Source organism: Bradyrhizobium sp. SZCCHNRI3052, from assembly GCF_032484895.1.
In the GTDB taxonomy this organism is placed as follows: domain Bacteria; phylum Pseudomonadota; class Alphaproteobacteria; order Rhizobiales; family Xanthobacteraceae; genus Bradyrhizobium.
The window spans coordinates 1-55493 of record NZ_JAUETW010000002.1 but is presented as its reverse complement, the minus strand read 5'-3'; the positions used below and the strand labels follow the sequence as shown (position 1 = coordinate 55493).

General features: G+C 66.3%; 59 protein-coding genes, 1 pseudogene and 1 riboswitch (1 of these 61 running past the window's edge). Of the genes and pseudogenes, 35 read left to right on the top strand and 25 right to left on the bottom strand.

Annotated features, from left to right (window positions below):
* The 4 genes and pseudogenes from uvrB to QW887_RS05425 form a co-directional block, all read left to right on the top strand.
* Window positions 1–2035: the 3' portion of an excinuclease ABC subunit UvrB gene (gene uvrB, locus QW887_RS05440; protein WP_316194244.1), read on the top strand. It extends 1247 nt beyond the left edge of the window; the window shows 2035 of its 3282 coding nt (coding positions 1248–3282); its start codon lies beyond the left edge, outside the window; the stop codon is at window positions 2033–2035.
* 107 nt (window positions 2036–2142) lie between these two features.
* A pseudogene (locus tag QW887_RS05435) lies at window positions 2143–2681 on the top strand (DpnI domain-containing protein); the annotation flags it as partial.
* 21 nt (window positions 2682–2702) lie between these two features.
* Window positions 2703–2969, top strand: coding sequence for a hypothetical protein (locus QW887_RS34870; protein WP_410052603.1), 267 nt, complete (start codon window positions 2703–2705; stop codon window positions 2967–2969).
* A 9-nt stretch (window positions 2970–2978) separates the two neighbouring features.
* The gene (locus tag QW887_RS05425) at window positions 2979–3260 is read left to right on the top strand and encodes a hypothetical protein (protein WP_316194242.1); all 282 of its coding nucleotides are present in this window, start codon (window positions 2979–2981) and stop codon (window positions 3258–3260) included.
* 662 nt (window positions 3261–3922) lie between these two features.
* Here the strand turns inward: QW887_RS05425 and QW887_RS05420 are convergent.
* Both QW887_RS05420 and QW887_RS05415 read right to left on the bottom strand, forming a co-directional pair.
* Window positions 3923–4315, bottom strand: a complete 393-nt coding sequence (locus QW887_RS05420; protein WP_316191550.1) for a hypothetical protein — start codon at window positions 4313–4315, stop codon at window positions 3923–3925.
* Window positions 4316–4468: 153 nt separating this feature from the next.
* The gene (locus QW887_RS05415) at window positions 4469–4693 is read right to left on the bottom strand and encodes a hypothetical protein (protein ID WP_315735660.1); all 225 of its coding nucleotides are present in this window, start codon (window positions 4691–4693) and stop codon (window positions 4469–4471) included.
* 328 nt (window positions 4694–5021) lie between these two features.
* On the opposite strand from QW887_RS05415, the gene QW887_RS05410 reads away from it, so the two are divergent.
* The 6 genes from QW887_RS05410 (at window position 5022) to QW887_RS05385 (ending at window position 8406) form a co-directional block, all read left to right on the top strand.
* Entirely contained in the window at window positions 5022–5468 is a 447-nt protein-coding gene (locus QW887_RS05410; protein WP_315714090.1) for a nuclear transport factor 2 family protein, read from the top strand.
* Between the two features lie 134 nt (window positions 5469–5602).
* Window positions 5603–5869, top strand: coding sequence for a hypothetical protein (locus tag QW887_RS05405; protein ID WP_315714089.1), 267 nt, complete (start codon window positions 5603–5605; stop codon window positions 5867–5869).
* A 179-nt stretch (window positions 5870–6048) separates the two neighbouring features.
* Window positions 6049–6489, top strand: a complete 441-nt coding sequence (locus QW887_RS05400; RefSeq protein WP_315714088.1) for a nuclear transport factor 2 family protein — start codon at window positions 6049–6051, stop codon at window positions 6487–6489.
* Window positions 6490–6619: 130 nt separating this feature from the next.
* A complete protein-coding gene (locus QW887_RS05395) occupies window positions 6620–7546 on the top strand; it encodes a hypothetical protein (protein WP_316194241.1) in 927 nt (308 codons plus the stop codon).
* 151 nt (window positions 7547–7697) lie between these two features.
* Entirely contained in the window at window positions 7698–8111 is a 414-nt protein-coding gene (locus QW887_RS05390) for a hypothetical protein (RefSeq protein ID WP_315714086.1), read from the top strand.
* A 157-nt stretch (window positions 8112–8268) separates the two neighbouring features.
* A complete protein-coding gene (locus QW887_RS05385; RefSeq protein WP_315714085.1) occupies window positions 8269–8406 on the top strand; it encodes a hypothetical protein in 138 nt (45 codons plus the stop codon).
* 56 nt (window positions 8407–8462) lie between these two features.
* On the opposite strand, the gene QW887_RS05380 is transcribed toward QW887_RS05385, so the two are convergent.
* The 3 genes from QW887_RS05380 to QW887_RS05370 all read right to left on the bottom strand — a co-directional run bounded on the left by QW887_RS05380 (window position 8463) and on the right by QW887_RS05370 (window position 9662).
* Window positions 8463–8612 (bottom strand): hypothetical protein, encoded by a 150-nt coding sequence (locus tag QW887_RS05380; protein WP_315714401.1) that lies wholly within the window; start codon window positions 8610–8612, stop codon window positions 8463–8465.
* Window positions 8613–8721: 109 nt separating this feature from the next.
* Window positions 8722–9201 carry a MaoC family dehydratase gene (locus tag QW887_RS05375; RefSeq protein WP_315826178.1) on the bottom strand — a complete coding sequence of 160 codons (480 nt, stop codon included), beginning with the start codon at window positions 9199–9201 and terminating at the stop codon, window positions 8722–8724.
* Complete coding sequence (locus QW887_RS05370; RefSeq protein WP_315714379.1) at window positions 9201–9662, bottom strand: MaoC family dehydratase; 462 nt, start codon at window positions 9660–9662, stop codon at window positions 9201–9203. The genes QW887_RS05375 and QW887_RS05370 overlap by 1 nt, the downstream gene beginning before the upstream one ends.
* A gap of 221 nt (window positions 9663–9883) precedes the next feature.
* Between QW887_RS05370 and QW887_RS05365 the strand changes: the two genes are divergently transcribed.
* Window positions 9884–10174 (top strand): DUF4282 domain-containing protein, encoded by a 291-nt coding sequence (locus QW887_RS05365; RefSeq protein WP_315714083.1) that lies wholly within the window; start codon window positions 9884–9886, stop codon window positions 10172–10174.
* A 15-nt stretch (window positions 10175–10189) separates the two neighbouring features.
* Here the strand turns inward: QW887_RS05365 and ychF are convergent, their stop codons facing one another.
* The 4 genes from ychF to QW887_RS05345 all read right to left on the bottom strand — a co-directional run bounded on the left by ychF (window position 10190) and on the right by QW887_RS05345 (window position 13172).
* A complete protein-coding gene (gene ychF / locus QW887_RS05360; RefSeq protein ID WP_315714082.1) occupies window positions 10190–11287 on the bottom strand; it encodes a redox-regulated ATPase YchF in 1098 nt (365 codons plus the stop codon).
* A 41-nt stretch (window positions 11288–11328) separates the two neighbouring features.
* The gene (gene pth, locus QW887_RS05355; protein ID WP_315714081.1) at window positions 11329–11934 is read right to left on the bottom strand and encodes an aminoacyl-tRNA hydrolase; all 606 of its coding nucleotides are present in this window, start codon (window positions 11932–11934) and stop codon (window positions 11329–11331) included.
* A 72-nt stretch (window positions 11935–12006) separates the two neighbouring features.
* The gene (locus tag QW887_RS05350; RefSeq protein ID WP_315714080.1) at window positions 12007–12696 is read right to left on the bottom strand and encodes a 50S ribosomal protein L25/general stress protein Ctc; all 690 of its coding nucleotides are present in this window, start codon (window positions 12694–12696) and stop codon (window positions 12007–12009) included.
* A gap of 185 nt (window positions 12697–12881) precedes the next feature.
* Window positions 12882–13172 (bottom strand): accessory factor UbiK family protein, encoded by a 291-nt coding sequence (locus QW887_RS05345; RefSeq protein ID WP_315714079.1) that lies wholly within the window; start codon window positions 13170–13172, stop codon window positions 12882–12884.
* Window positions 13173–13428: 256 nt separating this feature from the next.
* Here QW887_RS05345 and lgt point away from each other — a divergent pair, with 256 nt between their 5' ends.
* The 6 genes from lgt (at window position 13429) to QW887_RS05315 (ending at window position 18794) form a co-directional block, all read left to right on the top strand.
* Window positions 13429–14286 carry a prolipoprotein diacylglyceryl transferase gene (lgt, locus tag QW887_RS05340; RefSeq protein ID WP_315714078.1) on the top strand — a complete coding sequence of 286 codons (858 nt, stop codon included), beginning with the start codon at window positions 13429–13431 and terminating at the stop codon, window positions 14284–14286.
* The gene (locus QW887_RS05335; RefSeq protein WP_315714077.1) at window positions 14283–15410 is read left to right on the top strand and encodes a class I SAM-dependent methyltransferase; all 1128 of its coding nucleotides are present in this window, start codon (window positions 14283–14285) and stop codon (window positions 15408–15410) included. The genes lgt and QW887_RS05335 overlap by 4 nt, the downstream gene beginning before the upstream one ends.
* A gap of 20 nt (window positions 15411–15430) precedes the next feature.
* Window positions 15431–16177, top strand: a complete 747-nt coding sequence (gene pgeF / locus QW887_RS05330) for a peptidoglycan editing factor PgeF (RefSeq protein WP_409977924.1) — start codon at window positions 15431–15433, stop codon at window positions 16175–16177.
* 198 nt (window positions 16178–16375) lie between these two features.
* Window positions 16376–16939 carry a hypothetical protein gene (locus QW887_RS05325; protein ID WP_315826177.1) on the top strand — a complete coding sequence of 188 codons (564 nt, stop codon included), beginning with the start codon at window positions 16376–16378 and terminating at the stop codon, window positions 16937–16939.
* A 165-nt stretch (window positions 16940–17104) separates the two neighbouring features.
* Complete coding sequence (locus tag QW887_RS05320) at window positions 17105–18058, top strand: ribose-phosphate pyrophosphokinase (RefSeq protein WP_315714378.1); 954 nt, start codon at window positions 17105–17107, stop codon at window positions 18056–18058.
* 502 nt (window positions 18059–18560) lie between these two features.
* Window positions 18561–18794 (top strand): hypothetical protein, encoded by a 234-nt coding sequence (locus QW887_RS05315; RefSeq protein ID WP_315714074.1) that lies wholly within the window; start codon window positions 18561–18563, stop codon window positions 18792–18794.
* 327 nt (window positions 18795–19121) lie between these two features.
* On the opposite strand, the gene QW887_RS05310 is transcribed toward QW887_RS05315, so the two are convergent.
* Complete coding sequence (locus QW887_RS05310) at window positions 19122–19652, bottom strand: REP-associated tyrosine transposase (protein ID WP_315714073.1); 531 nt, start codon at window positions 19650–19652, stop codon at window positions 19122–19124.
* 231 nt (window positions 19653–19883) lie between these two features.
* Between QW887_RS05310 and QW887_RS05305 the strand changes: the two genes are divergently transcribed.
* From QW887_RS05305 to QW887_RS05285, 5 genes are all read left to right on the top strand, one after another.
* On the top strand, window positions 19884–21116 hold the full coding sequence (locus tag QW887_RS05305) for a benzoate/H(+) symporter BenE family transporter (RefSeq protein WP_315826176.1): 1233 nt from the start codon (window positions 19884–19886) through the stop codon (window positions 21114–21116).
* Between the two features lie 127 nt (window positions 21117–21243).
* On the top strand, window positions 21244–22563 hold the full coding sequence (locus QW887_RS05300) for a sugar ABC transporter substrate-binding protein (protein ID WP_315826175.1): 1320 nt from the start codon (window positions 21244–21246) through the stop codon (window positions 22561–22563).
* Window positions 22560–23495, top strand: a complete 936-nt coding sequence (locus tag QW887_RS05295) for a sugar ABC transporter permease (RefSeq protein ID WP_315714070.1) — start codon at window positions 22560–22562, stop codon at window positions 23493–23495. The genes QW887_RS05300 and QW887_RS05295 overlap by 4 nt, the downstream gene beginning before the upstream one ends.
* Window positions 23492–24316, top strand: coding sequence for a carbohydrate ABC transporter permease (locus tag QW887_RS05290; protein ID WP_315714069.1), 825 nt, complete (start codon window positions 23492–23494; stop codon window positions 24314–24316). The genes QW887_RS05295 and QW887_RS05290 overlap by 4 nt, the downstream gene beginning before the upstream one ends.
* A gap of 274 nt (window positions 24317–24590) precedes the next feature.
* Window positions 24591–25685, top strand: coding sequence for an HWE histidine kinase domain-containing protein (locus tag QW887_RS05285; RefSeq protein ID WP_315826174.1), 1095 nt, complete (start codon window positions 24591–24593; stop codon window positions 25683–25685).
* A gap of 6 nt (window positions 25686–25691) precedes the next feature.
* Here QW887_RS05285 and QW887_RS05280 read toward each other — a convergent pair whose 3' ends face one another.
* The 8 genes from QW887_RS05280 to QW887_RS05245 form a co-directional block, all read right to left on the bottom strand.
* Window positions 25692–26507, bottom strand: coding sequence for an XdhC/CoxI family protein (locus QW887_RS05280; protein ID WP_315714067.1), 816 nt, complete (start codon window positions 26505–26507; stop codon window positions 25692–25694).
* 213 nt (window positions 26508–26720) lie between these two features.
* Window positions 26721–27926 (bottom strand): VWA domain-containing protein, encoded by a 1206-nt coding sequence (locus QW887_RS05275; RefSeq protein ID WP_315826173.1) that lies wholly within the window; start codon window positions 27924–27926, stop codon window positions 26721–26723.
* Window positions 27923–28792 carry a MoxR family ATPase gene (locus QW887_RS05270; protein WP_315826172.1) on the bottom strand — a complete coding sequence of 290 codons (870 nt, stop codon included), beginning with the start codon at window positions 28790–28792 and terminating at the stop codon, window positions 27923–27925. Before QW887_RS05270 ends, QW887_RS05275 begins: the two co-directional genes overlap by 4 nt.
* Before the next feature lie 346 nt (window positions 28793–29138).
* On the bottom strand, window positions 29139–31559 hold the full coding sequence (locus QW887_RS05265) for an aerobic carbon-monoxide dehydrogenase large subunit (RefSeq protein ID WP_315826171.1): 2421 nt from the start codon (window positions 31557–31559) through the stop codon (window positions 29139–29141).
* Window positions 31556–32056 carry a (2Fe-2S)-binding protein gene (locus QW887_RS05260; protein ID WP_315826170.1) on the bottom strand — a complete coding sequence of 167 codons (501 nt, stop codon included), beginning with the start codon at window positions 32054–32056 and terminating at the stop codon, window positions 31556–31558. Before QW887_RS05260 ends, QW887_RS05265 begins: the two co-directional genes overlap by 4 nt.
* 229 nt (window positions 32057–32285) lie before the next feature.
* Window positions 32286–33149 (bottom strand): xanthine dehydrogenase family protein subunit M, encoded by an 864-nt coding sequence (locus QW887_RS05255; protein ID WP_316194240.1) that lies wholly within the window; start codon window positions 33147–33149, stop codon window positions 32286–32288.
* A gap of 328 nt (window positions 33150–33477) precedes the next feature.
* Window positions 33478–34686, bottom strand: coding sequence for an MHYT domain-containing protein (locus QW887_RS05250; RefSeq protein WP_315826168.1), 1209 nt, complete (start codon window positions 34684–34686; stop codon window positions 33478–33480).
* A gap of 477 nt (window positions 34687–35163) precedes the next feature.
* A complete protein-coding gene (locus tag QW887_RS05245) occupies window positions 35164–35769 on the bottom strand; it encodes a 6,7-dimethyl-8-ribityllumazine synthase (protein ID WP_315826167.1) in 606 nt (201 codons plus the stop codon).
* A 77-nt stretch (window positions 35770–35846) separates the two neighbouring features.
* A riboswitch (FMN riboswitch) is annotated at window positions 35847–36040 on the bottom strand.
* Between the two features lie 394 nt (window positions 36041–36434).
* On the opposite strand from QW887_RS05245, the gene QW887_RS05240 reads away from it, so the two are divergent.
* Both QW887_RS05240 and proC read left to right on the top strand, forming a co-directional pair.
* Entirely contained in the window at window positions 36435–36935 is a 501-nt protein-coding gene (locus QW887_RS05240) for a YbjN domain-containing protein (RefSeq protein WP_315714059.1), read from the top strand.
* Between the two features lie 162 nt (window positions 36936–37097).
* On the top strand, window positions 37098–37925 hold the full coding sequence (proC, locus tag QW887_RS05235; protein WP_316194239.1) for a pyrroline-5-carboxylate reductase: 828 nt from the start codon (window positions 37098–37100) through the stop codon (window positions 37923–37925).
* A gap of 19 nt (window positions 37926–37944) precedes the next feature.
* On the opposite strand, the gene QW887_RS05230 is transcribed toward proC, so the two are convergent.
* Together QW887_RS05230 and QW887_RS05225 are read right to left on the bottom strand one after the other, a co-directional pair.
* Complete coding sequence (locus QW887_RS05230; RefSeq protein WP_315714057.1) at window positions 37945–39261, bottom strand: TAXI family TRAP transporter solute-binding subunit; 1317 nt, start codon at window positions 39259–39261, stop codon at window positions 37945–37947.
* Window positions 39262–39571: 310 nt separating this feature from the next.
* Window positions 39572–40810 (bottom strand): MFS transporter, encoded by a 1239-nt coding sequence (locus QW887_RS05225; protein ID WP_315714056.1) that lies wholly within the window; start codon window positions 40808–40810, stop codon window positions 39572–39574.
* Window positions 40811–41004: 194 nt separating this feature from the next.
* Between QW887_RS05225 and QW887_RS05220 the strand changes: the two genes are divergently transcribed.
* The 9 genes from QW887_RS05220 to QW887_RS05180 all read left to right on the top strand — a co-directional run bounded on the left by QW887_RS05220 (window position 41005) and on the right by QW887_RS05180 (window position 50055).
* Entirely contained in the window at window positions 41005–41448 is a 444-nt protein-coding gene (locus tag QW887_RS05220) for a hypothetical protein (RefSeq protein WP_316175460.1), read from the top strand.
* A gap of 69 nt (window positions 41449–41517) precedes the next feature.
* The gene (locus QW887_RS05215) at window positions 41518–41808 is read left to right on the top strand and encodes a hypothetical protein (RefSeq protein WP_316175459.1); all 291 of its coding nucleotides are present in this window, start codon (window positions 41518–41520) and stop codon (window positions 41806–41808) included.
* Window positions 41809–41818: 10 nt separating this feature from the next.
* Window positions 41819–43231: a TolC family protein gene (locus QW887_RS05210; RefSeq protein ID WP_316194238.1), complete on the top strand. Its 1413-nt coding sequence runs from the start codon at window positions 41819–41821 to the stop codon at window positions 43229–43231.
* Window positions 43232–43244: 13 nt separating this feature from the next.
* Entirely contained in the window at window positions 43245–44579 is a 1335-nt protein-coding gene (locus tag QW887_RS05205) for a copper oxidase (RefSeq protein ID WP_316194237.1), read from the top strand.
* A 47-nt stretch (window positions 44580–44626) separates the two neighbouring features.
* Window positions 44627–45085 (top strand): cupredoxin family protein, encoded by a 459-nt coding sequence (locus QW887_RS05200; RefSeq protein WP_315752700.1) that lies wholly within the window; start codon window positions 44627–44629, stop codon window positions 45083–45085.
* 95 nt (window positions 45086–45180) lie between these two features.
* Window positions 45181–45477 carry a copper-binding protein gene (locus QW887_RS05195; protein ID WP_316175455.1) on the top strand — a complete coding sequence of 99 codons (297 nt, stop codon included), beginning with the start codon at window positions 45181–45183 and terminating at the stop codon, window positions 45475–45477.
* Window positions 45478–45659: 182 nt separating this feature from the next.
* Window positions 45660–45953 carry a DUF1330 domain-containing protein gene (locus tag QW887_RS05190; protein ID WP_316175454.1) on the top strand — a complete coding sequence of 98 codons (294 nt, stop codon included), beginning with the start codon at window positions 45660–45662 and terminating at the stop codon, window positions 45951–45953.
* 353 nt (window positions 45954–46306) lie between these two features.
* On the top strand, window positions 46307–48538 hold the full coding sequence (locus QW887_RS05185; RefSeq protein ID WP_316186710.1) for a tetratricopeptide repeat protein: 2232 nt from the start codon (window positions 46307–46309) through the stop codon (window positions 48536–48538).
* Window positions 48539–48885: 347 nt separating this feature from the next.
* Window positions 48886–50055 (top strand): TAXI family TRAP transporter solute-binding subunit, encoded by a 1170-nt coding sequence (locus QW887_RS05180; protein ID WP_315752696.1) that lies wholly within the window; start codon window positions 48886–48888, stop codon window positions 50053–50055.
* Between the two features lie 21 nt (window positions 50056–50076).
* Here the strand turns inward: QW887_RS05180 and maiA are convergent, their stop codons facing one another.
* Together maiA and QW887_RS05170 are read right to left on the bottom strand one after the other, a co-directional pair.
* Window positions 50077–50748 (bottom strand): maleylacetoacetate isomerase, encoded by a 672-nt coding sequence (gene maiA, locus QW887_RS05175; RefSeq protein WP_315752695.1) that lies wholly within the window; start codon window positions 50746–50748, stop codon window positions 50077–50079.
* An 82-nt stretch (window positions 50749–50830) separates the two neighbouring features.
* Entirely contained in the window at window positions 50831–51178 is a 348-nt protein-coding gene (locus QW887_RS05170; RefSeq protein ID WP_315714045.1) for a MerR family transcriptional regulator, read from the bottom strand.
* An 84-nt stretch (window positions 51179–51262) separates the two neighbouring features.
* Here QW887_RS05170 and QW887_RS05165 point away from each other — a divergent pair, with 84 nt between their 5' ends.
* Complete coding sequence (locus QW887_RS05165) at window positions 51263–52273, top strand: NAD(P)-dependent alcohol dehydrogenase (RefSeq protein ID WP_315826152.1); 1011 nt, start codon at window positions 51263–51265, stop codon at window positions 52271–52273.
* 221 nt (window positions 52274–52494) lie between these two features.
* Here the strand turns inward: QW887_RS05165 and QW887_RS05160 are convergent, their stop codons facing one another.
* The 3 genes from QW887_RS05160 to QW887_RS05150 form a co-directional block, all read right to left on the bottom strand.
* On the bottom strand, window positions 52495–53010 hold the full coding sequence (locus tag QW887_RS05160) for a cytochrome family protein (RefSeq protein WP_315826151.1): 516 nt from the start codon (window positions 53008–53010) through the stop codon (window positions 52495–52497).
* A gap of 219 nt (window positions 53011–53229) precedes the next feature.
* Complete coding sequence (locus QW887_RS05155; protein ID WP_315714043.1) at window positions 53230–54156, bottom strand: alpha/beta hydrolase; 927 nt, start codon at window positions 54154–54156, stop codon at window positions 53230–53232.
* A gap of 132 nt (window positions 54157–54288) precedes the next feature.
* Window positions 54289–54504 (bottom strand): hypothetical protein, encoded by a 216-nt coding sequence (locus tag QW887_RS05150; RefSeq protein WP_315714042.1) that lies wholly within the window; start codon window positions 54502–54504, stop codon window positions 54289–54291.
* Window positions 54505–54587: 83 nt separating this feature from the next.
* On the opposite strand from QW887_RS05150, the gene QW887_RS05145 reads away from it, so the two are divergent.
* Window positions 54588–54908, top strand: coding sequence for a hypothetical protein (locus QW887_RS05145; protein ID WP_315714041.1), 321 nt, complete (start codon window positions 54588–54590; stop codon window positions 54906–54908).
* Window positions 54909–55493 lie beyond the last annotated feature (585 nt).

Here is a 55493-nt window from a genome sequence, read left to right as displayed (position 1 = left end):
CTACGGTATCGGCTCGGTCGAGACCTACACCGCGATGACCTTCGCGCTGAAGAAGGGCGAGCGCATCGACCAGCGCCAGCTCATCGCCGACCTCGTCGCTTTGCAATACAAGCGTACCCAGCACGATTTCACCCGCGGCACCTTTCGCGTGCGGGGCGACGTCATCGACATCTTCCCGGCGCACTATGAGGACCGCGCCTGGCGCGTGAACCTGTTCGGCGACACCGTGGAGAACATCGAGGAGTTCGATCCGCTCACCGGCCACAAGCAGGACGAGCTGGAGTTCATCAAGGTCTACGCCAATTCGCACTATGTGACGCCGCGCCCGACCCTGGTGCAAGCGATGAAGTCGATCAAGTCCGAGTTGAAGATGCGGCTCGACCAGTTGCACGCGCAGGGCCGCCTGCTCGAGGCGCAGCGGCTCGAGCAGCGCACCACCTTCGATCTGGAGATGATGGAGGCGACCGGCAGTTGCGCCGGCATCGAGAACTACTCGCGCTATCTCACCGGCCGGCTGCCCGGCGAGCCGCCGCCGACCTTGTTCGAATACGTCCCCGACAACGCGCTGGTGTTCGCCGACGAGAGCCACGTCACCGTGCCGCAGATCGGCGGCATGTTCCGCGGCGACTTCCGCCGCAAGGCGACCTTGGCCGAATACGGCTTCCGCCTGCCCTCCTGCATGGACAACCGTCCGCTGCGCTTCGAGGAGTGGGACATGATGCGGCCGCAGACGGTGGCGGTGTCGGCGACCCCCGGCGGCTGGGAGCTGAACGAGGCCGGCGGCGTGTTCGTCGAGCAGGTCATCCGCCCGACCGGGCTGATTGATCCCCCCGTCGACATCCGCCCCGCGCGCACCCAGGTCGACGATCTGCTCGGCGAGGTCCGCGCCACCGCGCAGGCCGGCTACCGCTCGCTGATCACGGTGCTGACCAAGCGCATGGCCGAGGACCTCACCGAATATCTGCACGAGCAGGGCATCCGCGTCCGCTACATGCATTCGGACATCGACACCATCGAGCGCATCGAGATCATCCGTGACTTGCGCCTCGGCGCGTTCGACGCGCTGGTCGGCATCAACCTGCTGCGCGAGGGCCTCGACGTTCCCGAATGCGCGCTGGTCGCGATCCTCGACGCCGACAAGGAAGGTTTTCTGCGCAGCGAGACGTCGCTGATCCAGACCATCGGCCGCGCCGCGCGCAACGTCGACGGCAAGGTGATCCTCTACGCCGATCAGATGACCGGCTCGATGGAGCGCGCCATCGCCGAGACCAACCGCCGCCGCGAGAAGCAGGTGGAGTACAACACGGCCCATGGCATCACGCCGGAGAGCGTCAAGAAGTCGATCGGCGACATCCTCAACTCGGTCTACGAGCGCGACCACGTGCTGATCGAGACCGGCGGCGGCACCACCACCGACGACGTCATCTCGATCGGCCACAATTTCGAGGCCGTGCTGGCCGACCTCGAAACCCGCATGCGCGAGGCCGCCGCCGATTTGAACTTCGAGGAAGCCGCCCGCCTGCGCGACGAGGTCAAGCGCCTCCGCGCCACCGAGCTCGCGGTGGTCGACGACCCCACTGCCAAGCAGCGCACCGTGCAGAGCAAGGCGGGCAGCTACGCCGGCGCCAAGAAATACGGCGACGCCGCCAATCTCCCGACCACGGCGATGAAGGGCCGTGGCGCTGCGGCACGCGCTGGCGGCTCCTCTTCACCCTCCCCTGGAGGGGGAGGGTCGGCCGCCAAAGGCGGCCGGGGTGGGGTGAAGCCCCGCGACCCGCTCGCGCCGTCCCTCGACGACATCATCAGCGGCGGCCCAAGCACCGGCTCCAAAGTCCACAAGCCGCATCTCGACGAGATGCACGGCCCGGAATCCCTGCCCTACCGCCCCCACGCCAAGCTGCCGCCAAAGCCATTCGGCAACAGCAGCAAGATCATCCAGCCCACCAACTCCCGCGAGTCCGGCCCCGAATTCGGCCCGGCTCCGCGCTCGACCGGTGGCGCGCCGGGGAAGCGGGGTGGGTGGAAGAAGCGGTGAGGTGTAAACCTTCTCGCCCCGTCATTGCGAGGAGCGATAGCGACGAAGCAATCCAGTCTATGCACTTGGCCTGATCTGGATTGCTTCGCTTCGCCGCTTCGCTCGCAATGACGTCCGGCCCCGCGATCTCTACTGGAAAACAAATCATGTTGAGCTACTCTGCTCACATGAAACTCGACTTCGAAGAATCCCAGACCGCCTACACCAGCGGCGCGCAGAAGGCGCGGGCGTGGACCGAGGCGTGGGTTGGCGCGCAAGCCTATTGTCCGAACTGCGGCCAGTCGAACATGACGCAGTTTCCCAACAACAGCCCGCTGGCGGATTTTCTCTGTAAAGCCTGCAGCGAAGAATTCGAGCTGAAGAGCCAGAAGAGGCATTCGGCGCCAAGGTCGCCGACGGCGCCTATGGGACGAAGTGCGAGCGGCTGGCCGCCAGCAACAATCCCAATCTCCTGCTGATGAACTATGACCGTGACACCCGGTCGGTCATCAACCTCTTCGTCGTGCCGAAGCATTTCTTCGTCCGCGATATCATCGAGCAGCGCAAGCCGCTCGCGGCGACCGCGCGGCGCGCGGGGTGGGTCGGCTCGAACATTCTTCTCGATCGCGTTCCCGAGTCGGGCAAGATTCACATCGTCCGGAATCGCGTCGTCCGCGCGAAGGAGGTCGTGCTGCAGGAGTGGAGCAGGACGCTCTTCCTCCGCAAGGAATCCCTGGATGCACGCGGATGGCTGATCGAGGTGCTGAAATGCGTCGAGTCGCTCGGCAAGCTGGAATTCACGCTCGACGATGTCTATGCTTTCGACCGCCATCTCAGCCTGCTCTATCCCGGCAACCAGAACGTCCGACCGAAAATCCGCCAGCAGCTCCAGTTCCTGCGCGATCAGGGATTCCTGGAGTTCATAGCGCGCGGCCGCTATCGTTTGAAGACGTGAGGTCGGGCAATGGCCTGGTTCTTGAACTTCTATCGTTGTGAACGTTGCGCGCAGGCCTGGACCGATGAATGGTCGTGCATGTGCGACGACGAGTGTCCTCATTGCGGCGCCCGCGACATGTCTCCGTCCTGGAGCGAGGACCTGACAGAGCTGATTTTGAGAAATGAGGATTGCTTTGTCGTCCTGCGATCGGCTGATGACGCCGAGGACGAGCCGTCCTATGAAGAGCTCGGGCGGTTCTCGAGCCGAGCCAAAGCGGAAGAATTTCTCGCGGCGTCGGACCCAAATTAGGGGTGCCCTTCACGAAATCCATCAGACGGCCCGCCAGACAACGCGAGAGATGAAGCGCGCATATTCCGGAAAAAATAAACTTCTTGCGAATTATCAGAAATCATGATTATCTCCTCGCATCCCGCCTCACCGCAGAGGGGCGTAGCGCGCGATCGTCACGACACGCGAGGCGGGGATGCGATGGCCGCGAGAGATCGCAGCGTCTTCTCACGAAGGCGCGGACGAACGATCGCTTGCGGACGTGAAGTCGCAGCGTCCTGATACCCCGATGCTGGTATCAACCTGGCGCAATGCGAGCGCATTGCGCTGGGGATGGTGGCCAACAAGCCCGGCGCACCAGGGAGACTGCGTATAAGCGTGAAGACCGTCGCGCAGGGAATGCCGGTTGAATCGGCTTTGCCTGTGGTACCTGCCGCCTGCATTTTTTTCGCAGGCGGGCCATGGGTGAGGCCTTCACCCGGCATTCCCTGCGCCCTCTGCACTCACGAGGGCCACGCGGATCGCAGCACTCGGGCATCCCATGCCGCGAGACCGCGCCGTCATGTCCCGGACTCTCTTCGGCTGTTTGAATCGTAAATGAGTTCTCCCCTCCGCCGTCGTCCTAGGCAAGCTGCGACGAGCGACAGCGCCGCGCCCATCCATCGTGAGGAGGCGATGCCGCCTCATCCCATCGCCAGCACCGCGACCGACAGCAGCGCCAGCATCACGGTCGAGCCCAGGAGCTGCAGCGATGCCTCGGGCTGCGTGCGCCAGCGCAGCACCTTGTCGGCGAGGCCCAGCGTCGCGTCGTAGAACACCGCCGCGTAGGCCTGCTTGAGCACGCGCTGAAAGCGCGGCCCCGCAGCGGAAGTCATCAGCACGTGGATGATGGTCGCGCTCGCGACGAAGCCGATGATGCCGGGCCGCAGCGCCGTGCTGTGCGCCAGCTTGAGGATCAGCGCGGCGCCGGCATAGGTTGGAATGGCCTGGAACAGCGCGGTCAGCGCCATGCCTTCGAACAGGTTGAGCAGCGGCGCCTTCGGCGCGGAGGTGCTGGGAGAGGCGACGGTGAGCATGGCCCGGACATCCGGTTGCGGCGGTCCTCGGCGAGGACCAGACCGCTCCCGTCTAACCGGCACGCCGGAGGAGGACCGTGAGCCCCGTCACGCGAGGCCATCGCCGCCGGCTGGGATGAGGGCACGCCGAGGACGGTCGACGCGCGGCATCGACTAGGTCCGGCCCTGCCCGTTGACCTGGCCCTGCTGTTGCTGCTGACGCTCCTGCTCCTTGGCGCGGTGACGGCCATAGAGGCAGCCGGCGGCGGCGCCGAGCACGCCGTGATGACCGGCATAGTGGCCGGCCACGCCGCCGACGATGGCGCCCTTGATGCACCCCTTGGCCTCGGCGGCCTGCGTCGACAGCAGCGCCAGCGCTGCGACGGAGGCGGCCAGCATGGTCTTCGTGATCGACATCGTCATGATCGAGCTCCGCAAGAATGGTGCGAGGTAACGGCGACGCGGCGGGGCGGTTCCCGCCTCGCAACCGGCATGACGCATTGCGCGAACCTTATCGCGCGCGGTGATGACCCAAGAGCTGAGAAATGAGCTGAGAGATGAGCCGAGAGTGGGCTGAGACATGATCGTGACGCGATCACTCGCCAAGCTTCCGTTCACCGTACCGGCGCATTGAGCCGGCCGACGGTCACACAGGTGGTTGACGGCCGTCCGCCGGCATCTCCAGAACGAGATCGCCGACGCGGACATTCCCGTCAGTGGAGACAGGATGATCGAGCACATCAACAAGCAGCGCGTGCGCAAGCTGCTCGAGGCCCATGCCGCCGGCGATTTCGACAACGTGCTGGCGCATTGCACCGACGACCTCGAGCACTTCGCCTCGGCGCCGATCGACATCTTCCCCCATCTCGGCGGCCGCCGGGGCAAGGCCGAGGTGCGGCAGATGTGGGAGACGGCGCGCAGCCGCTATGCCGAGGTCCGGCACGAGATCAAGACCATGATCTGCGAGGGCGACCAGGTCGCCGTGGATCTGCGCATCTTCCTGCGCAAGCGCGACAACGACCGCATCGTGCAATACGACCTCGCCGCCTTCTACACGCTGCGCGACGGCCGCATCGCCCGCATCCGCGAGATCATGGACACCTACGACCTGGTGCAGCAGGTGCTGGAATGCGATCTCAGCCGGCTGCTGATCGCGGGCGCCGCCCGGCCCTGAGGCCGGCACGGCCGTAGCGGACCAGGGCCTGGACCAGCCGATCACGCAAACGTCACCACCGGCGGCCTCGTCGCCTTGAACCTGTGGCCCGGGCTCCGCACCCCATCAGCGGTGGTATACGGGGCATCGGTGACATGAGAATAGCATTCCTGGCGATGGCCGGACTGGTGATGGGCGTCGTCGGCGGCGCGACGATCGGAGTAGGGCTTGGACTGGCCTGGATCGAGCTGTTCAACACCAGCGAATTCGAAGGCTATGCGGGCATGCTGGTGTTCTTCACCTTCATGCCGCTCGGCGCCCTGATCGGCGGCCTCGCCGGCGCCACCCTGTTCGGCATGGCCGCCTTCCGCGACCACGAGGTCGCGATCGCGCAGCAGCGCATGCAGCACGAAGGGCGTTAGGGCGCGGCGACCGGCGGTCGCGCGCATTTGTGCAATGCAAAAACAGCCGTTGCGCGCGCAGGTGGTTGATTTATGTGAGGCTCAAGAGAGATAGATTCGGCGCCCCGGCGCGACGTCCGTTGCGACGTCGCCTTGAGGCCGGCGCGCCCCCTTGCAAGCCAGTTCAGGATCCCGAGCCGATGACGGAGCACAGCCTCTGGCGTCTGTCGCGCGCATTGCATGGCGCGATCAACGACCGCCGTTTCGACGATTTCGCCGAACTTCTCGATGACGACATCGACTGGGCCATCTACGGCCCGATCGACATGTTTCCCTTCCTCGGCGCGCGGCACGGCCGCGCCGCCGTGCTCGACGCCGTCAGGCAGATCGCGGACAATGTGAGCATCCGCCGGCTGGAGCGCGAGACCTTGATGCTGGACGAGACCAGCGCGGCGACCATGGTCCGCTGCGCGATGACGGCGCAGGATTCCGACAAGCCGATCACGGCGCGGCTCGCGCAATTCATGCAATTCCGCGCCGGCAAGCTCGCGCGGCTGCGGATCCTGATCGATACGTTCGATCTGGTCGAGCAGACGCTCGGCCGCCCGATCGACCTGCCGCGCATCGGCAGCTTCGCCTGAGCCCGCCGGCGTGTTGGATTGTGGTCACACTCACCGGCAACCCAACACATCGTGACTGGCGCAGCCATAATTTTGCGCCAAGATTCCACCATATTCCGGCACACAGGTTCGGGCGGCGGGGGTTGCTCTCATGACATCGTATGGTTGCGCGCTGGCGGTTTTCACGGCCGGCTTCGGCCTTCTTGCGTCCGCCGCGCCGGCCCAGACGCTGATGCAGGCGCCGCAGCCGCTGCAGATCACACCCTGGCAGCAGATCGCGCCGGAGCCGGAGGACGAGGACAAGTCCGAGCACCAGGCAGCGGCCGACCCGATGAAGGACATCGACGTCGAGAAGCTCGACTGGAGCCAGCTCGCGATCGACGACACCACCTTCCTCGACCGTCCCGAAGCCGCCGCGGCGGCGAAGCGCAAGGCCGCCGCAGAGAAGGCCGCCGCGCTCGACTGGTCGAACCAGAACAAGGGCAGCCTCGCCTCGGGCGTATCGGTCAAGCAGTCGGTATCGCCGTTCTGGGACGCCCGCGTCGGCGCCGACATGACGGTCGCCCGGCAGCCGACCACGATGTCGGAATTGCTGGCGGAGAAGGCCGAGAACGGCGGCAATGCTCCGGAATCCGGCGGCTCGGCCTGGGCCGCCGTCACCGCGCCGGGGGCCGGCTCGATCTGGGACAAGACCGCCATCGAGGCCCGCGTCGATCCCGGCTCCGATCACAGCCGGCTCGGCACCACCATCACCAAGGCAGTGCCGATCGATCACTACAATCTGACCCTGCAGAACGGCTACAACGTCACCCAGCAGGGCATGGTGCCGATTCCCGGCGCGGCGCCGAAGACCAGCCGCAGCTTCGACACCGAGCAGTCCGCCAAGCTCTCGATCGGCGACACCGGCACCAGCGTCACCGCCGGCCAGACCCTGTCGTCGAGCGACGACAAATGGCTGCGCAAGGTCGGCGCGGAGCAGAAGCTGTCGGATGGTCTCAGCATCTCCGGCTCAGTCAGCGAGACCGCGCAGGGCGGCACCAGCAAGAGCATCTCGGCCGGCTTCAAGCGGAGCTGGTGACGTTCACCATTGCGGCAGCCCGCCACGAATGATCGAACGTTCGCCGCAGCTTCGCCGCGGTGCGGCCCAATTTGGCCGCACTGATAGGCTTTGAGAAGTTCGTCGTGCGGGGACACCGCGCTCGCTTGAACGCGAAATGAGGAATTAGCCGATGAATGTCATTCGTCCGGACAAGATCGATGGAACTGAAGCCGAGCTGGATACGGATCTGGCCGCGGTCTCCGAAGTCGAGGCCGGCATTCGTGATTTCGTCCGTAACGATATCGCCTATCTGCGCCGTCCCAATGCGGCCGCCACGGCCGAGGCCTCGATCGATGCCGATGCAGCAGTGAACAGCGTCACCACGCTGATCCAGCGCGTCGCCGGCACCTCGCTGTCGGAGATCGAGAACCTGATCGGAGAGCTCGAGAGCCTGCGCGAACTGCTGCATGCCGAGGGCCAGCGGGTGCAGCGCGAGATCGCGAGCTATGCGCAGCTCAGCCAGGCGGCGATGAAGTCGACCCGGGCGATCGCCGAGAACGTCACGCAGTGGAAGCGCGCCGCCGACGGCCTGCGCAGCAGCTGAACGTTCTTGCCGGATCTTGAAGAGGACCGCCGTGCGAGGCATCGCGCGGCGGTTTTCGTCTTTGCAGCGCCGCGTCCTTGAACGCGCTCCGGCCCTCCCGCGACCAACTTCCGCCGCTCTCGTGGCGGGCAGGTTGCGTCAGGGGGATGTCGCTCTCATGGAAACGATCCGGCCGCACAACACCGATCCGATTCCTCTGCGGCCCAAGCCTCAGCGGATCGGGACCATCATGGTCAGTTTCGTCGGTTTGCTGGTGGTGGCGATGGCGATCATGGTGCTCATCTGGAGCCGCTAGATCGCCTCTACGAACAGGACCGCGTGGTCCGTTCTGGTTAACGAGTAGTTAAACCGTCACTCGTTGATCGTCGCTGACGTCTCGAGCGAATACGATCCGTCCGCGTAGCCCTTCACGACCATTCCCGTCGCGAGCATCACCGCGAGCGTCACGCTGGCAAAGATAAAGCCGAGGAGTTTCAGACCACCGCGATCTGCCATACTCATCCCCCACATCCTGATCCCTGATTGGCTGTCTTATAGAGTCGGAGTTCAGAATGCGTTAGCGCGAAGTTCGTTCCGCGCCGACAATCCTACGAAGCGTGACCTTTTCGCCTCAACCGTTGTTCCGTCGAGGGACGAAGGCCGACGCAAGCACAGAGAACACCAGCTCGTCGCGCTGATTGATGCCGGTATTGCGCGCCTGCAGGATGCCCCACTCCGGGCGCGAGGCCGACTCGCGAAGCGAATCAATCTCGCTCGAGAAGCTGATCGTATCTCCTGCAAGCACCGGCTTGTGCCAGCGCAGATCACGGAAGCCGGGAGAAGGACCTCCGAGAGCGATCGGCTCGCCACGCGTGCGCGCGATCTCCAGCAGTCGCTGATTGTCCGCGACGATCAGCTTCATGCAGACCGAGCCGATGTGCCATCCCGATGCCGCGAGCCCGCCGAACAGCGACCGGCGGCCCTCTTCCTCGTCGAGATGAAAGCGCTGCGGATCGAATTGAATGGCAAAGCGCTTAATCTCTTCGGCAGTGAACGTGTAGGAGCCGAGCTCGCGGCGCTGGCCGACCTGAAGATCCTCGAAAAAGCGCATCAGCCCACCTGCCCGCGGCTCTCACGGCGCTCGACGATGATGGGAGAAACCATCTCGCAAAGTCTCATGCCAGCCTTGTTGCGCACGCTGCATTTGAAGGTGACGATCCCGGTCGACGGACGGCTCCGCGACACCCGCGCTTCCAGAACCTCCACATCGAGCATCAGCTCATCGTCAGGACGCAGCGGCGACAGCCACCGGACCTCGTTGACGCCCGGCGAGCCGAGCGAAGCGGTGCGGCCGATGAAGCCGTCGAACATCATGCGCATCATCAGCGAGCAGAGGTGCCAGCCCGAGCCGGACAGACCCTTGAGCATCGACTGCGAGGCAGCCAGTTCGTCCAGATGCATCGGCTGCGGATCAAACTCAGACGCGAAGGCGATGATCTCGTCGCGGGTGACGTGTCGCGGGCCGAAGCTGCCGAACGGGCCTTGCGGAAAATCTTCGAAGGTGAGGGTCATGAGGTTGGGAATGGCTGAAAGAAGCCCGATTGTGGCCGCACTTTGCAGCAATCACAACCGGGCCGCTCGCATGGCTGACGCCCGGTCCAGTCGCAAGAGAGTGCCAGAAGGCGCCATATACCGGAACGAATTCGGCTGCCGCCGATGCCGTCTGGCGCGCAATTCGAACACGACTTAAAGACGGATTTGACGACCGATTCGGACGTGGCCGGGGGATCAAGATGTTGGAATTTCGCGATTTGTTCCAGTGGGACCGCTTCATCACGCCCACCATCATCAAGACGTTCTATTGGCTCGTGATTGCGCTGATCATCCTGTCGGGAATTCGCGGCATTTTCACGGGCCTCTCCGAAATGGCGATCAGCCCGTTCGGCGGTTTCCTGATGCTGTTGTCGTCGCTCGCCGGCATCATCGTCGGCATGGTGTTCTCGCGCATCATCGCCGAGTTCGTGCTGATCGTCTTCCGCATCAACGAGCATCTCGGCGCGATCCGCGAGCAGGGGCGGATGTAGCCGCCCCGCACGGCCTTAGTTGTTGAAGCGGAAGTGCATGACGTCGCCGTCGGCGACGACATACTCCTTGCCTTCGAGGCGCAGCTTGCCACCCTCGCGGGCGCCCGCCTCGCCGCCGAGCGCGACATAGTCGGCATAGGCGATGGTTTCGGCGCGGATGAAGCCCTTCTCGAAATCGGTGTGAATGACGCCGGCCGCCGCCGGCGCCTTGGTGCCGCGGTGAATGGTCCAGGCGCGCGCTTCCTTCGGACCGACCGTAAAGTAGGTGATCAGGTCGAGCAGCTGATAGCCGGCGCGGATGAGCCGATCGAGACCTGCCTCTTCGAGCCCGAGCGTCTCCAGGAAATCCACTCGCTCCTCGCGCGACAGCGTCGCAATCTCGGACTCGATCTTGGCCGAGATCACGACGGCGACCGCGCCCTCCTCCTTGGCGCGCTCAAACACCGCCTTTGAGAAGCTGTTGCCGTCCTTGGCCGAGCCTTCCTCGACATTGCAGACGTAGAGCACGGGCTTGGAGGTGAGCAGTCCGAGCATGCCGAAGGCGCGCTCCTCCTCCGGCTTGCGCTCCAGCAGCCGCGCGGGCTTGCCGTCGCGCAGCAGCACCAGAGCACGGGTGACCAGCTCGTACTGCTCCTTGGCGTCCTTGTCGCCGCCCTTGGCCTTCTTGGCGAGGTTGTCGACCCGCTTCTCGAGGCTGTCGAGATCGGACAGCATCAGCTCGGTTTCGATGGTCTCGATGTCGGCGAGCGGGGCGATCTTGCCCTCGACATGGGTGATGTCGGAATCCTCGAAGCAGCGCACGACATGCGCGATCGCGTCGACCTCGCGGATGTTGGCGAGAAACTGGTTGCCGAGGCCTTCACCCTTGGAGGCGCCGCGCACCAGGCCGGCGATGTCGACGAAGGTCAGCCGCGTCGGAATGATCTGGCCCGACTTGGCGATCGCCGCAAGCTTCTCGAGCCTGGGGTCTGGCACCGCGACCTCGCCGACATTCGGCTCGATGGTGCAGAACGGATAGTTCGCGGCCTGCGCCGCCGCCGTCTCCGTCAGCGCGTTGAACAGCGTCGACTTGCCGACGTTGGGCAAGCCGACGATCCCGCATTTGAATCCCATGATCCGTCTCGCATCCTCTTGAGGCGAGGGCCCGGGGCGCCTTACGCGGCGCCGGCATCGCCCTTGTCCAGAAAACCTTTGGCCTGCAGCGCCAGATGCACCTTGTTGGCGAAGGTGGAGTCGCGCTTGCCCGTCAACAAACCCGCATTGTCGGCCACCGCCTCGCACAGCGCCTCGACCCAGGGCATGTCGGACTTGGCGAAGTCCGACAGCACATGGCCGTGCACCAATTCCTTGACGCCGGGATGACCGATGCCGAGCCGGACGCGGCGATAGTCGTTGCCGAGATGCGCCGAGATCGAGCGCAACCCGTTATGGCCGGCAATGCCGCCGCCGACCTTCACGCGCAGCTTGCCCGGCGACAATTCCAGCTCATCCTGAAACACCGTGACGTCGCCGACGCCGAGCTTGAAGAAGCTGGCCGCTTCCTGCACGGCGCGGCCGGATTCGTTCATATAGGTCGTGGGCTTGAGCAGGATGACGCGCTCGGAGTCGAGCGTGCCTTCCGAGGTCTCGCCCTGAAACCTGCGTCGCCACGGCGAAAAGCGGTGACGCCGCGCGATCTCGTCAACGGCCATGAAGCCGATATTGTGCCGGTTGCGCGCATATTTCGCGCCGGGATTGCCGAGGCCGACAAACAGCAGCATGACGCGGCATCCGCCCCCGCCGTCGCTTCGAGAAGCACGGGACCCGCCCGTGCTTCCCAGAAGCGGAACGGCTTACTTCTTCTTGTCGCCGCCAGCCGGCGCCTTGGCAGCGGCCGCGGGAGCCTTCGCAGCGGCAGCCGGAGCAGCAGCAGCGGGCGCCGCTGCGGCGCCAGCAGCCGCCTTCTGCTCCTCGCCATAGCCCGACGGCGGCACGATGGTGACGAGCGTCGCGTCGTCGCGCGAGAGCGTCTTCACACCGGTCGGCAGCTTGACATCGGAGATGTGCAGCGAGTGGTTGATCTCGAGCGCGCTGACATCGGCCTCGATGTACTGCGGAATGTTCTCCGCGAGGCACTCGAGCTCGAGCGTGTGGGTCACGATGTTGACCGTGCCGCCGCGCTTGACGCCCGGCGCGCCTTCCGAGCCCACCACATGCAGCGGCACGCTGACGCGAATGGTCGCGCCCTGGCCGAGCCGCATGAAGTCGACGTGGATCGGGAAGTCCTTGACCGGATCGAGGTGGAAGTCGCGCGGGATCACCCGGTGCTTCTTGCCGTCGAGGGTGACGTCGAAGATCGTGGTCAGAAACCGGCCTGCGAGGATGCGCTGGCGCAGCTCGCGGTCTTCCACCGAGATCGGCAGCGGGGGCTGGTTGTCTCCATAAATCACTCCGGGCACTCTCCCGGCGCGACGCTCTGCCCGTGCGGCCCCCTTGCCGACTGACGGACGGGCGGTCGCCTTCAGTTCTCTGACGGTCGCCATCGTGTTAAGTCCTTGTTTTAAAAAGTTAAAGGCCGCAATGCGGCCCGTTGCTGGACGTCCTTCGGCAAGCCTCCAGGGGTGCGGGGGCCGCGGACGTGGCGGCGTTCTAGCGGCAAACCCGGGAAATGACAAGGAAATGAAGGGGCCGCCTGCCCCTCCCGTCCCAGGGCGACCCGGCCGCGGCGTCAGCCATCCGCGCTGCCGGCGCCCGGCGGCGTGCCGGCCGCACCACCCAGCTTGGCTTCCAGCGCCGCGATCCGCGCCTTCAGCGCCTCGTTCTCCTCGCGGGCGAGCCGGGCCATGTCCTTGACCGCCTCGAACTCCTCGCGCTTCACGATGTCCAGGTCGTTCAGGATCTTCTCCGCCTGGTTGCGGATGACGGAATCGACCTCCCGCTTCATGCCCTGGGCGGCACCTGCGGCATCGTTCATCAGGCGGCCGAGTTCGTCGAAAAACCGGTTGTTGGTCTGGGTCATGTGAGAAACTCCGCGTCCCGCGACGAGCAAGATAATGGAAGACAGAATGGCGATCCCTGTCGCCGCCCGCAAGATGGGCCGTCTTGTCATGCCTTGGTTTCCTTGTCATCGTACTTGTTGCGCCGGCCCGCGGCGCTGGTATGAGCAGCCCTGAGATCACATCGCGCCGCGCCCGTTCATGTGGCGGGGCTCGTTCGAAGCCCGCATCGCCCGGGGGCTTCCGGAAGCGGGACGCCGTGTCCACGAAAGCCAGTGAATGACGCCTCTCCTCATCGATTTCCCCGTGTTCGATCCGGTTGCGATCGCGATCGGCCCGTTCGCGATCCGCTGGTACGCGCTGGCCTATATCTGCGGCATCGTGATCGGCTGGCTCTACGCTCGCTCGCTGCTCAAGAAGGAGCGGCTGTGGGGCGGCCCGGCGCCGGTGTCGCTGGTCCAGCTCGACGACTTCATCCTGTGGGTCACGATCGGCATCATCCTCGGCGGCCGCACCGGCTACGTGCTGTTCTACAACCTGCCGTTCTTCATCGATCATCCGCTCGAGATCTTCGAGCTGTGGAACGGCGGCATGTCGTTCCATGGCGGCTTCATGGGCTGCGTGCTCGCCGTGATCTGGTTCGCCCGCCGCAACGGCCTGCCGATCCTCTCGCTCGGCGACGTCACCACTGCGGTCGCGCCCATCGGCCTGCTGCTCGGCCGCATCGCCAATTTCATCAATGGTGAGCTGTGGGGCCGTGCCGCCGATGCAAGCGTGCCCTGGGCGATGATCTTCCCGCGCGATCCGACCCATCTCCCGCGCCATCCGAGCCAGCTCTACGAGGCCGGCCTCGAAGGCATCGTGCTGTTCATCGTGCTGGCGATCATGATCCGGTTCGGCGCGCTGAAACGGGCCGGCCTGATCCTCGGCAGCTTCATCACCCTCTATGGCGCGGCGCGCATCACCAGCGAGCTGTTCCGCGAGCCCGACAAGCAATTGGGCTTTCTCTGGGGTGGCCTGACCATGGGCATGGTGCTGTCGGTGCCGATGCTGATCATCGGCGCCATCCTGGTGGCGCGGGCGCTGCGCAAGCACGGGACACATCAAGCCACTCCCCCGCTGCAGGCCAATCCGTGATCGAAACCTCTCCGCTCCACACCGAGATCAAGCGGCTGATCAAGGCGTCCGGCCCGATGCCGGTCTGGCGCTACATGGAGCTGTGCCTGATGCATCCGGAGCACGGCTACTACATCTCGCGCGATCCGCTCGGACGCGAGGGCGACTTCACCACCGCCCCCGAAGTGAGCCAGATGTTCGGCGAGTTGCTCGGGCTGTGGGCGGCCTCGATCTGGAAGGCGACGGGATCGCCGCAGCAATTCCGGCTGATCGAGCTGGGCCCCGGCCGCGGCACCATGATGTCGGATGCGCTGCGGGCGCTGCGCGTGCTGCCGCCGCTGTACCAGACGATCTCGGTCCACCTGGTCGAGGTCAATCCTGTCCTGCGCGAAAAGCAGAAGGCGACGCTGACCGGCCTGCGCAACGTCAACTGGCACGAGAGCTTCGACGAGGTGCCGGAGGGCCCCAGCGTCATCTTCGCCAACGAGTATTTCGACGTGCTGCCGATCCACCAGATGATCAGGCGCGAGACCGGCTGGCACGAGCGCGTCGTCGAGCTCGACGAGGAGGAGAACTTCGTCTACGGCGCGGCCGCCGATCCGACGCCCGGCTTCGAGCTGCTGCTGCCGCCGCTGGTGCGCGCCGCGCCGGCCGGCGCGATCTTCGAATGGCGGCCGAACATGGAGATGATGGCCATCGCCAGGCGCATCCGCGACCAGCGCGGCGCCGCCGTAATCATCGATTACGGCCATGTGCGCAGCGACGTCGGCGACACCTTCCAGGCCATCGCCCGTCATAGCTTCGCTGATCCCCTCAAGACACCGGGGCTTGCCGACATCACCGCCCATGTCGATTTCGACGCGCTGGCGCGGGCCGCGGAAGCCGTCGGCGCGCGCGTTCACGGCCCGGTCACGCAGGGCGAGTTCCTGCAGCGGCTCGGCATCGAAACCCGCGCGCTGACCCTGATGCAGAAGGCGTCGCCGGAAGTCTCGCAGGACATCGCGAGCGGGCTGAAGCGCCTGACCGGCGGCGGCCGCGGCGGAATGGGGTCGCTGTTCAAGGTGCTCGGCATCTCCGATCCGGCCATTCCGGTGCTGGCGGGCATCAGCGACGAACACACCAACGAGAACACGGGAGGCGCGTGATGCTGGTATCATCGGATGTGATGTCCGCGATCCCTGGCCTGCGCCACGCCTTCTTCACCCGCGAGGGCGGCGTCTCCGACGGCATCTATGCCGGCCTCAATGGCGGGCTCGGATCGAATGACGTGCCGGAGAACGTCCGGGAAAACCGCCGCCGCATGGCCGCCCATCTCGGCGTCGCGCCCGACCAGTTCCTCAGCCTGCACCAGATCCATTCGCCCGACGTCGTGGTCGCGACCGGGCCCTGGGACAGCCCGGTCAGGCCGAAGGCCGACGCGCTGGTGACCGCAACGCCGAATCTCGCGATCGGCGTCACCACGGCCGATTGCGGGCCGATCCTGTTCGCCGACCCCGAGAGGCGCGTCATCGGCGCCGCCCATGCCGGCTGGAAAGGCGCGCTCACCGGCGTGCTCGAAGCCACGCTGCAGGCGATGGAGGAGCTTGGCGCCGAGCGCGGGCAGGTCGTCGCCGCCGTCGGCCCCCTGATCCGCCAGCCGAGCTATGAAGTCGGCGCCGAGTTCGTCACGCGCTTCCTCGACGACGACGCCGAGCACGCGCGCTTCTTCCTGCCCTCGACGCGCGACGGCCACGCAATGTTCGACCTCGCCGGCTTCATCCGGATGCGGCTGGAAAACGCCGGCGTGCTGCTGATCGACGACCTCGGCCTCGACACCTATGCCGATGAGCGCTTCTTCAGTTACCGCCGCTCTGTGCATCGCAGGGAGCCGGACTATGGCCGGCACGTCCATGCCATCATGCTCGAAGGCTGAAGCGGGGCGCCATTGTGGCCGCATGTGGATTGCTTAACCCTTTCTGTACAACTGAGTGCACTCTGTCCTAATCTGTGGCAGCCGCGACCTAGACGTTAATCGATTTTAACGATATCGCTCCCGACGATGAGGGGAGCGCCGACACCACTTCGACGGATCAGCCGCGCTGCGCAGCACGCCTGCGTTGCCGTTTTGCTGATGACGTCCGCTGCAACGCTCGGCGGCTGCGCGACCAGCAGCGGTGGTGCGTCCAACGCCTATGCGATGGCGCCTGCATCGGATAGCGCCACGATCGCCTTCGAGCAGATCGACGGCCCGCCGCCGCAGATCTTCGACCGCATGGTCAGCGTGCTCGACAGCGAGTCCAAGCTGCGTAGCCTCGCCATCGTGTCGCGCGAGGCTCCGGCGGCCTATCGTGTCCGCACCTATCTCTCCGCCCAGGTCGTCAGCGGCAAGAGCGTGATCGCCTGGGTGTTCGACGTCTACGATCGCAATCAGCAGCGCGCGCTGCGGCTGTCGGGCGAAGAGCCGGTCGGACGCGGCGGCCGCGATCCGTGGAACAATGTCGACGACATGGTCCTTCGGAAAATCGCGCAGGCCGGCTTCAGCGGACTTTCGAACATGCTGAACGGCACCGCGCCCGCCGACGGCGCGCCACCGGCGGCACCGGCCACCCGCGGCCCCGCGGTCGCCGTGGCCGAGCCCGCGTCGCCGGCGTCCGGCGGCACCAGCGTCGCGGCCCTCGGCTACACCGACCATTAGGCAAAGAGGCGCATTTTGCGCCGTTTTTGGCCGGGAAAAACACCCGCGGCGGGTTGCCATGCGCGCGGTGTCCTTGATATCACCTCGCCCGTGCAAAACTGCCGGTTCCATGGATAGCCCGATATGCTGAACAAGGTCTCCAGCGAGACGCGAGGAGAATTCACGATGTCGGCCAAGAACGGCTCCATCAAACTCGTCGCCGGCAACTCCAATCCGGCTCTCGCCGCCGGCATCGCCGCTGAACTCGGGCTGCCGCTGACGAAAGCGGTGGTCCGGCGCTTCGCCGACATGGAGATCTTCGTCGAGATCCAGGAGAACGTCCGCGGCTCCGACGTCTTCATCATTCAATCGACGTCCTATCCGGCGAACGACCTGCTGATGGAGCTCCTGATCATCACCGATGCGCTGCGCCGCGCCTCCGCGCGCCGCATCACCGCCGTGGTGCCCTATTTCGGCTATGCGCGGCAGGATCGCAAATCGAACTCGCGCACGCCGATCTCGGCCAAGCTCGTCGCGAACCTGATCACCCATGCGGGCGTCGACCGCGTCATGACGCTGGATCTGCACGCCGGCCAGATCCAGGGCTTCTTCGACATCCCGACCGATAACCTTTTTGCCTCGCCGCTGATGGTGCGCGACATCAAGGATCGCTTCGATCTCTCCAACCTCATGGTCGTCTCGCCGGACGTCGGCGGCGTGGCGCGCGCCCGAGGCCTGGCCAAGCGCATCAACACGCCGCTCGCCATCGTCGACAAGCGCCGCGAGCGTCCCGGCGAGTCCGAGGTCATGAACGTGATCGGCGACGTCTCCGGCCACACCTGCATCCTGATCGACGACATCGTCGATTCCGGCGGCACCCTGGTGAACGCGGCGGATGCGCTGCTCAAATACGGCGCCAAGGACGTCTACGCCTACATCACGCATGGCGTGCTCTCCGGCGGTGCCGCGTCCCGCATCACCTCGTCGCGGCTGAAGGAGCTCGTCATCACCGACTCCATCATGCCGACCGAAGCGGTCCGCAACGCCCCCAACATCCGCACGCTGGCGATCGCCCCGCTGATCGCCGAGGCGATCGGGCGGACGGCGGCGGAAGAATCGGTGTCGAGCCTGTTCGACTGACCTCGGTTGTCTGCGAACGTCGCCTCATCCTTCTCGCGCTAGAACTCGATTTGGCCCACCCTCCCCTGGAGGGGGAGGGTCGATCGCACGCGAAGCGGGCGAGCGGGGTGGGGTGATCTCTCCGCAGGCTCTGGTGCAAGTGGAGAGATCACCCCACCTCGCCTCACGTCTCGCTTCGCTCGTCGTGAGGCGACCCTCCCCCTCCAGGGGAGGGTGGGCAGCTTGCCCCATACGCCGTCATTGCGAGAAGCGCAGCGACGAAGCAATCCAGGGTGCCTCAACGGAGAGATCCTGGATTGCTTCCGCCTACGCTCTCCGAGTTCCGGCGGACAAGTCGCTGCGCTCGCAACGACGCCCGCGGTGTCTTTCATGGCAACATTGTCTGCCGACATCTGGCGATGCAGCTCCGCGATCTCGCGACGCATTTTGCGTCCGAGCTTTGCTCATCGTGCCGCCCTCACGAGATGAAGGGCGCAGGGAAGGCCGGGCGCTGGCCGCGCCCGTGGCCCGCCTGCTGAAAAAAATGCAGGCGGCAGGTACCACAGGTCTGGCCGAACACACCCGGCCCTCCCTGCGCGACGGTTTTGACGGCTGCTTCGCGTTCTCCCCGGTGCGCCGGCTTGTTGGCCACCGTGCGCGCAACGCGCTTGCGCGCGTTACGCGGGACACCAGCTTCGGGGTGCCAGGACCGCGCGACTTGACCGTGCGGGCCGCATCGTTCGTCGACGCGAACTGAATCACGCTGCGACCCGACCCGCCCATCGCATTCCGTTGCCGACGTCCATGACGACCGCGGTACGTCCCCTCCGACGCAACGGAACGAGCGGGACCATAATGCTGATTTTGCGAAATCGTCAAGCGATTTATTTTTATCCGAAGGGGTGGACAGGATTTGCAGCAATGAGGTGATTTGGTCGACGGGCAGAAGATTGCCCCTTTAGCGCGGATACATACGGCGGATTACGGCTGCGCCTAATCCGCCCTACGGGTCGAGCGTAGGGCGGATTAGCGAAGCGTAATCCGCCACCACACAGCACGGGATTTCGAGACAAACTTGACTCCGTCAACGCTCTCCGAACGTTCCGCTGACCTCGACATCACCCGCCCAGTCCGCAGGAAACATTCCTGCGCGCACATCGCGATGAAACGAAGAATGCGGCCAGTCCGCGACGCGGCTGACGAAGCTATGCTTCACCGGATTGATGTAACAATACTCCACGTGACGGGCATAATCTTCTTCGTCGCGGATAAGATGCTCCCAGAATCGGCGCTGCCAGATGCCGCGCTCCTGCCGCACCACACGAGTGGGGCTGAGATTTTCTGTCCTTGGAAGCGCCCGCGCGAAGCGGTTCTTGATCAGCCGCCAGCGCATCGAGAAGTCGGCGTCATCGGGCGGCAAGGTCCAGACGGCATGAAGATGATCGGGCATCACCACGAAGGCATCGATCTCGAAAGGAAAACGCCGCTTCGTGGCGGCGACCGCGGAGCGCAGGACGTCGATGTGATCGATCAGCAAGCTCTGACGCCGATCGAGCAGATTCAGCGTGAAAAACCAACAACCGCCTGGAACGAATGCGCGTCGATAGTTGGGCATGGATCGAGCTTCGAGTCGAAACCAACGTAAGCCTACTCGCAGCGGATGCATGAATTCAAGATTTGCGGCGGATTACGGCTTCGCCTAATCCGCCCTACGCTCGAACCTGTAGGGCGGATTAGCGAAGCGTAATCCGCCGATCAGCCCCGTGCCTTGCACAGGCCGTCCTGTTCGGCCAGCATCCCCTGGAGATGCGAGCAAACAAGAACCCCAGCCCCGAGCCCCGCCCTCATGTTCAGCGCCATCGAACGTCCCGCCGGACCGCCGCCCAGCCTCGGCCAGATCTCCAGTGACTTCGGTCCGCTCTACGCCTCGCACGGCTTCATCGGCTGGCTGTTCGCGATCACCGGACCGGTCGCCATCATCCTGTCGGTCGGCGCCAATGGCGGGCTGTCGCAGGCGGAGATCGCGTCGTGGATCTTCGGCGTGTTCTTCATCAACGGCCTGATCACACTGCTGCTGTCGTGGCGCTATCACGAGCCACTGGTGCTGTTCTGGACCATTCCGGGCACCGTCCTGGTCGGCCAGTCGCTGACGCATCTCAGCTTCCCGCAGGTGGTCGGCGCGTTCTACGGTACGGCGCTGTTGATGCTGGTGCTCGGGCTCACCGGCTGGGTCAAGCGCGCGATGCAGCTGGTGCCGATGCCGATCGTGATGGGCATGGTCGCCGGCGTATTCCTGCGCTTCGGCCTCGATCTCGTCCGCGCCGTGTTCGCCGACTTTGCCATCGCCGGGCCGATGGTCGTGCTCTGGCTGCTGCTGACCGCACTCCCTGCGCTGGGCCGGCGCTGCCCGCCAATCATCGGCGCGCTCGTCATCGGCACGCTCGCGGCTCTCCTGTTCGGCAAGTATGATCAGAATGCGTCGCTGCAGATCGCGCTGATCCATCCGGTGATCCCGACGCCATCCTGGTCGCTCGCGGCCATGATCGAGCTGATCGTGCCGCTCGCGGTCACCGTGCTGGTGGTGCAGAACGGCCAGGGCTTTGCGGTGCTGACCGCCGCCGGTCACAAGCCGCCGGTCAATCTCGTCACCGTGGCCTGCGGCCTCGGCTCGGTGCTATCAGCTGTCGTCGGCGGCGTCTCGACCTGCCTGACCGGACCGACCAACGCGATCGTCGTCTCCGGCGGCGAGCGCAAGCGCCACTATACCGCGGCGATGGTGGTGGGCGTGCTTGCGCTCGGCTTCGGCCTGCTGGCGCCGACCTTCACCACGCTGCTGCTGATCGCGCCGAAATCATTGATCACCGCGCTGGCGGGCCTCGCCATGCTGCGCGTGCTGCAAACGGCGTTCGTGACCGCGTTCAAGACGCGGTTCTCGTTGGGCGCACTGATCGCCTTTCTCGTCACGGTGGCCGACGTGCCGCTGCTCAATATCGGCGCCGCGTTCTGGGGACTCGTCGCCGGCTTCGCGCTGTCGTGGCTGCTGGAGCGCGCGGATTTCGCGGCCGAGGCCGATACGTGAGCTGCTTGCCGCATCGCACCACGCTGCGTCATCGCATCCCCAGCCGAACCGGCAACGCGCTGTTGCAGCGCCGCCAGATCACGCTACACTTCCAGATCAAAGAAGAATGATCCTGGGGAGGATACGAATGACCGCGATCACGCGCCGCAACATGCTTGCAGGCACGGCAGCAGCAGGCGCGCTGGCGCTCACCGGCCAGCCTGCCTGGTCCGAGCCGCAGTGGAAGAAATATGCCGGCACCAAGCTCGAGGTGATCCTGGCCAAGGGCCCGCGCGGCGACAATCTGCAGAAGAACATCAAGGAATTCACCGCGCTGACCGGCATCGAGGTGGAATCCGAGCAGATCCCGGAGCAGCAGCAGCGGCAGAAGGTCGTGATCGAGCTGTCGTCGGGCAAGCCGAGCTTCGACGTCGTCCATCTCAGCTATCACGTGCAGAAGCGGCAGTTCGAGAAGGCCGGCTGGCTCGCCGACATCACCGACTTCATGAAGGATCCTAACCTCACGGCGCCGGACCTCGTGCAGAGCGATTTCTCCGCCGCCGGCCTGACTTACGCCAGCAACGACAAGGGCCGGATGTTCTCGCTGCCATGGTCGGTCGACTACTTCATCCTCTACTACAACAAGGAGCTGTTCGCGAAGAAGGGCGTCGAAGTGCCGAAGACGCTCGACGAGATGGTCACGGCGGCGCAGAAGCTGACCGATGCCAAGGACGGCACGTTCGGATTTGTCGGACGCGGCCTGCGCAACGCCAACATGACCCTGTGGACGAACTTCTTCCTCAACTATGGCGGCGAGTTCCTGGACGCCAAGGGCAACATCCTGACCGACGGCCCCGAGGCAATCGAGGCCACCAAGCTGTATCAGAAGCTGCTGACGACCTGCGCGCCTCCGGGCGTGGCCGGCTTCAACTGGATGGAGTCGATGGCCTCGTTCACGCAAGGCCGCTCGGCGATGTGGATCGACGGCGTCGGCTGGGCGCCGCCGCTGGAGGATCCCAACGCCTCGCGCGTGGTCGGCAAGGTCGGCTACACCGTGGTGCCCGCAGGACCGAGGGGGCAGTACTCGGCGACCTATGGCGACGGCATCGGCATTGCGGCCGCGAGCAAGAACAAGGAAGCCGCTTGGCTGCTGTGCCAGTGGCTGGTGTCGAAGCCGCAGGGCGCCCGCCTGGTGCAGGCCGGCGGCGGCGTGCCGTTCCGCAACTCGGTGCTCAACGACCCCGGGGTCCAGGGCGGCGTGAAGATGCCGAAGGAGTGGCTGCAGTCGGCGATCGACTCCGGCAAGATCTCCAAGCTCGGCCTGCCCGTGATCATCCCGGTCGCCGAATTCCGCGATCTCGTCGGTGCGGCGCTGACCGCGACGCTGTCGGGCGCCGATCCCGCCACCGAGCTGAAGAAGGCGCACGAACAGTTCCGCCCCATCCTGGAGCGCAGCGAGAAAGCGTGAGCACGATCGTCGAACAGGCCGGCGCGGCAGCGGAGGCGGCTGCGCCGGAACGTGCGCTGCGGCCGCCGTCGTACTGGCCGTTCGTCATCCCGGCGCTGGTCACCGTGCTGGCGGTGATCATCTTCCCCTGGCTGTTCACGATCTGGATGAGCTTCCAGGAGTGGAAGGTCGGTTCGCCAACGACATTCGTCGGGCTGTCGAACTATCTCAGGCTGCCGGCCGATCCCCGCTTCGTCGAGTCGGTCGGGCACACGCTGTCCTATACGGCTCTATCGGTGCTGCTGCCGCTGGTGCTCGGCACCTTCGCGGCGGTGATCTTCCATGCCCGCTTCCCCGGCCGGGGACTGCTGCGGGCGCTGTTCATCATGCCGATGATGGCGACGCCGGTGGCGATCGCCCTGGTGTGGACGATGATGTTCCATCCGCAGCTCGGCATCCTCAACTACCTGCTGTCGCTGGTCGGCCTGCCGCCGCAGCTCTGGGTATTCCATCCGGGTACGGTGATCCCCTCGCTGGTGCTGGTCGAGACCTGGCAGTGGACGCCGCTGGTGATGCTGATCGTGCTCGGCGGCATCGCCTCGCTGCCGACGGAGCCGTACGAGAGCGCACAGATCGACGGCGCCAGCACCTGGCAGATGTTCCGCTACATCACCCTGCCCTTGATCATGCCGTTCCTGTTCATCGCCGCGATGATCCGCGCCATCGACGCGATCAAGAGCTTCGACATCATCTTCGCGATCACCCAAGGCGGGCCCGGCTCGGCGTCGGAGACCATCAACCTCTATCTCTACAGCGTCGCCTTCGTCTATTACGACCTCGGCTATGCGTCGGCGATCGCGGTGGTGTTCTTCGCGCTGATCATCGCGCTGACTGCGCTCTTGCTGGTGCTGCGCCGCCGCGCGCAGTGGAATGCGCTGGGGAGCGACACATGAGCGCGCAGACCATCCTCGGCCGGCTCGGGCTCGCGCTCGGCGTCTTCCTCATCGTCTCGCCGGCGATCCTGTTCTTCCTCTGGATGATCTCGCTGTCGGTGAAGTACGAGGTCGACAACGCCGCGTATCCGCCGGTGTTCTGGCCGGAGCATTTCGCCTGGAAGAACTATGCCGACGTGCTGTCGTCCAACCGCTTCTTCACCTACTTCAAGAACAGCCTGGTGGTGACCGGCGGCGCGACGGCGCTCGCGATGCTGGTCGGCGTGCCCGCCGGCTACGGCATCGCCCGCATGGCCGCGCACAAGTCCGCGATCGTGATCCTGATCGCGCGCATCACGCCGGGCCTGTCCTATCTGATCCCGCTGTTCCTCTTGTTCCAGTGGCTCGGCCTGCTCGGCACGCTATGGCCGCAGATCATCATCCATCTCGTCGTCACCGTGCCGATCGTGATCTGGATCATGATCGGCTATTTCGAGACCACGCCGATCGAGCTCGAAGAAGCCGCGCGTATCGATGGCGCGACACGCTGGCAGGTTTTCCGTCACGTGGCATTGCCGGTGGCGAAGCCCGGCCTCGCCGTCGCCTTCATCCTCGCGGTGATCTTCTCCTGGAATAATTTCGTGTTCGGCATCGTGCTGGCCGGACGCGAGACCCGCACCTTGCCGGTCGCGGTCTACAACATGATCTCGTTCGATCAGCTCTCTTGGGGGCCGCTCGCGGCGGCCGCGCTGATCGTGACCCTGCCGGTGCTGCTGCTGACCGTGTTCGCGCAGCGGCAGATCGTGGCCGGCCTGACGGCGGGTGCGGTCAAGGGGGGCTGACGGATATAATGGATACCAAAGAGAACCTGCGGCGGAATGCCAAGCTTGCCTTGGTCAGGCCATAGTCTGCCACTTGGTTACCTGCGTGGAACCGGGATTCGCCCCGCCCCTGAGGCGCGGCGATGGCCGCGTTGATGGCTTCATCTCGTCTCTGCGCCGGCTTCGTTCCAGCCGAATACCACTGCGCCGCACGATCGACCGGCTCCGGATTTGCGCTCCGTCCGGTCCGTCTTGCAACCTGTCACTGGCTGAACGCCCGACCGACGAAAGCTGCATGACGTCCGATCGCGACGCCTCCGCGCCAGACCGATTGACTGCCCTGTTGCAGACCGAGCTGCTCGACTCGCCGCCGGAGCCGGGCTTCGATCGCGTCACCCGCTTGACCTCGCGGCTGCTGCAGGCTCCGGCGGCGATCATCGCGCTGGTCGATCGCGACCGGCAGTTCTTCAAGAGCTCGGTCGGCCTGTGCGAGCCGTGGGCGTCGCTGCGCGAGACGCCGCTCAGCCACTCCTTCTGCCAGCACGTCGTGACCTCGGCGCAGCCGCTGGTGATCAGCGACGCCAACGAGCATCCGCTGGTGAAGGACAATCTCGCGGTGCCGGTTTTCGGCGTGATCGCCTATCTCGGCGTCCCCCTGCGGCTGCCGAGCGGCGAGGTGATCGGCGCGCTCTGCGCCATCGATCACGAGCCGCGGCCGTGGAGCGACGACGACATCGCCCAGCTCACCGAGCTCAGCGAGATCGTGATGGACGAGATCGCGCTGCGCACCGAGAATGCACGGCGGCGCACGATCGAGCAGCACCATCGCGTGCTCGTCCATGAGCTCAATCACCGTGTCAAGAACACGCTGGCGCTGGTCGACAGCGTGATCGCGCTCAGCATCCGCGCCGATTCGGCGCTGGCCGCGTTCGGCGAGGTGCTGCGCGGCCGCATTGCCGCGCTGACCCGTAGCCACGCGCTGGCGCTGGATCGCGGCCGCGAGGCGATCGCGCTCGATGAGCTGGTCTGCGCCGAACTGGCGCCGCTGCAAGGCGACCGTGTCACGGTCGACGGTCCTGGCGTGCCGCTTCCGCCGGGCGTCGCGCTGTATCTGTCGATGGGGCTGCACGAGCTCGTCACCAACGCGGTGAAATACGGCGCGCTGTCGAACGATGCAGGAGGGGTGACGCTGAGCTGGACCCATGCCGACGGACGGCTCAAGCTGTCCTGGGAGGAGAACGGCGGGCCGCAGGTCTCACCACCTGCGAGCAACGGCTTCGGCTCGCTGCTGTTCGAGCGCATTCTCGGCGCGGCCCTGAAAGGCGAGGTCACGCGCGACTTCGCGCCGGATGGGCTCAGGGTCTCGTTCGACCTGCCGCTCGCGCCATGACGGAAGTCAGCCGCGCTGGCCGCGCCGGCGCACCTGCGTGATCTCGGCCAGAATCGACATCGCGATCTCCTCCGGCGTGATGGCGCCGAGATCGAGGCCAGCCGGTGCCTTGACCTTGTCGAGCAGCGCGGCGTCGATGCCGGCCCTGATCAGCTTGTCGCGCAGGCTGTCCATCTTGCGGCGACTGCCGACGAAGGCATGGTAGGCCGCATCGCAGGCGAGCGCGGCGCGCAAGGCCGCCTCGTCGCCCTTGCCTTGCGTCGACACCACGACGAAGCGGCTGCTCCCGGCCGGTTGATCCAGCGCGAAGCCATCGATCAGCACATCGGCCTCCGGTGTCGTGACGAGATCGGACGCCGGCGCCGCCAGCGTCACGTGATAGCCGAGCGGCCGCGCCTGCGCCGCGAGCGCGATCGCGACCGGGCTCGCGCCGAGGATGACCAGCGCGGGATGCGGCAGCACCGGCTCGACGAAGATGTCCATGGTGCCCTTGCTCGGGCACATGTTGGCGGCGAAGCGCACGCCCTCCCTGGTTTCGCCCGGCTTGACGCCGAGCTCGGCGAGCAGGTTCTCAGGCTGCACCGAGACCATGCGCGGGATGCCGTCGGCGAGCGCCTCGCGCGCCGCCTTCAGCACCGCGCCGCGGGCGCAGCCGCCGCCGATCCAGCCCGCGACGATGCTGCCGTCGGGGCGGATGATCGCCTTGGCGCCGGCCTTCGCGGCGGTCACCGACACCGTACGGACGACGGTGGCGAGCACGAAGCTCTCGTCGTTGGCTTTCAGTTGCGCGGCGAGATCGAGCAGTTCGGGAGCAGCGGTCATGACTGCCTCCTCTGCGGACTGTCGGAAGCACACTGCTTCGACAGAGAAGGTATGTTCCCTCCCCCCTTGTGGGGGAGGGCTAGGGAGGGGGGCGTCTTGCCCGATGTCGGGGTACCCCCCTCCCCAGCCCTCCCCCACAAGGGGGGAGGGAGCGCACCACCGATGCTGCGACAGCGCGCCTTGAGCTCACAACGATGCCGCGCATCCGCATCCTCACAACCTCGCCAAATAAGGCTCCAGCGCCGCGAGCGAGCTCAACGTATGCGCGGGCGCGTAGAGATCGACGAAGGGCAGCGCGGCCTTGATGCCGCGCGCTTCCGGCGCATAGCCGTCCCAGCCGAGCATCGGATTGAGCCAGACGATGCGGCGGCAGCGGCGCGACAGCTGCGCCATCTCGCGGCCGAGCAAGGCTGGGTCACCGGTGTCGTAGCCGTCGGAGACGATCATCACGCAGGTCCGCGAATGAATGACGCGCGGCGCGTGCCAGCGATTGAAGGTCTGCAGGCTCTCGCCGATCCGCGTCCCGCCGCCGGCGCCCTGCGCCATCATCGAGAGACGGTCGAGCGCCCGCGCGGCATCCTTCTCCTTCATCGCATCCGAGACATAGGCAAGCCGGGTGTGAAACAGGAACGCTTCGGCCTCATGAAAGGCGTCGAGCACACCGTGGATGAAGCGCAGGAACACCGCGGTGTAGGGGCTCATCGAGCCGGAGGCGTCGAGCAGCACCACCAGCCGCAGCGGCTTGTGCTTGCGTCGCCGGTGCACCAGCGCAATCGGCACGCCGCCATGGCTGATGTTGCGGTGGATGGTGCGGCGCAGGTCGAGCCGCTCGCCCTTGCGCCGCAACTGATCGCGGCGCGTCAGCCGTGTCCGCATCGCCCGGGCGAGCCGCGCCGCGGCCTCGTGCGCCAGCGCGACCTGGTCGGGATCTGCGAGCTTGCGGAAGTCGGTATCGCTGATGGACTCCACGCGCGATGCCCCTTCGCGCAGGCCCTCGCCGCCCGCGTCGCGTGGGGTTTCGTCAGAGGGAATCTGATCGGTCGCGCCGTGAGGCTCCGGCTGACCGGCATTCGCATCCCGCAGACTCTTCAGCGACGGGCTGTTCGCTCTCGCCGTCGCGCCGGCGACCAGCGAGCGCGAGCGCACGCGCTTGCCGAGCCAGAACGCGTCGAACAGGCCGTCGAAGCGATCCCACTCGCTCTTGCGCGCCGAAAGCAGGTGCTTGAAGGCGGAGCGCAACAGGCCGGGCTTATCGGCATAGCCCGCACTCATCACGGCCGCCGCGTCCTGCCCCTCCGACAGGCCGACCGCAAAGCCGTTGTCGCGCAACGTCTTGAGAAATGCACCGAGGCGTCCCGCGACCAGCCGCGCGACCGCGTTCATGTCCTCGTGGTCGGGTGTGGTGCCACAGCAGCTCATGCGACCTTCCCCAGCAGCCGCGCCGTGACCTCGCGCGTGATCCGCGCGCGGTCCTCATGGGTCTTGAGCAGGCACATCAAGGTGTCATGCACCATCTCCGGCTGGTCCTTGAGATCGCGCACGTCGAGCCCGACCAGTGCCGCCGCCCAGTCCAGCGTCTCGGCGACGCCGGGCACCTTGCGCAGTTCCTCCTTGCGCAAGGAGTCGATGAGGCGCGCGATCTGCAGGGCCAGTTGCGCCGAGGCGCCGTCGATCCGCGCCAGAATGATGCGGGCCTCGCGATCGACGTCGGGATAGTCGACGTAGTGATAGAGGCAGCGCCGGCGCAGCGCGTCGGACAATTCGCGGGTGCCGTTGGAGGTCAGCACCACGTGCGGGATGCTGATTGCTTTGATGGTGCCGAGCTCCGGGATCGAGACCTGGAAGTCCGACAGGAGCTCCAGCAGGAACGCCTCGAATTCGTCGTCGGCGCGGTCGATCTCATCGATCAGCAGCACCGGCGGCGTGGCGCGGCGGATCGCCGCAAGCAGCGGCCGCTCCAGCAGATATTTCTCGGAGAAGATTTGGTCCTCGATGGTGTCCGGCTGGCCGCGATGCGCCTCGATCGCGAGCAGCTGGCGCTGGTAGTTCCACTCGTACAGCGCCGAGCTCTGGTCGAGACCTTCATAGCATTGCAGACGGATCAGCTCGGTGCCGTGCACGCAGGCGAGCGCCTTGGCGACCTCCGTCTTGCCGACCCCGGCCTCGCCTTCCAGCAGCAGCGGCCGCCTGAGGAGCTGCATCAAGGTGATGGCAGTCGCGAGCTCGCCGTCGGCGATATAACCGCAGGCGGAGAGCGATTGTGCGATGTCGTCGCGGGCTTTCATCAGCGTTTGATTCTCGATCTCACCGCGAAGCCAGTGCGTTCCCTCCCCCCTTGTGGGGGAGGGCTAGGGAGGGGGGTAGCATCAGGCGACACCGCCGCCGGAGACCCCCACCCCCAACCCCTCCCCGCAAGGGGAAGGGGAGCGCACTGCCGATGCCGTTATAGCTCCACTCTCTCCGCGTCATTGCGAACGAAGCGACGTGTCCGCCGAAGCCCGCAGGGCGTAGGCGGAAGCAATCCAGGGTGATGGGCGGGACTCTGGATTGCTTCCGCCGTCGCCCTTCGGGCTATGGCGGACAAGTCGTCGCTTCGCTCCTCGCAATGACGAAGGTGCACTTGGATATAGCCTACGCCACCACGCCCAGGTTCTTCGCCGCCTGCCAGTTGCGCCAGAAGTCGTGGGGCATCTGGATGTGCGTCGCGCCCAGGAACGAGAACGCGTCATTGACCGCATTGGAGAACGCCGGCACGCCGCCGACATTGGGGCTTTCGCCGACGCCCTTGGCGCCGATCGGATGGTGCGGCGAAGGCGTCACCGTGAAGTCGGTCTCCCAATGCGGCGTCTCCACCGCGGTCGGCATGAAGAAGTCCATGAACGAGCCGGTGACGACATTGCCCTCGGCGTCGTAGCGGATCTCCTGGCCCATCGCGATGGCGAAGGCTTCGGTGAGGCCGCCATGGATCTGGCCCTCGATGATCATCGGGTTGATGCGGGTGCCGCAATCATCCAGCGCATAGAAGCGTCGGACCTTGTACACGCCCGTATCCACATCGATGTCCATCACGCAGAGATAGGCGCCGAACGGATAGGTCATGTTGGGCGGATCGTAGTAGCTCACCGCCTCCAGCCCCGGCTCCATGCCGGGCGGCACCGAGTTGTAGGCCGCCCAGCAGATGTCCTTCATCGACATCACCTTCTCGGGCAGACCCTTGACCCGGAAGCCGTCGATGTCCCATTCGAGATCGTCCTCATGGACCTCGAGCTTGTAGGCCGCGATCATCTGCGCCTTGGCCTTGATCTTGCGCGCGGCCATCGCGATGGCCGCGCCGGCCACCGGCGTCGAGCGCGAGCCGTAGGTGCCCAAGCCATAAGGCGCGGTGTCGGTGTTGCCCTCCTCGACCATGATGTTGTCGGCGGGAATGCCGATCTCGCTGGCGATGATCTGGGCCCAGGTGGTCTCGTGCCCCTGGCCCTGGCTCTTGGTGCCCATCCGCGCGATGCCGGCGCCGGTCGGGTGCAGCCGGATCTCGCAGGAATCGAACATCGCGATCCCCAGGATGTCGCAGTTCTTCGACGGACCGGCGCCGACGATCTCGGTGAAGAAGGAGACGCCGATGCCCATGATCTCGCGGGTCTCGCCGCGCTGGAAGGCGGCGCGCTTCTCGGCCTGCTCCTTGCGGAGACCGGCGTAGTCCACGCTCTCCATCATCTTGCGCATGGCGGTGTGGTAGTCGCCGGAATCGTACTCCCAGCCCAGCGCCGAGTGATAGGGAAACTGCTCCGGCTTGACGAAATTCTTCAGGCGCAGCTCCGCCGGGTCCATACCGAGCTTCTGCGCGAGAATGTCCATGCCGCGCTCGATGCAATAGGCCGCCTCGGTGACGCGGAACGAGCAGCGATAGGCAACGCCGCCCGGCGCCTTGTTGGTGTAGACGCCGTCGACGCTGAGATGCGCGACCGGGAAGTCATAGGAGCCGGTGACGATGTTGAAGAAGCCGGCCGGCCATTTCGACGGGTCGGCGCAGGCGTCGAAGCCGCCGTGGTCGGCGAGCACGTGGACGCGCAGGCCGGTGACCTTGCCGTCCTTGGTCGCCGCGATCTCGGTGGTCATGTGATAGTCGCGCGCGAACGCCGTGGCGGTCAGATTCTCGATGCGGTCCTCGACCCATTTCACCGGCTTGCCGGTGACGATCGAGGCCACCGCGGCGCAGATATAGCCGGGATAGGCGCCGACCTTGTTGCCGAAGCCGCCGCCGATGTCCGGCGCGATGACGTGGATCTTCTGCTCGGGGATCTTGGCGATCAGCGACACCACGGTGCGGATCACATGCGGCGCCTGGAAGGTGCCCCAGATCGTCAGCTCGCCCTTGATCTTGTCGAACGAGCAGACGCACTGGCAGGTCTCGAGCGGCGACGGATGGGTGCGGTGATACGAGATCATCTCCTTGATGGTGACGTCGGCCTTCTTGAACGCGGCGTCGGTGAGTTCCTTGTCACCGACACTCCATTCGAAGATGTGGTTGTGATGCTTGCGCGGGCCGTGTGCGCCTGTGGTCTTGCCGGCGAGATCCTCGCGCAGAACGGGGGCGTCCGGGTCCATCGCCTTGAACGGATCGACCAGCACCGGCAGCGGCTCGTATTCGACCACCACCTTGGAGACGCCGTCATCGGCGGCATAGCGGTCGGTCGCGACGACGAAGGCGACCTCCTGGTTCTGGAACAGCACCTTGCCGTCGGCGAGCACCATCTGCACGTCGCCGGCCAAGGTCGGCATCCAGGCGAGGTTGACGGTCTTCAGCGTCTCGGCGGTGATGACCGCGAGCACGCCGGGCACTTTCAGCGCCTCCTCGGTGTGGATCGCCTTCACCCGCGCATGCGCATGCGGCGAGCGCACGAAGTCGCCGTGCAGCATGCCCGGCAGCTTGACGTCGTCGACGTAGTTGCCCTTGCCCTGGGTAAAGCGGATGTCCTCGACGCGCTTGCGCCGGCAGCCCATGCCTTCGAGCGCGGCTTCGCGTTGTTCCCGCGTGGGAGTCAGGTCGTTCATTCCGCGGCCTCCTGGAATTCCACGCCGTTGATCTTGGCGGCGGCGTATTGGATCGCCTTGACGATGTTCTGGTAGCCGGTGCAGCGGCAGATGTTGCCGGAGATGCCGGCGCGGATTTCCGCCTCCGTCGGCGACGGATTCTCCCGCAGCAGCCGATGCGCGCGCAAAATCATGCCGGGCGTGCAAAAGCCGCATTGCAGGCCGTGCATCATGCGGAAGCCTTCCTGCAGCGGCGACAGTGTGCCGTCGGCGTTGGCCATGCCCTCGATCGTGGTGATCTCGCAGCCGTTGGCCTGCACCGCGAGCATGGTGCAGCTCTTCACGCTCATGCCGTCGATGTCGATGGTGCAGGCGCCGCAATGGCTTGTCTCGCAGCCGATATGGGTGCCGGTGAGCTGCGCCTGCTCGCGCAGGAAATGAACCAGCAGCGTGCGCGGCTCGGCGAGGCCTTCGACCTCGCTGCCGTTCACCTTCATCGTGATATGGGTTTTGGGCATTTGGTGCTCCCTTGAAATTTGTTTGAGCTTTGGCCCGGCTATCAGCCTCCCGGGCGGTGAGCTCCCCTCCCCCTTGCGGGGAGGGGTCGGGGGTGGGGGTCCACGGCGGAAGTATCGCTTGGGGCTACCCCCCTCCCCGCCCCTCCCCCACAAGGGGGGAGGGAGATGAGAGAGCTCGCCGCGTGGCGAGGTAGCACCGCATGCCGGGCCGCGGTGTCCGCTAACGCTGTTACTTCGACCGGCTCGCCGCGCGCTGCAGGGCGCGCATCACCATGATGCCGCCGACATGGATGCGGTACTCGGCCGGGCCGCGCGCATCGGACGCCGGCTGCATGATCGCGCGCGCTGCATTCGCAGCGGCCTTCAGCGCGGCATCGTCGAGCGCCGTGCCGATCACGGCGTTCGCCGCGTCGGTCGCGAGCAGCGGCGTCTCGTGCAGATTGGTGAGTGCGATCACACAGCTCGCCACCTTGCCGCCGGCCATGGTCAGCACGACGGCCGCCGCGGCGGTCGCGTAGTCGCCGACCTTGCGCTTCAGCTTCTCATAGGCGTAGCCGTGTCCCACAGGCGGAACGGGAATGCTCATCCCGGTGAGGATCTCGCCCGGCTCCAGCGCGGTGAAATAGGCGCCCTGGTAGAACTCGCGCGCCGCGACATCACGGGCGCCGTTCGGCCCCTCCAGACGGTAGCTTGCATCGAGCGCCAGCATCAGCGCCGGCATGTCGTTGCCGGGATCGCCATTGGCGACGTTGCCGCCGAGCGTGCCGCGGTAGCGCACCTGCGGATCGGCGATCAAAAGCGCCGTTTCGTGCAGGATCGGCAGGTTGGCTCCGATCTCGGTCGAGGCCAGCAGCTCGGCCTGCGTGGTCATCGCGCCGATGACGATGCGGTCGCCATCGCGGCGGATGCCCTTGAGCCCGGCGATGCCGTGCAGATCGATCAGATGCGCCGGGGTCGCCAGTCGCAGCTTCATCATCGGCAGCAGGCTGTGGCCGCCGGCGAGCGGTCGCGCGTCATCGCCGAGGTCGGTGAGCAGCTTGATCGCATCGCTGACGCTCGCCGGCCGGTGATAGTCGAACGGGCCAGGAATCATGACGTTTCCTCTCCTGTGCTGGCCTGCCTTATCGGCAAGGCCGTCGCGTTGTTGCGGCGGGCGTTCGTGCTGCGAGAGCGAAGTGCGAACGCGGACGCATCGCGGATTGGCGCGGAGCGTCGATCGGGATCGCTGGCCGCGCAACGAAGCCGGCACGGAGAGCGGCGAAATCGCACGAAATGCGGCTGGTCGCGCACGAATTGCGTCAGCGAGGGCGACCCAATCGCGCGAGTGACGGCGTGAGCGGCCGCGCAAGACGCGCACGCGGTGTTGCATGCGTTGGGGAGAATGGCGGCGCTCTGTTGCAGCAGCGAAACGAGCGCTGAACTCAGGCCGGCCGCCGCAGCCCGAGCCGCGCCTTGACCTCGGCGACCTTGGCGCGGCTCACCGGCACGCGCGGCTTCGAGGGGCCATCGAGCTCGATGATCGCGCCCTCGCCTTCCCGACCGACGTAGATCACGTGCTCGATCGCGACGATGTGGCTGCGGTGCACGCGGATGAAGCGGCCGGGATCGAGCTGCGCCTCAGCCTCGGAGATCGACCATGGGCACATCCGCTCGCGGGTGCCGTCGTGGATCCGCGTGTAGTGCGCATCAGCGCGCACGCTGCGCACGTCCCCGGCATCGATGAAATGGGTGCCGTTGGCGCCCTCCAGCGGCAATCGCGCCGCGGTCGCGCGCGGCGGCTGGCCGATGCCCCCCAGCGGCGCCGCCGTCGCCCGGCTCATAGCGGCGACCTCGACCACCGGCTCGGCCGCCGTCGCGGCCGGCTCCGGCGCCAATTGCGGCGCAGCCTCGGCAACGGCCGGCATCGGCTGCGATTGACGGCGCGGGTCCGGCACCAGCGACAGCAAAAATCCGGCGGCGATGACGAAGCACAGCACGGCGACGACGATCGCGAGCGCTTGCGGCGACGCAGCAAGTCCTGGTGCGGCGTGATCGTGTCCCTCGCCCATCGGCACGACATGCATTCCCAGCATCGCCGTGTAATGCATGCCGGACACGGCGATGCCGAAGGCAACCGCGCTGATGGCGAGCCGCAGCCCGTCCTGCCGCGCCAGGAAGATGCGCAGGCCGCCATAGGCGGCGCCGATCGCAATCGCCACCGACAGCGCCACCAGCGCCGGATCATGCGTCAGCCCGAATGAGCCGGACAGGCCGTGCATGCCGACATAATGCATGCTGGCGATGCCGGCGCCGAGCAGCAGCGCGGAAGGGACGACGCGCCGGGGGGAGGGATCGCCGATGCTGACGAAGAACAGCGAGATGCCGATCACGAGCGCGCAGATCAGGAACGAGATGATGGTCGGCAGCACCAGATAGACGGCATCAGGCGGCAGTGGCGCCGCCATCATGCCCACGAAATGCATGGTCCAGATGCCCACGGCCAGAATCCCGGCGGCGCCGGACAGCAGCACGCGCGCATTCTCTCCCGGCCCGCTGCGGATGCGCGCGGTGAGACTGAAACCGGTATAGCCACCCAGGCTCGCGATCACGACCGAGAGCGCGACGAGATAAGGATCGTATCCTTCGATCATCCTTGTCGGCCGCCCGTCGCCACGGGCCAGCCTCCTCCCAAGGGAGATTTTACAGGGGTGGCGAGGAAATTGACAACACAAGGCGGGGAGCGTGAGGGGGCGCGTTGTCGCTGGGGGACAAGCGAGGGCGGCAAGCTTGATTGGCGTGGCGCCAGACGTTGGATTCGATCTGGAGCGGCGAACGCGGTGAGTTCCCCTCCCCCTTGCGGGGAGGGGTTGGGGGTGGGGGTCCCCGAGTCGTACCTTAGCTGATGACCAATCGAATTCTGCGGAGCACGACGGCAACGACTCGCATCATTGAGTCCGTCCTAGATCGGTAAATACAACGGTGCGCATCATTAAGTTCAGCGCCCGGAGACCCCCACCCCCAACCCCTCCCCGCAAGGGGGAGGGGAGCAGGCCGCCGTCGCGGTGAGACCTCGGCTCCCGACACTGAAGCATGTGTGGCCGGCCGTGACCGGCCACGCACCGTCCGCCTCAGATAATCCCCGCCGCGACCTGGCTGCGCAGCCGCTCCAGGCTCAGCAGCGTCTCGGCGCAGGCGGTCGCCACCTCGATGCCCTTGGTCGCAAAATGCTTGCGGAAGAACTCGAAATGCGCCTGCGTCTCGTGGAATTGCTGCGGCGTCAGCACCGCGGAGAACACCGGCACCTCGGTGCGCAATTGCACGTCCATCAGCGCCTTGATGACGGTGTCGGCGACGAATTCGTGGCGGTAGATGCCGCCGTCGACGACGAGGCCGGCCGCGACGATCGCGGTATAGCGCCGCGTCTTGGCCAGGAGCTGCGCATGCAGCGGGATCTCGAACGAGCCTGGCACCTCGAAGATGTCGACACGATCGCGCGGGATGTGGCGCGCCTCGATCTCGTCGAGAAAGGCCAGACGGCATTCGGCGACGACGTCGCGATGCCAGGCCGATTGCACGAAGGCGACGCGCTGCGGCTTGCTGAAGCGCGGATGCGACGGCGCCGGTGGCGACTCGTCGGGCGGTAACGCGACCGGCGTATCCGCCGGCGGCGACGTTCCTACAGCGATGGTGTCGGTGGGCGTATCAGTAGGCGCGTCTTGCAACATCTGATTCATGGTTGTCCTCGTCAGAGACCAGAATCAGGGCACACGGAACGACGACGCCCCCACGCGGGATTGCGCGGGGTGCCGGGACCCGTTCTCTTTCATCCGGACTGTGACCGTCGGCTTCGGAATCGCACCGAATCTGCTGACCCTTCTCTGCGCGACGCGTTCCGGAGAACAGAATTCTCCAGACCGTGCCTTGCCGAGAAGGCGCTCGCGGGCTCGCGCTCGACCGAGAACGCTTACCGCCGGTGGGGAATTTCACCCCGCCCTGAGAACATCGGCCGCCCGGATGGACGGCCTGAATGAACTATGCAGGCGGTCGGCGGCTGCGGCAAGGCCTCACGCCCGCGGTCCGCGACGGGCGGCCATGCAGACGCTCACGGTCGTTCCCGCGGCCAAATCACCTCAGACCGAGCGGCTGCGGCGAGTCCGATTCCGTTTTGTTCTCGTTCGCCGATGATTCCACAGGCCGGACAGGAGTTGTGGACGAAGCGGTGTTTGGCTGTGGACGGACTCGCCCCCCCGTTGCGCAGATTCCGCAAATCACATCAGTTTGTCCTCGCACGCCTCGGGGTACCTCCGGGACTGCAAGCCGGGTCGCGAAGCGCCGAGAGGGCGTGGGCCGGGTCGCCGCGTATGTACCAACGAGATCAAGAAGACGAGGTCGAGACGGCATGTCCCTGCTCGAAAGCACTATCGATTCCGCAGATCATCCGCTGAGCGTGGTCGAGACCATTGCGGCCGACAACAATTGGATGTTCGAGCGCTCCGGCGAGGACGAGATCACGATCGCCTCCAAGGGCCAGTGGACCGACTATCAGCTTTCCTTCACCTGGATGGCGGAGATCGAGGCGCTGCATCTGGCCTGTGCCTTCGACATGAAGATTCCCGAGGCGCGCCGCGCCGAGGTGCAGCGGCTGATCGCCGCGATCAACGAGCAGCTCTGGCTCGGTCATTTCGACATCTGGACCCACACCGGCATGGTGATGCACCGCCAGGCCCTGGTGCTGCCCGGCGGGATCACCGCGTCGGGACTGCAATGCGAGAGCATGCTGGCGGGCGCCATCCACGCCTGCGAGCGCTATTTCCCGGCCTTCCAGTTCGTGGTCTGGGCCGGCAAGTCGACCCAGGAGGCCATGGCGGCGGCGCTGTTCGATACAGAGGGCGAGGCGTAGCCGCCGCCGCTTCCTGACACGCGGTGTCGTCCCTGCGCACGCAGGGACCCATACCGCGTGATGTCCGTGTGGCGCGCGACACTTGTCGCTCTGCCCCTGCTCCACTAGAACCGCCGGTGGTTATGGGTCCCTGCTTTCGCAGGGACGACAGCGGAGTGCGTCGTGACATCAGCGGACAACAACCTGCTTCATCAGCTCACCGGCACCATCGTGCTGGCCGGCGCCGGCAAGATGGGCGGGGCAATGCTGACCGGGTGGCTGGCCGGCGGGCTCGATCCCGCGCGCGTGGTCGTGATCGAGCCGATGCCGTCGGCCGAGATCACGGCGCTAAAGGCCCGAGGCGTCCGCCTCAATCCGACGGCGACCGCGCCGGCCGAGGTCGTCATCGTTGCCGTCAAGCCGCAGATGTTCCCCGACGCCGGCCCCGCCTTGAAGCCGTGGGTCGGCGACGCGACGCTGGTGCTGTCGATCATGGCGGGGACGACGATCGCCGGCCTGCAGCAAACGATCGGCGGCGCGGTCGTGCGCGCGATGCCGAATACGCCCGCCGCGATCGGCCGGGGCATCACCGTGGCCGTGCCGGCCGGCAACGTCAGCGCCGCGCAGCGGGGGCTGACGGACGCGCTGCTGCGTGCCACCGGCGCGGTGGAATGGGTCGACGAGGAGGCGCTGATGGACGCGGTGACTGCCGTGTCCGGCTCGGGGCCCGCCTATGTGTTCCTGCTCGCCGAGGAGCTCGCCCGCGCCGGCGTCGCCGCCGGCCTGCCCGAGTCCCTGGCGACGAAGCTCGCGCGCCACACCGTGTCGGGCGCCGGCGAGCTGCTGCGCCAATCGGACCTGCCGTCCGCCACCCTGCGCCAGAACGTCACCTCGCCGGGCGGCACCACCGCGGCGGCGCTGTCGATGCTGATGGGAGCCGACGGCTTCCAGCCGCTGCTGACCAAGGCGGTCGCGGCGGCCACGGCGCGTTCGAAAGAGCTCGCGAAGTAGACAACCGCGAGCTGACAGCTCAGCGCGACGGCGTCGGCGGCCCGCCATGCTGCTGGCGCCATTGCAGGAACTGGCGGAACAGGGCGCTGCGCTCAGCCGGATCGTTCGACAGCTGTCCCCCGCTCTGGCGCACGAAGCTCTCGAACTGGGTCTGGCGCACGTCGGCGACCTGCGGCCGCGGCACCATGTTGTGCGCCAGCAGCCACTCTTCCGCAGCCTTGAACCGCTTCCAGTTCGGGATCGCGGCGACGATGCTCGACTCCCGCCATTTCGGATGCCGCGGCGGCTTCATGAACTCGTCGTAGTTGGCGAAGAACGCCTCGACGAAGCGCGCCACCTTTCGGTAGCGCTCGGTATTCTCCGGCCAATTGTAGCTGACGAGCAGCATGCCGATCGCCACCGTCTCGATCGTCTCGCCGGGGTTGAGCAGGTTCGGATATTCCTCGGAGGACAATGTCGTCGGCAGATAGAGGTCCTGCAGCCGGCGGTCGTAGGGGATCGTCACCAGGTGCAGCGCGCGGTTGTCGTTCCTGATGTTGCGGGCGAGCTGGAACACCTTGCCGGTGGAGACGATGTAGGCGTCGGCGTCGCCATCGATCAGCTTCTGGATCGATTTGGCGTCATCGGTCGCGTAGTCGAACGACGCCGTCAGGCCGAGCCGGTTGAAGATCACGCGCGCGGAATAGAAGCCGACATCGGTCGGCGCGATGACGCGCTTGCCGTTGAGATCGAAGATCGAGCGGATCGAGGAGCGCGCGATGACATGGATCTCGTTGTGATAGAGCCGCGCGATGTAGCGGAGCTGCGAGGTGATGTCGGGAATGCCGTATTGCAGGCGATAGAATTCGGGCACGTCGGCGGCGACCGCGCCCATGTCGATGCTCTTCAGGAACAGAATATCCGAGACGTTGCGCACCGGTCCCTTGCCGAGCACCGGCAGCACGCGGACGTTGGTCTGATCATCGAGCACGCGTGCCATGTCCGAGCCGAACACGGAGGTGGCGCCGCCGGCCGGCGCGGTGATGATGGTGACGGTGCCGTCGTTGACGTCGGTCGGGTTGGGCAGCCGCCACACGTCCGGCCCGCTACCGGGCGCGGGCGACAGCGACGCCGGCAGGCCGGCGGGACGTGGCGGCGCGGGGATCACGGGCGCGCCGTTCGGCCGGGCGGCCGGGGCGACGGGCACGATGATGGAGCGGGTCGCTGCCGGGCGCGGCGGCTGCGGCGGTTGTTGTTGCAGCTGCGGCCAGGCCTGCGCCGATGCCTGGCTCAGCATGAGTCCGGCTGCGAGCGCGGCGAGCGCGACTTGCGAAGCTGCCTTCGTGACGATGGACATAGCGCAACGGCCTCCTGCACCATCGCGATGCCGCCGCAGCGTTCTCGACCCGTCCGGAGCATTCACCTCGAGGCCTGCCTGCGTCAGGCATGCGACGGGCGACCGCGGCCTCGGCTGAGACCTCGCGACAACCAACCTCGCGATGCGGAGCGCGCCCGAGGCCAAATGGCCGCGATCGGCTCCGATCGAGTTCCATAGTTGCGTGACGTGATTCGATCGATTTGCGGCGGCCGCCGGGATTTTGTATGACGACGTGCATATAAGCCGGATATTGGGCTCCGGCTGTGGCTCTCGTGCAACGCCTCTTGTTTCAGGCTGCCAGCCGGTGTTGCCGTCGTGCCAGGATCAGCAGCGTCACGACGATGGCCAAGTTCAGGCCATTCCACGCGATGCCGTTGGCGAAGGCCGCCGAATAGGACCCCGTGGCGTCGAAGATGACGCCCGAGACCCAGCCGCCGAACGACATGCCGAACACCGAGGCGAAGATGATGATGCCGACTCGGGTGGCGGCCTCGCGCGCCGGCATCGCCTCACGCACGATGATCGCATAGCTCGGTACGATGCCGCCCTGGAACAGGCCGAACATGCCCGATATCAGATAGAGCGACGTCAGGCCGTCGAAGAACAGATAGAACAGCAGCGCAAAACCCTGCGCCAGCGAGCCGATCAGCAAGGTTCTGACGCCGCCGATGCGATCGGCGAGAAAGCCGGAGCCGATCCGGCTGACGATGCCGAGCGCCATCATCAAGGACAGCATCTGCGCGCCGATGGCGACGCCGTAGCCGAGATCGCCGCAATAGGCGACGATGTGCACCTGCGGCATCGCCATCGCCACGCAGCAGGCGATCGCGGCGACGCTGAGCAGCACCGTCAGCGCATTGGTGGAGATCGGCAGCTCCAGTTGCGGCGGCGCCGCGCTGGCATGATTCTGCGCGCCGGCGCCATCCATGCGGGCGCGCAACACCAGGAGCAGCGCGCTCATCGTCACCGCGCAGAACACACCGAGCGCGACATGGCTGGCGCGCCAGCCGATCTGCTGCACGCCCCAATTCACCAGCGGCGGCCATACCGTGCCGGCGACGTAGTTGCCGGAGGCGACGATGGTGACGGCGAGGCCGCGATAGCGCACGAACCAGTGCGACGCCTCCGCCATCAGCGGCGCGAAGGTGACGGACGAGCCGAGCCCGACCAGGAAATACACCGCCTGAAACTGCCACAGCGTCACCGAGGCGCCGGCGAGCAGATAGGCCGCGGCCGTCGTCGCGATGCTGAGCGCCATTGCGGTGACGATGCCGAAGCGGTCGGTGATCCGGCCGACGATGACGCCGCCGAGGCCGAAGCCGAACATCGTCAGCGTGTAGGCCAGCGAGACCGCGCCGCGGCTGGCGGCGAACTCGGCCTGCACGACCGGCAGAACGACGACGACGGTCCACATCCCCGCGCCGCCGATGGAACCGATGACGAGCGCAAGCGCCAGCCGCGCCCAGGCCTGGCGCGAGTCCGGAATGAAATGAGGCGCTTGCTCGAATCTTGTATTGGGTCCGTGCACGATTTCAGCAACTTCGTTGCCGCACCGCATCAGGTCAAGCCACATTGCTGCGGCAATGGGCATGCAGAAGCAGCGCAACAGGAGGGATCTGCACGATCACGGTTCGGCCCTCTTGGCGGCGCAACGCTTTATCATTAGGTTGCGCGCCGGATTGGAGTGATTGGCCGCGCATGTCGTTGGGACTGACACGGAAGATGCTGATGGTGGCAGGACGGCTGCTCGTCCTTGCTTACCTCGTCTGCGTGGTCAGCCCCGGCGTGGCGCTCGCGCTCGGCGCGGGGGCGGCGCCCTGTCTCGACGAGACCGTCGTTGGCGCCGTGGTCTCGCCTCACGACGCGGCTCGCCACGAGATGGTCATGACGGCGATGCCGCAGACAATTGCGGCGCACGCCCATCATCATGCTCATCCTGTCGCCGACGCCGGAATGCACGCTCCAGCTCCCGCACCGTCGCACCACGATCATGGCAAGATGCCGGGTCCGTGCTGCGCCATGATGTGCGCCGTGGGCCTGGCCGCCACGCTGCCGGCAGTCGCCCTCCCCGCCCGCCTCGCTGCCACCGGCGTCGTTGCGCGCGACGAAGGCCTGCCCGGCCGCACGCCGCCGCGCCTGTACCGTCCCCCCATCGTCCTGGCCTGAGCGAACGATCCCGGCTTCGCGCGCAAACGACGCGCGGCCGCTCGCGTTTCATCAGACCAAGGATACCTCATGTTGTCGCAATCCAGGGCGACGCCCGCTGCCGCATGTCCGGCGCGGCGCAGCCTGCCATTCTCCGTCGTCGCCGGCGCATTGACGCTGCTTGCCGCGACGAGCCTCGCCGCCTGCCAGCCGCGCACGGTCGCGTTAGCCGGGGCTGATCCGGCCGATCCGGCGGCGAACGCTGCGCCCGTGCGCATGTCGGGCGTCGTCGGACCCTACACGCCGCTGCGCCCGGCCGCGCCGGCCGCATGGGGCCAGCGCGCCGACCCCGGCGCACCGCGCCCTGAGCCGAGCCGCTAAGGAGCGCCACATGCAGGGGACCATCAGGCTCGCGGCGCTCGCCGCAGCACTTGCGCTCGCAGGCTGTGCCTCGTTCTCGGCGGACGGCGGCATGAGCGCCGTCGCGGACATCGCCGGCCACATCACCGGCAAGGAGGTCGCCTCGGTGAGAGGCGATGACGACGCTGAGCGCGTCCGCGCTGCGACGCGCCGGCTGCTCGCCCGGCCCTTGTCGGCCGATGCCGCCGTGCAGGTCGCGCTGTTCAACAACAAGGGCCTGCAGGCCGCCTACAACGCCCTCGCGCTCAGCGAGGCGGACATGGTGGAGGCCAGCCTGCCGCCCAACCCGACCTTCTCCCTCATGCGCATCAGCGGCGACGGCGCGCTGGAGGCCGAGCGTCAGGTCGCCGGCGACATCCTGGCGCTCGCCACCTTGCCGCTGCGCTCGGAGATCGCGCGCGAGCGGTTTCGCCAGGCCCAATTGAAGGCCGCGCTGGCGACACTGCGGCTCGCCGCCGAGGTCCGCCGCGCGCATGTGCGCGCCGTCGCCGCCAACGAGCTGGTCGGCCTTCTCGTCGAGGCGCAATCGGCCGCGGAGGCGACCGCGAAGCTCGCCTCGAAGCTCGGCGAGACCGGCGCGCTCAACCGGCTCGATCAGGCGCGCGAGCAGGTGTTCTATGCCGAGACCACGGCCGAGCTCGCCACCGCCCGCCGTGCCGCAGGAAGCGCCCGCGAGCGGCTGATCCGTCTGATGGGCCTGTGGGGCGACGATCTGAATTTCCGTCTGCCCGATCGGTTGCCGGCGCTGCCGCGCCGCCCGCTGAGCCAGCCCTTCGTCGAGGCCGATGCCGTCGGCCATCGCATCGATCTGCAGGTCGCCCGCCTCGAGCTCACGGCGCTCGCCACCGCGCTGCAGCTCAGCGAGGCGACGCGCTTCGTCACGTTGCTCGATCTCGCCGGCCTCGACCGCAAGACCGTCGAGCCCGACGGCCGCGTCATCCGCGAACGCGGCTACGACGTGCAGTTCCAGATCCCGATCTTCGACGGCGGCGAGGTCCGCGTGCGGCAGGCGGCCGAGACCTACAACATCGCCTTCAACCGCCTGACCGAGCGCGCCGTCACCGTCCGCTCCGAGGCGCGCGACGCCTATCGCAGCTACCGCGCGGCCTTCGACATCGCCGGCCATTACGCACGCGAGGTGCTGCCGCTGCGCCGGATCATCAGCGAGGAGATGCAGCTGCGCTATTCCAGCATGCAGGTCGACATCTTCGCGCTGCTGCTCGAGGCGCGGCAGCGCCTGGCCTCGCGCCGCGCCGCGATCGACGCCGTCAGAGACTTCTTCCTCGCCGAGGCCGAGCTGTCGGCCGCCGTCAACGGCGGAGTCGCGAGCGGCGAAGACAGCGCACAGCAGACCGCGAGCGCGCTCGCGCCAAGCAACGACTGAGAGGAGAGCCAACATGTTGTCCCGCCGAACCCTGCTCGGCTCCGCGGCGCTGGCCGGCGCCTCCGCCGTCTCCGGCCGCGTCCAGGCTGCCTCCATTCCGGAGGCGCCGACCATGGACAAGACCGTGATGCAGCCGCCGCTGCATCCCAGCGCCGGCCCGGACTATCAGCCGGTGGTCACGCTCAACGGCTGGTCGCTGCCGTTCCGCATGAACGGCGACTGGAAGGAATTCCATCTCGTCGCCGAGCCGGTCACACGCGAGTTCGCGCCCGGCATGACCACGCATCTGTGGGGCTACAACGGCCAATCGCCGGGCCCGACCATCGAGGCGGTCGAGGGCGACAGGCTCCGCATCTTCGTCACCAACAAATTGCCGGAATATACCACCGTACATTGGCATGGCGTGATCCTGCCCTGTGGCATGGACGGCGTCGGCGGCCTGACGCAGCCGCACATCAAGCCGGGCAAGACCTTCGTCTACGAGTTCGAGATGAAGCATGCCGGCACCTTCATGTATCACCCGCACGCCGACGAGATGGTGCAGATGGCGATGGGCATGATGGGCATGATCGTCGTGCATCCGCGCGACAACCTGCCGCCGCCGGTCGACCGCGACTTCGTATTCGTGATGTCGACCTACCGCATCGAGCCCGGCAGCTATCTGCCGAAGGTCAACGAGATGACCGACTTCAACATGTGGACCTGGAATGCGCGGGTGTTTCCCGGCATCGATTCCTTGCCGGTGCGGCTCGGCGATCGCGTCCGCATCCGCATCGGCAATCTCACCATGACCAACCATCCGATCCACCTCCACGGCCACAAGTTCAAGGTGATCGGCACCGACGGCGGCTGGCTTCCCGAAACGGCGCAATTCCCGGAGACCACGACCGACGTGCCGGTCGGCGCGGTGCGCGTGCTCGACTTCACCGCCGACAACCCCGGCGACTGGGCGTTCCATTGCCACAAGTCGCATCACACGATGAATGCGATGGGCCACGACATGCGCAACCTGATCGGCGTGCCGCGCAAGGAGCTGGCCGCCGCCGTCGGCAAGCTCGCGCCCGACGGCATGGTGATGGGCAACACCGGCATGGCGATGGGCAACATGGAGATGCCGGCCCCCGACAACACGCTGCCGATGATGACCGGCAGCGGCCAGTTCGGGCCGATCGAGATGGGCGGCATGTTCACGACCGTGAAGGTGCGCGAGGGCCTCGCCCGCGACGACTACCGCGATCCCGGCCCGTATCAGTTCCCCAAGGGCACCGTGGCCTACGAGGTCGCAAGCGCGCCGGAGCCGGTGCGGCGAAGCGACGGCGCACCGACGCAGGTCCGCACCCAGCGCTGAATTCACCAAACACCGCATCAACCGACGACCACCATCAGGAGATATCCATGAAGACTGCATTCGCGATCAGCGCAATGGCGGCGGCCGCTCTGATCGTCGCACCGGCCCGTGGCCATGAGCAGCACGGATCGCGCGGCTATTCCGCCGGCGAGCCGGGTGATCCCAAACAGCCGTCACGCACCATCGAGGTGCTGCTGAGCGAGATGGAGTTCACGCCGGCGCGCATCGAGGTGAAGCGCGGCGAGCAGATCCGCTTCGTGCTGCGCAACACCGGCAAGGAGGATCACGAGTTCCTGCTCGCCACCAAGGCCGAGAACCTGAAGCACGCCGCGGTCATGAAGAAGCACCCGCATATGGAGCACGACGAGCCCAACGGCGCCCGGCTCGCGCCGAACAAGACCGCCGAGCTGCTGTGGCGGTTCACCAAGCCCGGCACGTTCGAATACTCCTGCCTGATCCCAGATCATCGCGAGTTCGGCATGACCGGCCACGTTGCCGTGAAGTGACGGATGAAGCCGTCCTGACAACGCGTAGGGCGGATCATCGCCGCGTCATCCGCCCTACGCCTCGCCATGAGTTCACCAGTAGAAGGAAACACATCATGAAGTCGTTCTCTCAGCTCACGACCGCCGCCGCGTTGGTTCTCGCTCTCGCGACCCCTGCCCTCGCCGCCGAGGCCATCAGCGGCGACGTCAAGAAGGTCGATGAGGCCAACGCCAAGATCACCCTCCACCACGGCCCGGCCAAGAGTCTTGGCATGGACGGGGCCATGACCATGGTCTACCGCGTCAAGGACGCTGCGCTGCTGAAAGGCCTCAAGGCCGGCGACAAGGTGAAGTTCGAGGCGGTCGAGGACGCCTCCGGCTACACGGTGACCAAGATCGAGAAGGGCAAGTAGGCGGCAGCGTTTCGAGCCGTCCCCTTCTCCACCGCCATTCCGGGGCGCGCGCGGCGACGACGTCGCCGGACAGCGCGAGCCCGGAATGACGTGCGGATGGATCAGGCCACGAACCGGCGGCCGGATGGGTTTGCATTCCAAGTTCGGATCGTATGATCGCGGCTCCCTGCGCGGAGCATGCCATGAAAGCCTATCTCGTCCTCGATCTCGCCGTTCACGACTTCGCGGCGTTCAAGGTCTACATCGAACGGATCCCCGCCTTCATCGCGAGGCATGGCGGCCGCTACATCGTCCAGGGCGCAGTGCCCACGCCGGTCGAAGGCGGCTGGACGCCAGAGCGCATCGTGATCCTGGAATTCCCGTCGCGCCAGAACGCCACCGACTTCCTTGGTGATCCCGAGATCCAGGACCTGTTCGCGATCCGTCACCGCACCACGTCGAGCCGGTTGGTGCTGGTCGACGGCTGCGCGGAGTGAGCGCTGCAATGTTGTGCCGGAAGGCTGTGCCGAGCCAAGGAGGCGCCCTATCGTCGGCGTGACATCCGCAGCTGGCGGATCACGCGGCGCTGATCCGCCCTGCGCGAACTGCCCCGTCGCTCCCTGGGCATTCGCGGGCGCGACAAGTTCCCTCCGTCCTCCCGTTAACCATTTGCTAACCATGGCGCGGGCAAGCTTCGCCGCGTCGCGCTGCGCGTGGCCGGCGACCGGACGACCACAGGACATCCTGGGCTTTGCTGCCGCCGGGCATGGCGGCGGCCCGGTTGCCGGCCGCAGCGCGCCGCTGCGGCGTCCGACGCCATGCCGTCCTGTCTGTCCGGAGACCCAAGTCCTTGAGCACCGTCGGTTCGCGCGCCTTCCAGAAGGCGCGGCAGGAAAAGAAGCAGAAGAAGCTCGTCGAGACGCAGCTGACGACGGCGTACAAGGCCTTCCAGGCCGGACGCCAGGCGGAGGCGCAGGCGCTGTGCGCGAAGCTGCTGCAGGAGGTCCCCGGCTGCTTCGATGCCATGCATCTGCTCGGCGTGTCGCTGGTGTCATCGGCGCGCTTCGCCGAGGCCACCGCCTTCCTGACGCAGGCCGTCGCGATGGAGCCGAATTCCGCCGACGCGCAGTCCAATCTCGGCTGGGCGCTGATCAATTGCGAGCGCTACGAGGAGGCGCGCGCCGCGCTGGAGCGATCGCTGGCGCTGCGCCCGAATGCGCCGATCACCTTGCGCAACCTCGCAATCGCGCTGCTGCGGCTCGGACAGGGCGAGGCCTCGCTCGCGGCCGCGACCCGTGCCCTCGAGCTCAAGCCGGACGACGTCGATGCCTGGTGCAATCGCAGCGTCGCCGAGCTGATGCTGCGGCGGTGGGACGCCGCTGCCGCCAGCGCCGAGCGCGCGCTGGCCTTCAACCCGAACCATTTCGAGGCCACGGTCAACAAGGGCCTCGCCCATCTCGAGCTGCACCATTTCGAGCTGGCGGAAGCGACCTTCAATGCGGCACTGGCGGCACGCCCGGCCCACGCCGAGCTGCGGGCGCATCGCGGCCGGCTCTACATGATCTCCGGACGCACGGCGGAAGCCGAAGCCGATTTCGACGCCGCCGTGACGCTCGATCCCAATCTGCAACTGGGATGGCAGGGCAAGGCGCAGATCTGCATCCTCAACGGCAACGTCGCGCAGGCGATGGCCGCCTGCAAGCGCGTGCTCGACACCAATCCGAAGGCGCAGGTCGCGCTCACTTTGCTCGGCGCCTGTCGCGGCCGGCTCGGCGACGTCGCAGGCGCCATCGCCCAGTTCGACCAGGCGCTCGCGGTGCAGCCGGACTATGACGAGGCGATCACCAAGAAGATCTTCTATCTCGATTTCCTGCCCGGCGCCGACTTCGCGGTCCAGCAGGCGGCGCGGCAATATTGGTGGATGGCGGTCGGCTCCAGATTCCCGCGCCGCAAGCTTGCGCCACGTTCGCTCGATCCCGACCGGCGCATCGTCGTCGGCTACGTCTCGGCCGACTTCCGCATGCATTCGGCGGCCTTCGCCTTCCTGCCCGTGCTGCGCGGCCACGACAAGACGCAGGTCCAGGTCAACTGCTACTCGACCTCGCCGCGGCACGATTCCTACACCGCGACGTTCCAATCGATCGCCGACGTCTGGGTCGAGGCCTCGAGCCTGTCCGACGACGAGCTCGCCGACCGCATCCAGGCCGACGGCGTCGACATCCTGGTCGATCTCTCCGGCTACACCACGGGCACGCGCATGCCGGTGTTCGCGCGCAAGCCGGCGCCGATCCAGGTCACGGCCTGGGGCAGCGGCACCGGCACGGGCCTTGCCACCATGGACTACTTCTTCGCCGATCCGGTCACGGTGCCCGAGAGCGTCCGGCCGCTGTTCGCCGAGCACGTCCACGACCTGCCCTCGGTGATCACGATCGATCCGGTGCTCGACGTTCCGCCGTCGCCGCTGCCGATGCTGACGAACGGCCACGTCACCTTCGGCGTCTACAACCGCATCGACAAGATCTCCGACGCGGCGATCGCGCTGTGGGCGCGGCTGCTCGCCGAGATCCCTGACGCGAAGCTCGTCGTCAAGCATCTCGCGCTGAACGATCCCGCGGTGCGCGACGGGCTGCTCGCCCGCTTCGTCGCACACGGCGTGCCCGAGGCGCGCATCCTCTGCCTCGGCGCCAGCGAGCGCGTCGAGCATCTCAAGTCCTACGAGCGCATCGACATCTCGCTCGACCCGTTCCCGCAGAACGGCGGCATCTCGACGTTCGAATCGCTCTACATGGGCGTGCCGGTCGTCGCCAAGCTCGGCGCCGGCGCGGCCTCGCGCGCCGCCGGCGGCATCCTGACCGCGGCCGGCCTCGCCGACTGGGTCGCAGGCGATGATGACGGCTACATCCGGATCGCCAAGAGCTTTGCCGCGCGGCCCGAGCTGCTGGTGAAGCTGCGGCCCGAACTGCCCGGCCTGGTCGCGCGCTCGGCGGCTGGCGACGTCGCCAACTACACGCGCTGCGTCGAAGCCGGCTATCGGCAGTTCTGGCGGGACTATTGCGCCAAGGGAAGCAAGGCCGGCGCCTGATCGCGCCGTGCCAAGGCCTCGATCTCGCAGCAGCCCTCGACGACCGATCGCACGAACGTCCGGCTTCGACCGCCCCCCTGCAACCGCAAGCTGCATCGATTTCCGCTATGCCATTTTGGCCGCGTGCAATCTCGCGCGACTCTCGGACTGATACCACGGCGTTTCTCCGTCCACACCAAGGCGCAATCAAGCCCATGGCTTTTTGGTGGCGAGGATGCGCCTCGCAGCAGCTCCGGTTGCGCCCAACCGGCGAGTAGTAGACCTCATTCCTCAACCAAGGAGATAATGCGCGAAAATCGGCCGCGCCTCACGATCGCCGTGTGGCCGGCAACGGAGGAATTTGGGGCATGCGGGTCGCGTTGTTGAGTTGCGTCGTTGCGGCGGGATTGAGTCTGGCGGCACCGTTGCTGCCGGCCATGGCACAGACGGCGCGGACCGGAAGGCCGGCGGCGGCAACGGCCGCTGCGGCCGGCGAAGGCGGCAAGCTGCAGGAGTCCAACGAATGGACGGTCGGCGTCGCCGGCGGCCTGCTCGAAGGCACCAACATCCGTTTTGCCGCCGAGATGGCCAAGGTGCTCGACGACCGCCCGAACCTGCGCGTGCTGCCGATGGTGACCTACGGCGCGCTCGGCAACATCGAGGACCTGCTGTATCTGCGCGGCGTCGACGTCACCATCACCTCGGCGGACGTGCTCGACGAGTTCGTCCGCAACGGCACGCTCGCCAACATCAAGAACCGGATCCGCTACATCTGCTCGTTCTACATCAACGAGATGCATGTCTACGTCCGCCCGGAGATCAGGACGCTGGAGGATCTCGCCGGCAAGAAGGTCTCCTTCAACACCGTGGGCAGCGCCGCCAACCTCACCGGCGGCATCGTGTTCGACCGGCTCAAGATCGGCGCGGAAAAGGTGTTCATCAACAATTCGGTGGCGCTGGAGAAGATGCGCAGTGGCGAGATCGCCGGCGTTGTCCACGTCACGGGCAAGCCGACCGACCTGTTCGCCAAGTTCAAGCCCGAGCCGGGCTTCCACTTCCTTCCGATTCCGTTTGCGCGCAGCCTGCAGGACTACTACGTGCCGACCAAGCTGACCTCGCAGGACTACCCCAATCTGCTCAAGCCCGGCGAGAGCGTCGAGACCATCGGCGTGCCGCAGGTGCTGGCGGTCTACAACTGGCCGCCGGAGACCGAGCGCTACCGCCGCGTCGCGCGCTTCGTCGACTATCTGTTCAAGCGGTTCGACCAGTTCAAGCAGCCGCCGTTCCATCCGAAATGGAACGAGATCAACCTCGCCTCCTCGCTGCCCGGCTGGACCCGCTTCCGCGCCGCGGAGGAGCTGCTGGCCAGCACGCGCCCGCCGCAGGCCGACGGCGCCGCCGTCAAGCAGCAGTTCGACGAGTGGATGAGCACGCGGGCGCCGACCGGCGGCCGGCGGATGAGCGAGGACGAGACCAGGGTCCTGTTCGAGCAGTTCCGCGACTGGATGAAGCGGGACGGCGGCCAGCCGGCGCGATAGCGCCGATGGTCGTGGCGTCGACTACGACACCGCCGGCTTGCGGCGCAGCGCCGCCGGCGTGTCGGGTTGCGCCAGCGGATGGGCGGACGCGAACGCCGGCAGCGCCATCGCGGCCTCGACGACGCGCTGCACCGTCGGCGTCGCGGCGAGGTCGAGGCCTTTATTGCGCGCGAAGACGGCGTGGCCGGCGAGGCAGATGTCGGCCATCGTCGGCGCATCGCCATGGCAGAACCGGCCGGTCGCGACATGGCCTGCAAGCTGGGCCTCGATCGCGACCAGCATCTCCGACGCCCAGTGCCTGAGCCAGGCCGCGCGCGCCGCGTCGTCCACGTGCAGCACCTCGGTGAGATAGCGCTGCACCCGCGGCGTCGTCAGCGGATGCGCATCGCAGGCGATCATCGCCGCCAGCGCCCTCACCCGCGCGCGCCCCTTGGCATCGGCAGGCAGCAGCGCAGCGCCCGGACAGGCTTCGTCGAGATATTCGAGGATCGCCAGCGACTGCGTCAGCACGGTGCCGTCGTCGAGCACCAGCGCCGGCAGCGCCATCTGCGGGTTGAGCGCGGCATAGGCCTCGTCGCGATGCTGCTGCCGGTCGACATCGACCGCGACCTGCTGATAGGCGATGCCCTTGAGGTTGAGCGCGATGCGCACGCGAAAGCTCGCCAGCGACTGCCAGAACGAATAGAGCTTCATGCGGGTCCCCCCTGGGCAGGCGAGTGAATGTCGACGTCTTCGATCGATCCGTCGCCCACGGTCGACATTCGATATCCGGCGATCAGTTCACGCTCGAGATGAAGCCTGCGAGAATCGTCCGGCTCTGGCTGAGTGCCTCGATGCGTTGATCGATGAGGCCGACCTGCTGCGCCAGTATTCTTCGCAAATTGTCGCAAGGCCTGAAATCTGGACGGTTGTTGCGCACGCAGGGGAGCAACTGCTTGATCGTTTCGAGCGTCATGCCGGCTGAGCCGAGCAGTTTGATCCGGCGCACGGCTTCCTCGTCCGCCGGCCCGTAGTCGCGGTAACCGGACGAGGTTCGGTGCGGCGCAAGCAAGCCTTCGTCCTCGTAGTAACGCAGCATCCGGATGCTGACTCCCGTCCTCCGGGAAAGTTCGCCGATCTTCACTGAAAACCTCTTGACCCTGACAGCGCTGTCAGACCTTACAGATCGTGCTCATCCAAGTGGAGTCCCCTTGTGACGGGAGCAACGATGAAAGCCTATCATTTGAATGGCCATGCGGGCGCGGGTCGCCTGGTGCGCACCGACGTCATCAAACCTGAACCCGCCCCTGGCGAGGTCCGCATTCGGGTCGAGGCGGCAAGTCTCAACTACCGCGACCTCCTGATCCTCGACCGAGCGGGTGAAGGCGGTTTCGACCGCCGCGTCCCGCTCTCTGACGGCGCAGGCATCGTTGATGCCGTAGGCTCCGATGTCGTTCAATGGCGCCCGGGCGATCGTGTGGCCGCATCGTTCTTTCGCGATTGGATTTCCGGGCCGTTCAAGGCGAGCTATGTTCCGTCAGCCCTCGGCGGCAGCACGATGGATGGCATGCTGGCGGAGTACGTGGTGCTGCCGGCGACGGCGCTGGTCCCCGTGCCGGCGCACCTCACGTCGATCGAAGCCGCGACCTTGCCCTGTGCCGGCGTCACGGCCTGGCACGGCCTCATCACCCGTGGCGGAATGGGCAAGGCCGACACGCTGCTGGTCCAGGGAACCGGCGGCGTCGCGCTGTTCGGCCTTCAGTTCGCGGCCGCGCTGGGCGCGCGCGCGATCGTCATCTCGTCCTCGGATGAGAAGCTCGCCCGCGCCCAGGCGCTCGGCGCCTCGATCCTGATCAACTACCGCGACACGCCCGATTGGGATGTCGCCGTGATGAAAGCGACGGACGGCGAAGGCGCCACGCATGTCCTCGAGCTCGGCGGCCCCGGCACCTACGACCGATCGCTGCGGTCGGTCGCTTCGGGTGGCAAGATCGTCCAGATCGGTGTCTTGACGGGGTTCGGCCCCAAGCCCGACCTCGCCCGCCTGCAGTGGGAGAATGCCGACATCATCGGCGTCACCGTGGGTTCGGTCGAACATTTCACGGCCATGAATCGATTCCTGGCCGAACACGCGATCCACCCGATCGTCGATCGGGTCTACGACTTTGACGACGCTCCCGAAGCGTTCGCCCTTCTCCGGTCCGGCTCGCACTTCGGCAAGATCGTTGTGAAGCTATAGGCGAGAGGATGTGAGCACTTCGCCGATCTGCGATGCCAGAAAGCGCATCCCCCGGAGTTGGCACCTGCCAACAAAGAGCGGCCGGAAGTCTCTCCGGGTTGGAATCAACCCACGCAACAAACCGAGGGGTCGATCACGCCTCGCTGATCCGCACGCGTGGCCCCGGCCGGCAGCAGCGCCGGACGGCGCGTGACCGGTCCTGCTTCACCGTCCGCCCGCTGTCACTCCGCGCCGGCCGTGAAGTCCTGGTCGGCAACGCTGGCGGTCTGCGGCACCTTGATGACCACGGCGGCGCGATTGAGCGCCTGGTGGCAGGAGTTGCAGGCGGCGGTGAGGTCGGCATAGGAGCGCTCGAAGCGGCCGATGTCCTTCTGCTTGATGGCCTGCGCCAGTTCGTCGAACGGCTGCTGCGTCACGGCCGTCGTCATGTCGGCAAACGAATTGCCCTCGACCAGTGGCTGCGCCCGGCTGACGCGGTTGAACGCGCCCTTGAGATTGCCGAGCTCATAGGCGCTGAACGCCCAGTTGCCGCTATGGCCGGCGATCCAGAGCCTGAGATGGCGCGGCTGGATGGTCGCGATCATCAGGTCGCTGACGGTCGGCAGATAGGCCGGCGCCGGAGCGGGTGTCGGCGTCTCCGCCCTCGGCGCGGCGATCGCGATCAGCGATGCAACCCCGGCCAGGCCAGCGGCCGTCGCTGTCAGCCGCAGACCATGGCGGAGCTTCGGTCGATGCATCTTGGGCTCTCCTGAGAAAGATTTAGAAACCTTCTAAAGAGCGACATCCTGCATCGCCAATCGCAATCGCTGATCGCGGCGATCAGAAAAACTTGATGCCATCCGCCGCGCGGCGCGCACGATACGGACACATTGCCTGGCGTCACGCCAGCGACCCCGGCGCGACACGAAGGTGCGGTGGGCGCTGCAGTCCTGCGGACAGCGGCGAGTCGCCGATCGTCATTCGGCGCCGATCCTTCGGCGCAGCCAGGCGTCGACGATCGCGGTCGCCGGATGGCTGGGATCGCCGAGTTCACGGTTGATCTCCATGTGGCCGCGCAGGCCGGTGCCGCCGACGCCCTGGACTTCGGCCGGCGTGCCCGCCTGCATCAGGGCGGCGCCGAGCGCCTCGGACTGCGCCTTGCCGTCGGCGCGGTCGACATGGAGGATCAGGAACGCCGGCGCGTTCGGCTTCGCGGCCTGGAGGGTCGGCGACAGCGCCCGCTGACGCACCGGGTCGGTGCCGAATGCCTGGATGTAGGTATCGAGCATGAAACGGCCGCTGTCGGCGAGCTGGCGCGCCACGTCGTAGCAGGCGCCATCCAGCGCGATGATGCCGCTGACGTCCCGCAACGACAGCCCGGCCGCCGTGAAGTAGCGCGGATCAGTCCCGACCAACGCCACCAGATGCGCGCCGGCGCTGTGCCCCATCAGCACGATGCGCGCGGGGTCGATGCCCAGACGCTTGGCATTGGAGCGCAACCACGCGAGCGCCGCGGCGACGTCAGCCGCCTGCTGCTCGACGGTCGCGGCCGGTACCAGCCGATAGTCGATCGAGGCAAACGCGTAACCCTGCGCGAGCATGTGCTCGACCTTCGCGGCCCCTGTCGCGTTGCGCTTGTCGCCGCGCTTCCATCCGCCGCCATGTACGAACACGACCAGCGGCGCGGCCTTGCCTCCCCTCGCCTGCCAAAAGTCGAGCTTCTGCAGCGGATCGGCGCCATAAGCATATTCGGTGGCCGGCCCGCTTTGGCGCTCGGCCTCGCGCGCCGCCATGCGCGCCTGCAGCCGCGCCAGAAAGGGACCTGCGAGTGCAGGTGAAAGAAAGAAGGGCTGCTGCAGCCACAGGCCGGCAGCTAACAAAACAGCAGGTATCGAACGCAACATCGAGAGCTCCATCGTCGTGAGACGATAGCAGCAAGCGTTGCTTAAAGAAGGCCGCATGTGGCGTCGTTACAAAATGTCACGAACGGTGACGCCCGCGAAACTACGGGGCAGTCTTGCGCGCATAATCCCAACCTACCGTACAGTGAATCCTTCGCTCCAGGCATCCCTGTCAACTTCGTATTCGCTGACGAAGAAGCCATCAGGATAATCGCGAAAGCCTTGAAACTGAAGCTTGCGTATCTTGGCGGCAATGGCTTCTTCGGCGCTGCTGTAGACGCCGACGAGCTTGTCTTCCCTCTCGTCATCATCGAACGGGCGGGCGTGCCAAAGTAGAAAGACCGTACGCATTCGTGTATTCCTCGATTTCGATACGTCACAGCGAACGAGCCAGGTTGGTTGTCCCAGCCCTGAGCGACGGCTAAGCTTCGACCATGAAGATTGCATTCTCGATCGCAGCCAGCGCAAGACGTCGAATCGAGGCCCTGGTCGACGCGCTCAAGAGACAGAACGGACTTCCCGAGGTGATCCCGGCCGTGATGTGGCTCGACGCCGACTTGAACCCAGATATCGCGACATCCCGCGTCGTCATTGGCTTCTATGACAATCGGGCCGACATCATCGACGACATCACCGTGGAGGATGGCTTCGCGTTCGTGCTCGCCGTCGCGCGGGACGATGAGCGGCTGTTCGATGGACAAGAACTGCACTATATCGATGATGCCTTCGTCCTGAAGCAGCGCCGGACACACTGACACGCACACATCCCTCGCCCCGTCTAACGTCTGCGGACTGTAGCGAAAACTCTCCTCCCATTGACTCGGCCAATCATCTCTCGACGCGCGCCTGGCGAACGCCGGACTTCGTCGCGCTCGGATGGGGCTCGTCGACAACAGGCCGGCTGACCTCAAGGCGCGCCGCAGCCCGTATCGATCATACTTTTTGGTTTGCCGAATTTTCTTCTTTCATTTTTTCCGAAACCGTGTATATCTCTTCCCGTCCTGCTTCCGCCGGAGGGGCGTGTCGCGACCGTCACGAGACGTGGGAGGTGGGATGCGATGGGCGCAGCGAATCGCAGCGTGGCCTCGTGCCGCGCGGACGAACGGTTCGTTGCGCACGGCGAAATCGTGCGGTCCCGACACCCCGACGCTGGTGTCAACTCACGACGAAGCTTCGCTTCGCGTGGGGATGGTGGCCAACAAGCCCGGCGCACCAGGGAGACCACGTATAAGCCGTTCCAACCGTCGTGCAGGGAAGGCCGGGGGCGGGCTCAATCGGTGGTCGCAACACCAAGTGTTTTCATTCGTGACAGCAGCTCGTCAAGCGCTTCTGCTGGAGTT

Bases quoted from the DNA above. Each gene is read 5' to 3' on its own strand.
- QW887_RS05165 (WP_315826152.1), top strand. From the start codon at position 51,263: ATGAAAGCCTATCATTTGAATGGCCATGCGGGCGCGGGTCGCCTGGTG.
- QW887_RS05245 (WP_315826167.1), bottom strand. From the start codon at position 35,769: ATGAATCAGATGTTGCAAGACGCGCCTACTGATACGCCCACCGACACC.
- QW887_RS05425 (WP_316194242.1), top strand. From the start codon at position 2,979: ATGGCCTGGTTCTTGAACTTCTATCGTTGTGAACGTTGCGCGCAGGCC.
- QW887_RS05385 (WP_315714085.1), top strand. From the start codon at position 8,269: ATGGAAACGATCCGGCCGCACAACACCGATCCGATTCCTCTGCGGCCC.
- QW887_RS05270 (WP_315826172.1), bottom strand. From the start codon at position 28,792: ATGAAAGCCCGCGACGACATCGCACAATCGCTCTCCGCCTGCGGTTAT.
- QW887_RS05285 (WP_315826174.1), top strand. From the start codon at position 24,591: ATGACGTCCGATCGCGACGCCTCCGCGCCAGACCGATTGACTGCCCTG.
- QW887_RS05380 (WP_315714401.1), bottom strand. From the start codon at position 8,612: ATGAGTATGGCAGATCGCGGTGGTCTGAAACTCCTCGGCTTTATCTTT.
- QW887_RS05375 (WP_315826178.1), bottom strand. From the start codon at position 9,201: ATGCGCTTTTTCGAGGATCTTCAGGTCGGCCAGCGCCGCGAGCTCGGC.
- QW887_RS05155 (WP_315714043.1), bottom strand. From the start codon at position 54,156: ATGTTGCGTTCGATACCTGCTGTTTTGTTAGCTGCCGGCCTGTGGCTG.
- QW887_RS05160 (WP_315826151.1), bottom strand. From the start codon at position 53,010: ATGCATCGACCGAAGCTCCGCCATGGTCTGCGGCTGACAGCGACGGCC.
- QW887_RS05300 (WP_315826175.1), top strand. From the start codon at position 21,244: ATGACCGCGATCACGCGCCGCAACATGCTTGCAGGCACGGCAGCAGCA.
- QW887_RS05325 (WP_315826177.1), top strand. From the start codon at position 16,376: ATGACGTCCGCTGCAACGCTCGGCGGCTGCGCGACCAGCAGCGGTGGT.
- QW887_RS05345 (WP_315714079.1), bottom strand. From the start codon at position 13,172: ATGACCCAGACCAACAACCGGTTTTTCGACGAACTCGGCCGCCTGATG.
- QW887_RS05255 (WP_316194240.1), bottom strand. From the start codon at position 33,149: ATGATTCCTGGCCCGTTCGACTATCACCGGCCGGCGAGCGTCAGCGAT.
- QW887_RS05400 (WP_315714088.1), top strand. From the start codon at position 6,049: ATGACGGAGCACAGCCTCTGGCGTCTGTCGCGCGCATTGCATGGCGCG.
- QW887_RS05230 (WP_315714057.1), bottom strand. From the start codon at position 39,261: ATGTCCATCGTCACGAAGGCAGCTTCGCAAGTCGCGCTCGCCGCGCTC.
- QW887_RS05280 (WP_315714067.1), bottom strand. From the start codon at position 26,507: ATGACCGCTGCTCCCGAACTGCTCGATCTCGCCGCGCAACTGAAAGCC.
- QW887_RS05180 (WP_315752696.1), top strand. From the start codon at position 48,886: ATGCGGGTCGCGTTGTTGAGTTGCGTCGTTGCGGCGGGATTGAGTCTG.
- QW887_RS05220 (WP_316175460.1), top strand. From the start codon at position 41,005: ATGCTGATGGTGGCAGGACGGCTGCTCGTCCTTGCTTACCTCGTCTGC.
- QW887_RS05205 (WP_316194237.1), top strand. From the start codon at position 43,245: ATGTTGTCCCGCCGAACCCTGCTCGGCTCCGCGGCGCTGGCCGGCGCC.
- QW887_RS05395 (WP_316194241.1), top strand. From the start codon at position 6,620: ATGACATCGTATGGTTGCGCGCTGGCGGTTTTCACGGCCGGCTTCGGC.
- QW887_RS05240 (WP_315714059.1), top strand. From the start codon at position 36,435: ATGTCCCTGCTCGAAAGCACTATCGATTCCGCAGATCATCCGCTGAGC.
- QW887_RS05410 (WP_315714090.1), top strand. From the start codon at position 5,022: ATGATCGAGCACATCAACAAGCAGCGCGTGCGCAAGCTGCTCGAGGCC.
- QW887_RS05405 (WP_315714089.1), top strand. From the start codon at position 5,603: ATGAGAATAGCATTCCTGGCGATGGCCGGACTGGTGATGGGCGTCGTC.
- QW887_RS05275 (WP_315826173.1), bottom strand. From the start codon at position 27,926: ATGAGCTGCTGTGGCACCACACCCGACCACGAGGACATGAACGCGGTC.
- QW887_RS05145 (WP_315714041.1), top strand. From the start codon at position 54,588: ATGAAGATTGCATTCTCGATCGCAGCCAGCGCAAGACGTCGAATCGAG.
- QW887_RS05215 (WP_316175459.1), top strand. From the start codon at position 41,518: ATGTTGTCGCAATCCAGGGCGACGCCCGCTGCCGCATGTCCGGCGCGG.
- QW887_RS05350 (WP_315714080.1), bottom strand. From the start codon at position 12,696: ATGGCGACCGTCAGAGAACTGAAGGCGACCGCCCGTCCGTCAGTCGGC.
- pgeF (WP_409977924.1), top strand. From the start codon at position 15,431: ATGTCCGCGATCCCTGGCCTGCGCCACGCCTTCTTCACCCGCGAGGGC.
- QW887_RS05365 (WP_315714083.1), top strand. From the start codon at position 9,884: ATGTTGGAATTTCGCGATTTGTTCCAGTGGGACCGCTTCATCACGCCC.
- QW887_RS05150 (WP_315714042.1), bottom strand. From the start codon at position 54,504: ATGCGTACGGTCTTTCTACTTTGGCACGCCCGCCCGTTCGATGATGAC.
- QW887_RS05190 (WP_316175454.1), top strand. From the start codon at position 45,660: ATGAAAGCCTATCTCGTCCTCGATCTCGCCGTTCACGACTTCGCGGCG.
- QW887_RS05250 (WP_315826168.1), bottom strand. From the start codon at position 34,686: ATGATCGAAGGATACGATCCTTATCTCGTCGCGCTCTCGGTCGTGATC.
- QW887_RS05420 (WP_316191550.1), bottom strand. From the start codon at position 4,315: ATGCTCACCGTCGCCTCTCCCAGCACCTCCGCGCCGAAGGCGCCGCTG.
- QW887_RS05415 (WP_315735660.1), bottom strand. From the start codon at position 4,693: ATGCTGGCCGCCTCCGTCGCAGCGCTGGCGCTGCTGTCGACGCAGGCC.
- QW887_RS05200 (WP_315752700.1), top strand. From the start codon at position 44,627: ATGAAGACTGCATTCGCGATCAGCGCAATGGCGGCGGCCGCTCTGATC.
- ychF (WP_315714082.1), bottom strand. From the start codon at position 11,287: ATGGGATTCAAATGCGGGATCGTCGGCTTGCCCAACGTCGGCAAGTCG.
- pth (WP_315714081.1), bottom strand. From the start codon at position 11,934: ATGCTGCTGTTTGTCGGCCTCGGCAATCCCGGCGCGAAATATGCGCGC.
- lgt (WP_315714078.1), top strand. From the start codon at position 13,429: ATGACGCCTCTCCTCATCGATTTCCCCGTGTTCGATCCGGTTGCGATC.
- QW887_RS05195 (WP_316175455.1), top strand. From the start codon at position 45,181: ATGAAGTCGTTCTCTCAGCTCACGACCGCCGCCGCGTTGGTTCTCGCT.
- QW887_RS05320 (WP_315714378.1), top strand. From the start codon at position 17,105: ATGTCGGCCAAGAACGGCTCCATCAAACTCGTCGCCGGCAACTCCAAT.
- QW887_RS05210 (WP_316194238.1), top strand. From the start codon at position 41,819: ATGCAGGGGACCATCAGGCTCGCGGCGCTCGCCGCAGCACTTGCGCTC.
- QW887_RS05305 (WP_315826176.1), top strand. From the start codon at position 19,884: ATGTTCAGCGCCATCGAACGTCCCGCCGGACCGCCGCCCAGCCTCGGC.
- QW887_RS05310 (WP_315714073.1), bottom strand. From the start codon at position 19,652: ATGCCCAACTATCGACGCGCATTCGTTCCAGGCGGTTGTTGGTTTTTC.
- QW887_RS05370 (WP_315714379.1), bottom strand. From the start codon at position 9,662: ATGACCCTCACCTTCGAAGATTTTCCGCAAGGCCCGTTCGGCAGCTTC.
- QW887_RS05290 (WP_315714069.1), top strand. From the start codon at position 23,492: ATGAGCGCGCAGACCATCCTCGGCCGGCTCGGGCTCGCGCTCGGCGTC.
- QW887_RS05260 (WP_315826170.1), bottom strand. From the start codon at position 32,056: ATGCCCAAAACCCATATCACGATGAAGGTGAACGGCAGCGAGGTCGAA.
- maiA (WP_315752695.1), bottom strand. From the start codon at position 50,748: ATGAAGCTCTATTCGTTCTGGCAGTCGCTGGCGAGCTTTCGCGTGCGC.
- QW887_RS05390 (WP_315714086.1), top strand. From the start codon at position 7,698: ATGAATGTCATTCGTCCGGACAAGATCGATGGAACTGAAGCCGAGCTG.
- QW887_RS05265 (WP_315826171.1), bottom strand. From the start codon at position 31,559: ATGAACGACCTGACTCCCACGCGGGAACAACGCGAAGCCGCGCTCGAA.